This window comes from Paractinoplanes toevensis (assembly GCF_018332695.1).
Classification (GTDB): domain Bacteria; phylum Actinomycetota; class Actinomycetes; order Mycobacteriales; family Micromonosporaceae; genus Actinoplanes; species Actinoplanes toevensis.
Genome location: NZ_BOQN01000068.1, coordinates 57,672 through 99,942 on the forward strand (window position 1 = coordinate 57,672; position 42,271 = coordinate 99,942).

At 70.0% G+C, this 42,271-nt stretch carries 34 protein-coding genes and 2 pseudogenes (1 of these 36 running past the window's edge); 22 read left to right on the forward strand and 14 right to left on the reverse strand.

From position 1 onward, the window contains the following. On the forward strand, positions 1–940 hold the 3' portion of the coding sequence (locus Ato02nite_RS27150) for an FUSC family protein (protein WP_213009456.1). The gene continues 524 nt to the left of window position 1, outside the view; 940 of the gene's 1,464 nt are visible here — the last part of the coding sequence; its start codon lies beyond the left edge, outside the window; its stop codon occupies positions 938–940. A gap of 29 nt (positions 941–969) precedes the next feature. On the opposite strand, the gene Ato02nite_RS27155 is transcribed toward Ato02nite_RS27150, so the two are convergent. Further along, positions 970–2,145: a zinc-dependent alcohol dehydrogenase gene (locus tag Ato02nite_RS27155; RefSeq protein ID WP_213009457.1), complete on the reverse strand. Its 1,176-nt coding sequence runs from the start codon at positions 2,143–2,145 to the stop codon at positions 970–972. Continuing rightward, positions 2,142–2,684, reverse strand: a complete 543-nt coding sequence (locus Ato02nite_RS27160) for an SRPBCC family protein (protein WP_213009458.1) — start codon at positions 2,682–2,684, stop codon at positions 2,142–2,144. The genes Ato02nite_RS27155 and Ato02nite_RS27160 overlap by 4 nt, the downstream gene beginning before the upstream one ends. Before the next feature lie 266 nt (positions 2,685–2,950). On the opposite strand from Ato02nite_RS27160, the gene Ato02nite_RS27165 reads away from it, so the two are divergent. Both Ato02nite_RS27165 and Ato02nite_RS53080 read left to right on the forward strand, forming a co-directional pair. Beyond that, positions 2,951–3,307: an AraC-like ligand-binding domain-containing protein gene (locus Ato02nite_RS27165; protein WP_213009459.1), complete on the forward strand. Its 357-nt coding sequence runs from the start codon at positions 2,951–2,953 to the stop codon at positions 3,305–3,307. Next, positions 3,304–3,471, forward strand: a pseudogene (locus Ato02nite_RS53080) (AraC-like ligand-binding domain-containing protein); the annotation flags it as partial. The gene Ato02nite_RS27165 and the pseudogene Ato02nite_RS53080, both read left to right, overlap by 4 nt. Before the next feature lie 369 nt (positions 3,472–3,840). On the opposite strand, the gene Ato02nite_RS27175 reads toward Ato02nite_RS53080, so the two are convergent. Continuing rightward, positions 3,841–4,719 (reverse strand): alpha/beta fold hydrolase, encoded by an 879-nt coding sequence (locus tag Ato02nite_RS27175; protein ID WP_213009460.1) that lies wholly within the window; start codon positions 4,717–4,719, stop codon positions 3,841–3,843. Between the two features lie 48 nt (positions 4,720–4,767). On the opposite strand from Ato02nite_RS27175, the gene Ato02nite_RS27180 reads away from it, so the two are divergent. The 3 genes from Ato02nite_RS27180 to Ato02nite_RS27190 all read left to right on the forward strand — a co-directional run bounded on the left by Ato02nite_RS27180 (position 4,768) and on the right by Ato02nite_RS27190 (position 6,697). Beyond that, positions 4,768–5,388, forward strand: a complete 621-nt coding sequence (locus Ato02nite_RS27180; RefSeq protein ID WP_213009461.1) for a TetR/AcrR family transcriptional regulator — start codon at positions 4,768–4,770, stop codon at positions 5,386–5,388. Between the two features lie 62 nt (positions 5,389–5,450). Continuing rightward, positions 5,451–5,972 carry a SigE family RNA polymerase sigma factor gene (locus Ato02nite_RS27185; protein WP_213009462.1) on the forward strand — a complete coding sequence of 174 codons (522 nt, stop codon included), beginning with the start codon at positions 5,451–5,453 and terminating at the stop codon, positions 5,970–5,972. Further along, positions 5,969–6,697, forward strand: coding sequence for a hypothetical protein (locus tag Ato02nite_RS27190; protein ID WP_213009463.1), 729 nt, complete (start codon positions 5,969–5,971; stop codon positions 6,695–6,697). Before Ato02nite_RS27185 ends, Ato02nite_RS27190 begins: the two co-directional genes overlap by 4 nt. Here the strand turns inward: Ato02nite_RS27190 and Ato02nite_RS27195 are convergent. Continuing rightward, the gene (locus Ato02nite_RS27195) at positions 6,680–7,303 is read right to left on the reverse strand and encodes a TetR/AcrR family transcriptional regulator (protein WP_246607451.1); all 624 of its coding nucleotides are present in this window, start codon (positions 7,301–7,303) and stop codon (positions 6,680–6,682) included. The genes Ato02nite_RS27190 and Ato02nite_RS27195 overlap by 18 nt on opposite strands. A 51-nt stretch (positions 7,304–7,354) precedes the next feature. Here Ato02nite_RS27195 and Ato02nite_RS27200 point away from each other — a divergent pair, with 51 nt between their 5' ends. The 3 genes from Ato02nite_RS27200 to Ato02nite_RS27210 all read left to right on the forward strand — a co-directional run bounded on the left by Ato02nite_RS27200 (position 7,355) and on the right by Ato02nite_RS27210 (position 10,888). Next, entirely contained in the window at positions 7,355–7,990 is a 636-nt protein-coding gene (locus tag Ato02nite_RS27200; RefSeq protein WP_213009464.1) for an O-methyltransferase, read from the forward strand. Positions 7,991–8,126: 136 nt separating this feature from the next. Further along, positions 8,127–9,338 (forward strand): SGNH/GDSL hydrolase family protein, encoded by a 1,212-nt coding sequence (locus Ato02nite_RS27205; RefSeq protein WP_213009465.1) that lies wholly within the window; start codon positions 8,127–8,129, stop codon positions 9,336–9,338. Positions 9,339–9,376: 38 nt separating this feature from the next. Next, the gene (locus Ato02nite_RS27210; RefSeq protein WP_213009466.1) at positions 9,377–10,888 is read left to right on the forward strand and encodes an FAD-dependent oxidoreductase; all 1,512 of its coding nucleotides are present in this window, start codon (positions 9,377–9,379) and stop codon (positions 10,886–10,888) included. A gap of 3 nt (positions 10,889–10,891) precedes the next feature. Here Ato02nite_RS27210 and Ato02nite_RS27215 read toward each other — a convergent pair whose 3' ends face one another. Further along, complete coding sequence (locus Ato02nite_RS27215) at positions 10,892–11,263, reverse strand: hypothetical protein (protein WP_213009467.1); 372 nt, start codon at positions 11,261–11,263, stop codon at positions 10,892–10,894. Positions 11,264–11,437: 174 nt separating this feature from the next. Between Ato02nite_RS27215 and Ato02nite_RS27220 the strand changes: the two genes are divergently transcribed. Then, positions 11,438–12,103, forward strand: a complete 666-nt coding sequence (locus Ato02nite_RS27220; protein WP_213009468.1) for a response regulator — start codon at positions 11,438–11,440, stop codon at positions 12,101–12,103. Continuing rightward, positions 12,100–13,869, forward strand: coding sequence for a sensor histidine kinase (locus Ato02nite_RS27225; RefSeq protein WP_213009469.1), 1,770 nt, complete (start codon positions 12,100–12,102; stop codon positions 13,867–13,869). Before Ato02nite_RS27220 ends, Ato02nite_RS27225 begins: the two co-directional genes overlap by 4 nt. Positions 13,870–13,901: 32 nt before the next feature. Here Ato02nite_RS27225 and Ato02nite_RS27230 read toward each other — a convergent pair whose 3' ends face one another. The 4 genes from Ato02nite_RS27230 to Ato02nite_RS27245 form a co-directional block, all read right to left on the reverse strand. Then, entirely contained in the window at positions 13,902–15,353 is a 1,452-nt protein-coding gene (locus Ato02nite_RS27230) for an arabinofuranosidase catalytic domain-containing protein (protein ID WP_246607452.1), read from the reverse strand. A 31-nt stretch (positions 15,354–15,384) separates the two neighbouring features. Beyond that, positions 15,385–16,845, reverse strand: coding sequence for an arabinofuranosidase catalytic domain-containing protein (locus tag Ato02nite_RS27235; protein ID WP_213009471.1), 1,461 nt, complete (start codon positions 16,843–16,845; stop codon positions 15,385–15,387). 27 nt (positions 16,846–16,872) lie between these two features. Continuing rightward, positions 16,873–18,696, reverse strand: a complete 1,824-nt coding sequence (locus Ato02nite_RS27240) for an RICIN domain-containing protein (protein ID WP_246607453.1) — start codon at positions 18,694–18,696, stop codon at positions 16,873–16,875. 77 nt (positions 18,697–18,773) lie between these two features. Continuing rightward, positions 18,774–19,787: a LacI family DNA-binding transcriptional regulator gene (locus tag Ato02nite_RS27245; RefSeq protein ID WP_213009472.1), complete on the reverse strand. Its 1,014-nt coding sequence runs from the start codon at positions 19,785–19,787 to the stop codon at positions 18,774–18,776. 216 nt (positions 19,788–20,003) lie between these two features. Here Ato02nite_RS27245 and Ato02nite_RS27250 point away from each other — a divergent pair, with 216 nt between their 5' ends. From Ato02nite_RS27250 to Ato02nite_RS51900, 7 genes and pseudogenes are all read left to right on the forward strand, one after another. Then, positions 20,004–21,563: a serine/threonine protein kinase gene (locus Ato02nite_RS27250; protein WP_213009473.1), complete on the forward strand. Its 1,560-nt coding sequence runs from the start codon at positions 20,004–20,006 to the stop codon at positions 21,561–21,563. Positions 21,564–21,699: 136 nt separating this feature from the next. Then, entirely contained in the window at positions 21,700–22,746 is a 1,047-nt protein-coding gene (locus tag Ato02nite_RS27255) for a LacI family DNA-binding transcriptional regulator (RefSeq protein ID WP_213009474.1), read from the forward strand. A 108-nt stretch (positions 22,747–22,854) separates the two neighbouring features. Further along, positions 22,855–24,087, forward strand: a complete 1,233-nt coding sequence (locus tag Ato02nite_RS27260) for a sugar ABC transporter substrate-binding protein (RefSeq protein WP_213009475.1) — start codon at positions 22,855–22,857, stop codon at positions 24,085–24,087. After that, positions 24,080–25,027 carry a carbohydrate ABC transporter permease gene (locus tag Ato02nite_RS27265; RefSeq protein WP_213009476.1) on the forward strand — a complete coding sequence of 316 codons (948 nt, stop codon included), beginning with the start codon at positions 24,080–24,082 and terminating at the stop codon, positions 25,025–25,027. The genes Ato02nite_RS27260 and Ato02nite_RS27265 overlap by 8 nt, the downstream gene beginning before the upstream one ends. A 7-nt stretch (positions 25,028–25,034) precedes the next feature. Next, positions 25,035–25,877, forward strand: coding sequence for a carbohydrate ABC transporter permease (locus Ato02nite_RS27270; RefSeq protein ID WP_213009477.1), 843 nt, complete (start codon positions 25,035–25,037; stop codon positions 25,875–25,877). A gap of 24 nt (positions 25,878–25,901) precedes the next feature. After that, positions 25,902–26,681, forward strand: a complete 780-nt coding sequence (locus Ato02nite_RS27275) for a ThuA domain-containing protein (RefSeq protein ID WP_213009478.1) — start codon at positions 25,902–25,904, stop codon at positions 26,679–26,681. Next, positions 26,678–27,661: pseudogene (locus Ato02nite_RS51900) on the forward strand (Gfo/Idh/MocA family protein); the annotation flags it as partial. The gene Ato02nite_RS27275 and the pseudogene Ato02nite_RS51900, both read left to right, overlap by 4 nt. 132 nt (positions 27,662–27,793) lie before the next feature. Here Ato02nite_RS51900 and Ato02nite_RS27280 read toward each other — a convergent pair. Continuing rightward, a complete protein-coding gene (locus tag Ato02nite_RS27280; RefSeq protein ID WP_213009479.1) occupies positions 27,794–29,443 on the reverse strand; it encodes a GGDEF domain-containing protein in 1,650 nt (549 codons plus the stop codon). Between the two features lie 213 nt (positions 29,444–29,656). Here Ato02nite_RS27280 and Ato02nite_RS27285 point away from each other — a divergent pair, with 213 nt between their 5' ends. Beyond that, on the forward strand, positions 29,657–30,916 hold the full coding sequence (locus Ato02nite_RS27285; protein WP_213009480.1) for a lactonase family protein: 1,260 nt from the start codon (positions 29,657–29,659) through the stop codon (positions 30,914–30,916). A 67-nt stretch (positions 30,917–30,983) separates the two neighbouring features. Here the strand turns inward: Ato02nite_RS27285 and Ato02nite_RS27290 are convergent, their stop codons facing one another. Genes Ato02nite_RS27290 through Ato02nite_RS27300 form a run of 3 tightly spaced genes read right to left on the reverse strand, consistent with a single transcriptional unit; the run spans position 30,984 to position 34,038 of the window. Beyond that, positions 30,984–31,802 (reverse strand): carbohydrate ABC transporter permease, encoded by an 819-nt coding sequence (locus Ato02nite_RS27290; RefSeq protein ID WP_213009481.1) that lies wholly within the window; start codon positions 31,800–31,802, stop codon positions 30,984–30,986. After that, positions 31,799–32,734, reverse strand: a complete 936-nt coding sequence (locus Ato02nite_RS27295) for a carbohydrate ABC transporter permease (protein ID WP_213009482.1) — start codon at positions 32,732–32,734, stop codon at positions 31,799–31,801. The genes Ato02nite_RS27290 and Ato02nite_RS27295 overlap by 4 nt, the downstream gene beginning before the upstream one ends. Next, positions 32,731–34,038, reverse strand: a complete 1,308-nt coding sequence (locus Ato02nite_RS27300; protein WP_213009483.1) for an ABC transporter substrate-binding protein — start codon at positions 34,036–34,038, stop codon at positions 32,731–32,733. The genes Ato02nite_RS27295 and Ato02nite_RS27300 overlap by 4 nt, the downstream gene beginning before the upstream one ends. 246 nt (positions 34,039–34,284) lie before the next feature. Between Ato02nite_RS27300 and Ato02nite_RS27305 the strand changes: the two genes are divergently transcribed. Beyond that, the gene (locus tag Ato02nite_RS27305; RefSeq protein WP_213009484.1) at positions 34,285–37,002 is read left to right on the forward strand and encodes an nSTAND1 domain-containing NTPase; all 2,718 of its coding nucleotides are present in this window, start codon (positions 34,285–34,287) and stop codon (positions 37,000–37,002) included. Positions 37,003–37,106: 104 nt separating this feature from the next. Beyond that, positions 37,107–37,280: a CsbD family protein gene (locus Ato02nite_RS27310; RefSeq protein WP_213009485.1), complete on the forward strand. Its 174-nt coding sequence runs from the start codon at positions 37,107–37,109 to the stop codon at positions 37,278–37,280. 79 nt (positions 37,281–37,359) lie between these two features. Here the strand turns inward: Ato02nite_RS27310 and Ato02nite_RS27315 are convergent, their stop codons facing one another. Next, positions 37,360–40,104, reverse strand: coding sequence for a glycosyl hydrolase family 95 catalytic domain-containing protein (locus Ato02nite_RS27315; protein ID WP_213009486.1), 2,745 nt, complete (start codon positions 40,102–40,104; stop codon positions 37,360–37,362). Positions 40,105–40,816: 712 nt separating this feature from the next. On the opposite strand from Ato02nite_RS27315, the gene Ato02nite_RS27320 reads away from it, so the two are divergent. Next, positions 40,817–42,271, forward strand: a 1,455-nt coding sequence (locus Ato02nite_RS27320; protein WP_213009487.1) for a glycoside hydrolase family 10 protein, incomplete at its 3' end; no start/stop codon positions are given.

The following is a 42,271-nucleotide window of genomic DNA, read 5'->3' on the forward strand; positions in this document are numbered from 1 at the left end:
GGCCGGCCTGGCCACCCGGCTGGGGGAATTCCTGCGTTCGCTGGCCGCGCAACTGCGCGCCGGGTGGTCGCGGAACGCCGCGCAGGACTGGCTCACCGCGGCCCGAGGCCTGAGCGCATCGGTGCTGGAAGCCGACCACTCGCTGGTCCAGGCCGAGCAGAGCGCCGTGCTCAACCCCCGCGGCGGCCAGGTCCGCGTGGCTCAGCCGCGGCTGCGCACGGCCCTCACCGCGATCGAGTACTGCACCATCGTCATCCGCACCCTGTGCCGGGAGGTCTTCGACCGGACGTTCTACCTGCCGCCCGAGTTGGCGGCGGAGGTCTATCCGTCAGCCGCCCGCCTGGCTCTCGCCGACGTGCTCGATGCCGCCGCGGCGGCCTTGGACGGTGTGGCCGCCGTCGCCGCGGGCGACGAGCCGGTCGAGACCAGCCGCGCCCAGGTGGCCGAGCAGCTGGACGAGCTGTACCGGCGGCGCGAGCTGCTGGGCCGGCTGCTGGTGGTCGACCCGCGCGCCGACGCCGCGGCCTGGCAGCAACACGGCGCGCTGCTCACCGCGGTGGACCGGCTGCGGGTCGAGATCGAGGCGGCGGTACGGCCGGCCGACCAGCCGTGGCGCCCGCCGTCACTGACCGAGGGACCCCGGCGGGCGGCGCGTCGCGTCGTGGGCGCCGCCGAGCAGACCCTGCCGCTGGTCACGGATCGTTCCCGGCAGGCGGTTCGGCGGATGATGGACGTCGCCGCGGAGGCCGCGGCGGCGAATCTGGCCAACCCCGATCCACGGGCCGCACGTCCCCACCGGCAGGATGCCGGCGCGAGCCCGCCGGTCGAGCAGGCAGCCGCCGACGCCCTCCGGGCCGCCGCGGACTCGCTGGCCGAGGAGGATGCGGCGAAGCCTCAGCCGCGGCAGGGCACCGCCGAGCCCGAAGCCGACCAGGAGTGACCCGGCCGGCTCAGCCCGTGTGAAGGCCGTCAGGGTTTGAGGACGACCTTTTCGCAGTTGTCCTGCTTGTTCTTGAACATCTCGAAGCCGTGTTCGGCCTCGTTGAGCGGCAGGGTGTGGGTGATGATCCGGGTGGGATCGATCTCGCCGCGTTCGATGCGCTCGAGCAACGGCTTCATGTAGCGCTGCACGTGGCATTGGCCGGTGCGCAGGGTCAGTGACCGGTTCATCCAGGCGCCGGCGGGGAACTTGTCCAGCAGACCGCCGTACACGCCGATCACCGAGACCACGCCGCCGCTGCGGCACGACATGATCGCCTGACGTAGGGCGTGCGGGCGGTCGGTCTCCGACCGCACGGCCTGCTTGACCCGGTCGTACGCGGCGATGTGCGCGCTGCCGTGGGTGGCCTCCATGCCGACCGCGTCGATGCACTTGTCGGGTCCGCGTCCACCGGTCAGTTCCAGCAGCCGCGACCGTACGTCGACCTCGTCGAAGTTCACCGGGGTGTGGCCGGCCTGTTCGGCCATCTGCAGCCGGTAGGGCTCCTTGTCGATGGCGATGACCTTGGCGGCGCCGAGGACCCGGGCGCTGTCCATGGCGAACTGGCCGACCGGGCCGGCGCCCCACACCGCCACCACATCGGTGGGCTGGATGTCGCACATCTCGGCGCCCATGTAGCCGGTAGGCAGGATGTCGGAGAGGAACAGCACCTGCTCGTCGGTCAGGTCGGACTCGATCTTCAGCGGGCCGACGTCGGCGAACGGCACCCGCGCGTACTGCGCCTGGCCGCCCGCGAAACCGCCGGTCAGATGCGAATAGCCGAAGATCCCGGCGACCGGGTGGCCGAACATCTTCTCCGCGATCCCGGCGTTGGGGTTGGTGTTCTCGCAGCAGGAGTACAGCTCGGCGGCGCAGGCCGCGCACGCGCCGCAGGCGATCGGGAACGGTACGACGACCCGGTCCCCGACGCGCAAACGGGCCTGGTCGACACCCGAGCCGACCTCGGTCACCTCACCCATGAACTCGTGCCCCAGGACATCGCCGTCCTGCATGGTCGGCACGTACCCGTCGACCAGGTGCAGGTCCGAGCCGCAGATCGCGGTGGAGGTGATCCGTACGATGGCGTCGCGGTTGTTCAGGATCTTCGGGTCCGGCACGTCCCGAACCTCGACCTTGTTGCGGCCCGCCCAGGTGTTCGCTTTCATGCGTCCGCTCCCTTCGCGAGTTCGGCGTCCGACAACGGTTGCGCCGGACGCTGCGGGAACTCCTTGCGCGCCCGCTTGCCCCAGGGGGCACCGTCGGACCGGACCACCTCGCCGGTCTCCAAGACCTGCTTGAGCCGGCGCAAGTCGTCGTCGAGCTGCTGGTGCGGTTCCTCGCCGAAGTACTTGGCGACCGCCTTGCCGATGGTGCCGCCCGGGATGTCGTACACCAGGACGACGTGCACCTCGGTGCTCACCCCGTCCGGGGCCGGCACGAACCGGACCGTGCCGGCGTTGGGTACGTCGGCGTTCCCGGTCGAGCGCCACGCGATCTTCTCGCCGGGCACCTCCTCGAGGATCTCCGCGTCCCACCCGACGTCCTTGCCGAACGGGGCGTCGGCGGTCCAGTGACTCGTCCGCTCGCCGGTGGTGCGGACCTGTTCGAGGTGCGCCATGAAGGTCGGAAGGTTTTCCAGGTCGCGCCAGAACGCGTACACCTGCGGCGCGGGTTTGCGGATGGTTGTCGTTGCGGTCAATTCCATGGATCTTCCTTTGCATCTGCCCCGCACCGCCGGCACGGAGGGTGACCCGCGCAGCGGTCGGCAGGTCGAGCACGGCGGTACCCGCGTCCGCGCCCAGGCCGAAGCTCATCGAGGCTCGTCTGATTGGGTCCGGCTACCCACCGGAAAACCAGCTAAACCGGCTGCTGCGAGGCGACCGATCGGCATTGTCGGCACGTGGTCGCGGGTGCGGATGAACTCACTCGTTCGTGGTGGCGGGCGAATTGCCGCAGTGACATGCTCGGTTGATGCCCACCGTGACGTATGCCAGTGGTGACGTGGACGAGGCACGCGCGTTCCTGGGCGAGTACTACTACTCCAACTTCGTGGATGTGCTCTCCTGGAAGCGCTCCTGGCAGTCCCGTTTCGATATCGTCCCGTCCGACACCGTCACGCTCGGTGACCTGCAATTCGGCACAGACGTGAAGATCCGGTTCGGAGAACTCGGCTCATACCACGTCAACCTGCCGGTAGCGGGCTCGTTGACCTGGCGGCAAGGTTGCGGTGCTCCTCTGCGGGCCACGACGGCGACCGCGGCGGTCTTTCAGCCCGTCGGTGACACGACCTGGAGAGATGGGACGGCGGCTGCCGGCTGCTGGCCGTGAAGATCAGTCGCGCGGCGCTGGAGAGCGAACTTGCCCGCCTGCTCGACGCTCCGGTTCGCTCGCCGCTGACGCTCGCTCCGACCATCGACATCACGCGCGGACCGGGCGCCAGTTGGCTGCGCCTTGTCCGGCTGCTGGCCGCCGACGCTGCTCAGCCGCACGGGCTCATCCACCACCCGGTCGTCGGGGCCAGATTGCGGGAAGCCTTGATCGCGGGACTGCTGGGCGCCGTGGACCACCCGCACCGTGACCGGCTGGAGCGCCCGACCTCGGCAACGGCGGCGCCGGGCTCGATCCGGCGGGTCGTCGAGGCGATGCGGGCCCATCCTGGCAGACCGTTCACCGTCGGTGATCTCGCCGCGATCGCCGGCGTCAGCATCCGAAGCCTGCCACCGTCGGCGGCGCGATCGGCTCCGGCCTGGAGGACGAGGAGACGGTACGAGCCGCCGCGTACGGCTACCATCCCGAACCCGAGGGCTGGCAGGACGAGCGTACGGACACCCCGGCCGCGGACGGGTAAGCGGCGCGCGATGTCAGGCTCGGGCCGGGCTGTCGGCGGCGAAGGTGACGATCCGTGCGGCGAGGTCGTCGGGGCGCCAGAGGGCCAGGTCATGGCTGGCTTCGGGGATGATCTCGGCGAAGGCGTGCGGCATCCGGGTGCTGACCCGGGCCGCGACCTCGCGTGCGTCGTACAGCTGGCTGTGGCCGCCGAGCAGCACCAGCGTGGGCGCCGTGATCCGGCCGAGGTCGTCGTCGGTGAGCGGGGTGGGCAGGATGTGCTTGCGGCGGAAGCCGAAGGTGGCCTTGACCAACGGCATGGCGTCGTCGTCGAGCAGTGTCACGTTGCGCAGCGGCCGGGCCAGCGCATGCCGGATCGCCCGGGGCGCGAACCCGGCCAGCCCGCACGCGATCATCCAGGTCACGAACTTCCAACTGACCTTGCCGAAGCCGCCCGGATCGAGCAGCGCGAGACTCGCCACAGCCTGGGGTGAGCGCAGCGCGTGACGCAGGGCGACCCACCCGCCGTACGAGGTGCCGACCAGGTGGGCACGGTCGACGCCCAGACCGGCGAGAACCTCGTCCAGCCATGCGGACCATTCGTCGCCGCTGTCGATGGATCGGGTCTGCACGGACGGGCCGGGCTCACCGACGGGGTCGATCGCGATCACCGGGCGGGACGCGGCGAGCCGGCCGACGTAGGCGTGCCACATCAGCGACGGCCCGCCCGAGCCCGGCAGCAGCACGAACGGAGCCTCATCGCCCGAACCGAGCCGGTGGACGCGAGTCGTGCCGAAGCTCGTGACCACATCGGAGTCGACCGACGCGGACGGCCAGAGCCGAGCGACGGCATCGTCGTAGACGGTGAAAAAACGATCCCGGGCCTGATCATTCCGAAACTCGCCGACTGGCATCGTGGCCTCCGTTCAACGCCTTTAGTGATACGAGCGTATCATCAAGGCGTGCCGAAACGGGTGGACCATGAACAGCGACGGCGGCAGATCGGCGAGGCCCTGCTGCGGATCGCGAGCACGCGCGGCCTGCAGTCCGCGACCATGCGCGAGGTGGCCGCCGAGGCCGGCGTGTCGCTGCGGCTGGTGCAGTACTACTTCCACACCAAGGAACAGCTGCTGGTGGCCGCACTCGCCTACCTCGCCGAGCAACTCACCGAACGCGTGTCGGCAAGCATCCGGGCGCTCGGCCCGGTCACCTCACGCACCGTCGTCTACGGCACGCTCACCGCCGTCCTGCCGACCGACGAGGAGAGCGTGCGGCTGACCCGGGCATACACCGGCTTCTACACCCTGGTGTTCAGCGAGCCGGAGATGGCGCTGCGGCACGGTGCCGTCTATCCCGACAAGCTGGAGTCACTGCTGGCCAAGCACATCGCCGCGGCTCAAGAGGCGGGCGAGATCGCCGACGACGTGGACCCGGCGCTGACCGCGGCCGCGCTGCTCGCCCTGACCAACGGCCTGGGCTCGAGCGTGCTGGGCGGCCAGCGGGACGGCGCCGCGGCGTTGCGGATCCTCGAGGATCAACTCGGCCGGCTGTTCCACGCCCGGCTCTCGCGACCGCCGACCTGAGTCGTGCAACCAAGAGGGGTCCTCGCTCGTCTTGCTTCTCATGAAACGGACAGAGGCTGTGTATGGCTCGCGGTGACGAGGATTTCGTCGCGTTCGCCACGGCGAGTTCGGCGCGACTGCAGCGTGCGGCGTACCTCCTGACCGGCGACCCGCATCAGGCGGAGGAGGCGGCCCAGACCGCTCTCGTGCGGGTGTACGCCGCCTGGGGACGGGTTCGCCACAAGGACCCTTACGCGTACGCCCGTACGGTGCTCGCCAACCTGGTGACCGACCAGTGGCGGCGGCCGATGCGGGAGTACGCGATCGAGACCATGCCGGAACAACCGGCGCCGCACGACGTCGCCGACGCCGTGTCGAAACGGCGTTGGCTGATCGATGCGCTGCGGACGCTGTCACCGCGGGAGCGGACGGTGATCGTGCTGCGGCACTTCTTCGACGCTAGCGAGGCGGACGTGGCCCGCGAGCTCAACCTGTCGGCGGGCACGGTGAAGAGCCTGAACTCCCGAGCCCTGGCGAAGCTGCGCATCACGGTCGGCCTGATGCCACCGTTACGGACCGAGACGGAAGCAGGGGTAGGACGATGACGGGACTGGAAGAGCTGAAGGACGCCATGCATTCGCCGCCGGGCTTCGAACCCGCTCCCCTGGACCTGGAACACGTGATGAGCGCCGGTGGCCGGATGCGCCGTCGCCGTAGGTTCGCCGTCGGCACCGCGTCCGCGCTGTCGGTGGCCGCCCTGCTGATCGGTGGAGGCCAGCTGACCGATCTGGACGGCCCGGCCGACGGGATACCGGTGGCCGACCGATCCGCGCCGATGCCGTCGGCTGTCAACTCCTCGGCCCCCGGCGTACTCGGCGTGGTCGTCGAGACCGGCCAGTTTGTCGACGGCCGGCAGTGGATCCTCTACGTCGAGACGACCGACCCCGACGACCTCGACGGCACCCTCAGCCTGGTGCTCGGGCGTACGAGGACCGGAACCATCGACGACTTCAAGATCGCGATCGTCAGCCACGACCCGGGTGCGGGCCGGATGAACCCTGGCTTCCACGCGGTCGAGGCCGGCCGGCTGCTCGACGGCCGCACCACGCCCACGTTCGGCTATTACGTCGGTGATGCGGCCCGGATCACCGCCCGCGACGCGGTTACCGGCAAGACCGTCGAAGCCCACCGGGCGGCATGGAAAGGTTTCGCCGAGTCGGAGAAGGCGCAGATCTTCTGGTTCGACTTCACTCAAGGACGGCCTCCGGTGAACCTGACCGACCTGACGGCTTACGACAAGAACGGCACCGAACTACCCGCCGGCCGCTGAAGCGCCCGGGCCGCCCTCCTCCTGGGACTCTTCGACGGAGTCAACCATGCGGAACACGAGGAGTCCCTCCACGTAGGACGGAGGGATCTCCTCGCCGGTGACCAGGGCGCGGTAATAGAGGGGACCGACCAGGCGATCGGCCATGGCGTCGATATCGGCCGGGGCCGGCAGGTCGCCGCGGGCCACGGCGCGTTGCAGCGGAAGCCGGTCGCGGGCGCGCTGGGCGGACAGGTACTCGGCGCGCAGCCGGGCCGCCAGCCGCGGGTCGTGCAGGCTCTCGGCGGTCAGCGCCCGGAACACGGCCCCCGCGTCGGACATGGTCAGGAAGCGGGCGACGGCCGTCAGGTGCGCGCGCAGGTCGGTGATGAGGTCGCCGGTGTCGGGCGGGGTGAGTTCCTCGGCGGCGTCGGTGATGAACGCGTCCAGCAGGATGTCGGTCTTCGACGGCCACCAGCGGTAGATCGTCTGTTTGGCGACGCCGGCCCGCTGCGCGATCGCCTCGACGGTCAGCCGGGCGAAGCCGTGTTCCACCAGCAGGTCGTCCGCCGCCTGCAGCACTGCGAGACGGGCCTCCTCGCTGCGTCCGTGCCGGTTGCCCCGGTGCATGACACCCTCGATCCCTAGACTAGACGCTACGTCGCGTCTACTCTAGCGGCCATGACGACCTTACGCACCGATCCCTTTCCCGCCGTTCTCCAGCTGCTGCACGCGGCCGCCGAGCGCGACGACGACCACGACATCGGGCCGCTGCCGCCCGACGCCACCGCGGCCGAGCGCGCCGACGCGCTCGCCCCTATCTACATGCCGGTCTCGGACGCGGGCGGCGCGTTGCTCTACAGCCTGGTCAGGGCGTCGCGGCCGCAAACCGTCGTCGAGTTCGGCACCTCGTACGGGATCTCGACGCTCTACCTCGCCGCGGCCGTACGCGACAACGGCGAGGGCCGGATCGTGACCACCGAGCTCAGCGCGACCAAGGTGGCCGCGGCCCGGCAGAACTTCGCCGACGCGGGCGTGGCTGACCTCATCGAGGTGCTCCCCGGCGACGCGCTGGAGACGCTCACGGCCGTCACCGGCCCGGTCGGGCTGGTGCTGCTCGACGGGTGGAAGGACCTCTATCTGCCGGTGCTGCACCTGCTCGAGCCCCACCTGGCGCCGGGCGCGCTGGTGATCGCGGACGACACGTCGTTCGCGAGCGTGCAGCCCTACCTCGACCACATCCGCGACCCGGCGAACGGCTACGTGAGCACGGCCTTCCCCGTCGAGGACGGCATGGAGGTCAGCTGCCGTTCCTAGCGTGCCAGCGCCGTGCCAGCGCCGTGTGTGCTTGGTGTAAGTGGCCTACGTCAGCTTTGACCCGCCGGTGAGAACGCACTGATCTCCACGGCGGTTCCGAGGACGTTCACCACTCTCACGAACAACGGAGGCATCGGTGACCGAGGCCAATGCGGTAGTCACGAACGTCGGCCAAGCCGACGACGGCTGGGTCCGGACCTGGAGCGCGGCCCCGCAGGCCCCGGACGCCGGGCTCGGGTCCCTGGAAACGGTGGCGCCGTTCGCCGACGTGACCCTGCGACAGGTGGTGCGGATCAGCGGCGGCGGCCACCGGCTGCGGCTGCGCCTGACCAATGAGTACGGGACCGCGCCGCTGGTCATCGGCGCGGCACAGGTGGGCCTCGCGAGGTCCGGCGGGGAGATCGAGGCGGGCAGTGCCCGGGAGTTGACCTTCGCGGGCCGGCGGGATGTCACCGTGCCGGCCGGTGCGCCGATCCTCAGCGACCCGATCGACCTGCCGCTGCCCGCCCTCGCCACGCTGTCGATCAGCCTCTATCTGCCGGAGCTGGTGGAAAGCTGCACCTGCCATGATCCGTCGCTGGACACCGGCTGGGTCGTGCCGGGCAACGCCACCGCCGAGTCCACCCTGCCGGCGAAAGCCGGCCCGCTGCCCGTGCGGGCGCTCATCTCGGCCGTCGAGGTTCTTCCCGACGCCCCGGCCAGAGCCGTCGTCGTGCTGAGCGACTCCCTGGCCGACGGCTTCGGCTCGACCCCGGACTCCCACCACAGCTGGCCGGAGCTGCTTGCCGAGCGGGGCGGTCCACACCTCTACGTCTGCAACCAGGGCATCAGCGGTAACCGGATGCTCAACGATGGCCTCGGCGTTTCCGGGTTGGCCCGCTTCGACCGTGACGTGCTGGCGACGCCGGGCCTCGGTCACGTGATCGTCTCCCTGGGCCACAACGACATCAGCATCTCGCACCTCCCGCGCGACGACGCGGACGCCCTGGCCGGCTTCCTGTCGATGTTCCCCGGGGAGCCGGTGACCAGCGACGACATCATCGCCGGTTACCGGCAGCTGATCGCCCGTACGCACGACCGCGGCGTGCAGATCTACGCGACCACGGTGACCCCCGACGAAGGCTCCGAAACCCACACCGCGGCGGGCGAGGACGCGCGGCAGATCGTCAACACCTGGATCCGTACCAGTGGCGCCTTCGACGGTGTCCTGGACTTCGATGCCGTCTGGCGTGACCCGGACCAGCCCGCCGGTATTCAGGACCACCTGCAGGCGGGCGATCACCTGCACGGCAGCGACGCCGGCTATCAGGCCCTCGCCGACTCCATCGACCTCGCCCTGTTCAAGTGAACCACCAATTCCCCGACGGGAGATCTCTCATGTATGACGTGGTGATCGTGGGGGGCGGCCCGGTCGGGTTGTTCCTGGCCGGTGAAATCGCCCTCGCCGGGTGCTCGGTCGTGGTGCTGGAGCGAGAGGCGGAGCCGCACTCCCCCTGGCGTAAGTTTCCGCTGGGGTTGCGGGGCCTGAACGCCGGGTCGGTCGAGGCGTTCCACCGACGGGGGATGCTGCCCCGTCTGCTGGCGGAGTCGGGTGGCCGCGCCGAGGTCGGCGCCGATCTCGACGCGGATCAGGCTTCGGTGCCGCGTTCGGTGAGCCATTTCGCGGGCATCATGCTCGATGCGGCCAAGGTCGAGGTGGCGGCCCTGCCGCCGCGGCTGCCCAGCCCGGCGATGGACGGCATGCTGACCAGCCTGGACGCGGTCGAGACAGTGCTGGCCGAACGGGCGGTCGGCCTCGGCGTGGACATCCGGCGCGGCGTCGAGGTCACCGGCCTTACCCAGGGCGACGACAAGGTGGTGCTGCTGGCCGGTGAGCGTGAGTACACGGGCCGCTGGGTGGTCGGCTGTGACGGAGGGCGCAGCAACGTACGCGGACTGGCCGGTTTCGGCTTCATCGGGACCGAGCCTCAGTTGACCGGCTACCTGTTCGTGGGCGACGTCGCCGACCGGGAGAAGCTCCGCCCGGGCTTCAACGTGACGGCGACGGGCATGTATCTGCGGATGCCCGCCGGCGGCTACATCGGCGTGATGGACTTCGACGGCGGAGCGTTCGACCGCTCGCAGCCGTTGACGCCCGGGCACCTGCAAACGGTCCTGCGCCGGGTGTCCGGCACCGACGTGCGCGTGGACGCGGTCGAACTCGCCTCGAGCTTCACCGACCGGGCGATGCAGGCCACGACCTACCGGCAGGGCCGAGTGCTGCTGGCCGGCGACGCCGCGCACATCCACTCGCCGCTCGGTGGCCAAGGGTTGAACCTGGGTATCGGCGACGCCTTGAACCTGGGCTGGAAACTCGCCGCGACCGTGCACGGATCCGCCCCCTATGGCCTGCTGGACACCTACACCGCCGAACGGCACCCGATCGGGGCCGGAGTGCTGGACTGGTCGCGGGCCCAGGTCGGGGTCATGCGCCCGGGCGAGTACGCGCCGGCGCTGCAATCGGTGATGCGCGACCTGCTCGACACCCGCGACGCCACGACCTATGTGTGGGAGCGGACCTCGGGCACGGCCAACCGCTACGACCTGGGCGACGGGCCGACCCCAGCCGGCCGCAACGCCCCGGACTTCCGGCTCGAGGACGGCACCGGTCTCGGCGACCTGTTGCAGGACGGCCGGGGCGTCGTGCTGGACTTCAGCGCCGATCAGGTCTTGTCCGAAGCGGCGGCGGGCTGGCCCCACCGGCTGCGCTACGTGGCCGGGCCCGCACGCAACGACCTCGGCTACGGCGCCGTCCTCGTACGCCCCGACGGCATAATCGCCTGGGCCGACGGCCGGCGACCGGACCGCGAGGCCTTCGAACAGCACGCACGCCGCTGGTTCGGCAGTCCGCGACTCTGAAGCTCAGTCGGAGACCGGGACGGGGACCCGGGACGGCAGCAGCATCAGCGCCACGCAGGCGATGGTGAGCACCACCAGGACCGAGACGATGAGCAGCAGCCCGGCCGAGACTCCGGCGAAGAAGGCCGGCAGGGCGGTGACCATCGAGACGATGCGGGAGCCGGCGGCGATTCGGGCTGCGCCACGGCGGCCGGTGCGCCAAGCGATGACGACCGCCACGATGGTGATCAGACCGAGCACGCCGTCGATCAGCAGGATTGCGAAAGGCGGGCCGGCCTCACCGTCCGGCGTGGGCTGCACCAGCGAGAGGAGGTCGAGTACGCCGAGCACCGCAGCGAGCACGAAGCCGGCCTTGTTGAGCTTGGAGAACGTCATGGCAAATCACCCCGGAGAGGAACCGGCACCGCTGGTCGGCGCCGCTGAGCTCAGCCTCGCGGCCCGACCGGCCGGACGGAGGAGTCGGCACACCCGCCCGGCCCGGCTGTTCACCCGGGTCACCCGGGCAAACACTCCTAGGTCCGCACCCGGTGCAGACCCCATCATGAACGCATGACGGCGGCATCGGAACCACTCACGGTCGTCCTGATCGACGACCACCCGGTGGTACGCGGCGGCCTGCGCGCGCTGCTCGAGTCGTTCGACGGGTTCGCCGTCGTCGGTGAAGCGGCCGACGGTGAGGCCGCGGTCCGGGAGGTGCAGCTGCACCGGCCGGACGCCGTGATCATGGATGTGATGATGCCGCACGTCGACGGCATCGAGGCCACGCGGCGGATCGTCCGGGCCTGTCCGGGCACCGCGGTGCTGGTGCTGTCGATGGCCGAGGACGACGACGTCGTGTTCAGCGCCATGCAGGCCGGCGCCCGCGGATACCTGCTCAAGGGCGCCGCCCAGGAGGAGATCGAACGGGCGCTCAAAGCGGTCGTCGCGGGTGAGGTGATCTTCGGGCCGGGCGTCGCGACCCGGGTGCTCGGGCTGTTCCGCCGCCACCCGGCAGCGTCCGACCCGTTCCCGGAGTTGACCCCACGCGAGCGCGACGTGCTCGACCTGGTGGCCCGCGGCCTGCGCAACGCGGCGATCGGCGAGCGGCTGGGCATGGCGCCCAAGACGGTGGCCAACCACCTGTCCGCGATCTTCGCGAAGCTCCAGGTCACCGACCGTTCGGCGGCGATCGTCCGGGCCCGGGACGGCGGTCTGGGCCGGGGCGGCTCGTCGTGATCGCGTGGCCGGCTTTCGGCGCCGGCATGCTGCTGCTCGGTGCCGTCGTGCTCGCCCTCGCCGTCGCCCGCCGCTTCCCCGCGCCGCTGCTGGGCATGCTGGGCGCCACCGCCGTCACCGGCCTCCTCGCGACCGGGTTGTGGCTGGCCGGGAGCCCGGTCGCGGTCACCGGCCGGCTATGGGTGGCCGCGGTGGCGTTGCTTGCGCCGACCGCGATCGCGCTCTACCCGGACGGCCGCCCGCCCACCGGCCTCGGCTGGTCCGCTCCCGCCCTGCTCGTCGCCACGGGTGGACTGGGCATCGCCTACCCGGCCCAGTTCGCCTACACCGGACTGATCGAGCTGGTCCAATATCTCCTGGTCCTGGCGATGCATTGGTGGCGCTTCGAGCACAGCGAACCGGCCGCCCGGCGCTCGCTGCAATGGCTGGCACTGGGTGCCCTCCCGGGATCGCTGATCGCCGGCACGGCCGGCTTCACCCTCTCGCGGTCGGGCGCCGCCGTCATCGTTCTCCTCGTCTGGGCCGTCCTGCTGACCTGCCTGGTGGTGGGGATCGCCGCCCCGGACATCCGCGACATCCGGCGCCTGACCCTGGCGGTCAGCTCGCATGCGCTCACCGTGCTGATGGTGATGAGCGTCTTCGCCGGTGTGCTGGCCGGTCTCGACATGATCGCCGGGCACCGGGTGACGCTCGCCCCCGGTGCTCTCGGGCTCATCGCCGCGGGCTGCGCGCTGGGCTACGCGCCGTTCGCCCGGCTGTTCCGGCAGATCATCGAGATCCTCCTGTTCGGCGTGCGGCACGACCCGATCCAGGCGGCGTCGCGGGCCGGCGATCAGCTCGGCGAGGACCCGATACCGGCGTTGCGCTCGCTGCGGGAGTCGCTGGCCCTGCCGTACGCGGCCCTGGTCGACGGCTCCGGCCGGATCGTGGCCGCCACCGGGAGCGCCGCCGGGGTGGTCGTGCAGCAGCCGCTCTCGCCCACCGATCCTCGCCTGGGTCGTCTCGAGGTCGGCCTGCGGACCGGGCAGAGCCGGCTGCTGCGCGGCGACCAGCAGGTGCTGGCCGTGCTGGCCCCGGCGCTGGGCCAGCTCATGCACGCGCGGCGGCTCGGCGCCGACCTCCAGGCATCACGGGCCGCGATGGTGGAGGGCATCGAGGAGGAGCGCCGCCGGCTGCGGCGTGACCTGCACGACGGGGTGGGCCCGCGGCTCACCGGGCTGGCGTACGCGGCCGACGCCGCTCGCAACGTCCTGGGCCGCGACCCGGAGCGGGCGGCGACGTTGCTGACCGGGGTACGGGCCGAAGCCGGGGAGGCGATCGCCGAGGTGCGGCGACTCGTGGAAGGGCTGCGACCGCCGAGTCTGGATCAGGTCGGACTCGAGCAGGCGTTGCGCCAGCACGCCCGGCACCTGTTGCGCCCGGACGGCCGCCCGCTGCTCGTCGAGGTCCTCGTCCCGGTCCCGCTCCCGCCGCTGGGCGCGGCCATCGAGGTGGCCGCCTACCGGATCGTCGTGGAGGCGCTGACCAACACCGCTCGGCACGCCGACGGCGAGCACGCCGTCGTCACCCTGCGTCGGGACGGCGACGTGCTCGCGGTCGAGATTCGCGACGACGGCGCCGCACGAGGGCCGTGGCTGCCCGGCGTCGGCATCACCTCCATGCGCGAACGCACCGAGTTGCTCGGCGGCTCGGTGGTCGCCGGGGCCGGCGAGGACGGCGGCAGCGTCGTGGCGACCCTGCCACTCGTCGCGTCGGTGCACCGGTAACGCCGCGGCCCTCCGCCGCTCCGGGAAAGTAATCAGCCACGCGTGGACCACTGCTGGTTCTGTCCTGCGTTGCAGGCCCAGATGATGATCTTGGTTCCGTTGGCGGTCGAGGCACCGTTGGCATCCAAACAGAGGCCGGACTGTACGCCGGTGATGGTGCCGTTGGCGTTGACGTTCCATTGCTGGTTGGCCTGGCCGTTGCAGTCCCAGATGAGCACGGCGGTGCCGTTGGTGGTGCCGGCACCGCTCGCGTCGAGGCACTTGTTGCCGTACACCTGCAGTTGCCGGCCCGCGGTGTAGGTCCAGCGTTGCTGGGTGCTGCCGGCACAGTCCCACAGTTGCACCTGGGTGCCGTTGGTGGCGGCGGCGTTCGGCACGTCGATGCAGCGGCCGGACTGCCCGCCCACGATCTGCACGTTCTGCTGCGGGTTGGCGCCGCCGGCCGGCGCGTACCCGGCGGCGGTGATGTTGGCCTGTACCGCGTTCTCGGTCGCCGCTGACGGGTAACCGGCGGTCAGCACGCCCTCGTAGAAGGTGCCGCGGCCGGTGACGCTGTTGTCGCCACCGATGCCGAGGAGGATCGCGCCCTCCTTCTTCATCGGGTTGTACCCGTTGGGGCGCACGCCGTCGAAGTAGTTCGTCAGGCTGCCCGACTGGGCGTTCCCGCCCCGGATGGCCCAATGATTCGGTTCGCCCTTGACCATGGCGGTCACGAACCGGTGGTTGACCGACGCGATGTTGTTGTATCCGGCGTTCACCCCGGAGAACAGCCCCCACTCCAGGTCGGCCATGATCCACGGGCCGCTCCCGGCGCCATAACCCCACTGCTTGTCGGCGCCGAAGTAGACGGTTTCCATGATCGCGGGCGAGTCGGCCTGGCCGTCGGTCTGTGCGTTGCCGTAGTCGAAGCAGCACCACTGGTTGTAGTGGGTGCCGTCGACGACCGCGTAGATACCCTCGGGCTGGTCGCCGGTCGCGATCCCGTTGGTGTTGTTGTTGCGGTAACCGGTTCCGGGGGCGATGTAGACGCCGTAAGCGTTCTGGCCACCGATGGTGATCGGGGCGGCTTTGGCGTCGGCGAGGTTGTCCCAGCCGCCGGCCGCGGGGCCCGGCCAGTAGCCGGGGGGTGCCTGGGTGAGGCGGTTGTTGCGGCCGGACTGGTCGTAGAGGACGGTGACCACGCAACTCGTACCGGCGCAGAACGAGTCCTGCACGGCGGCGTTGGCATAGCCACCGGCGGTGAGCACGCCGATGTCTCGGGTGGTGTTGTCCGACGAGCGCCGGACCTGGTAGAGCGGGCCGTTGTAGGCGCCGTACAGCGCCCGGGTGGTGCTGTGCGCGGCGACGCACGGCGTACCACCCGAGGCGTAGATGTCGCACGGGCCGGTCCCGGCGGCGCGGGCGGGCGCCGCGTCCGAGACCACGTAGGCGCCGGCGACGAGGATCATCAGGGTTCCCGCGACGGCCGGCAGACGGCTCAGCATTCTCGGCATCTCATCGAGTCCTCTCCTGCTCTCAGCGGTAGCCGGCGGCGGCGATGTTGGCCTGGACGGCGTTCTCGGTCGCGTCCGTCGGGTAGCCGACGACCATGGCGCCCTCGTAGAACGTGCCGGCGCTCTGGTTCGCGCCGCCGTCCGGCTTGCAGCAGTCACCGCCGCTGCCGAGAACGATCGCGCCCTGCTTCCTCATCGGGCTGTAGCCGGACGGCAGCGAGCCGTCCCACAGCGTGAAGAGGTTGCCGCTCTGTGCGTCGCTGCCCTTGATCGCGAAGCGGGAGGTTCCGTTGTTCTTCAGGGTCGCGGTCACGAACTTGCTGGTGAAGGCGCGCTGGTTGGGGTTCCACGTGCTGCTGCCGCCGGGGAACAGACCCCATTCGAGGTCGGCCTGCACCCAGGGCCCGGTTCCGGAGCAGCCGCCGAACCAGCAGCTCTTGCCGAAGTAGATCGCGTCCATGGCACCGGCGGCGTCGGCCTTGCGGGTGGTCTCGCTGTTGCCGTAGTCGAAGCAGCAGCCGCTGTTGACGTGGGTGCCGCTGGTGACCATGTACATGCCCTCGGGGGCGCTGCCGGTCGGAACACCGGTCAGGTGCCCGTCGCGCCAGTAGCTGTTGCCCGGGTTGATGTAGAGCGAGTAGGCCTTGGCGCCACCCACGGTCAGCGACTCGGTCGTGGCGACCGCGGGCTTGCTCTGCGGCGAACCGGGAACCGCGGACGAGCCCTGGTACCACAGGTCGTTGCCGCGCCCGGATTGGTCGTAGAGGACGGTGACCACGCAGGTGGTGCCGGCGCAGAAGGAGTCCTGGCTCGCCGCGTCGGCCACGCCGCCGGCGAGCGCCCCGATGGCGCGGGTGGTGTTGTCGGAGCTGCGCCTGACCTGGTAGAGGTTGCCGCGATAGGAGCTGTAGAGCGCTCGCACCGTGCTGTGCGCCGCCACGCACGGCGTACCGCCCGCGGCGTAGATGTCGCAGGGCCCGCCCCCGGTGCCGCCCGGGGTGACCTGCGCCCACTGCTGGTTGGACTGGCCGTTGCAGGCCCACAGCAGGGTCTTGGTGCCGTTCGCGGTGCCGGCCCCACTGGCGTCGAGACACAACCCCGACTGCACACCGGTGATCGTGCCGTTCGCGTTGACATTCCACTGCTGGTTGACCTGACCGTTGCAGTCCCAGATCACCACCGTCGTACCGTTGACCGTGCCCTGCCCGGACGCATCCAGGCACTTGTTGCCGTACACCTGCAATTGCTTGCCGCTCGTGTACGTCCACGACTGACCGGCACCACCCGAGCAGTCGTACAACTGAGTCTGCAGACCGTTGGTCGTGGCGGCGTTCGGCACGTCCAGGCAACGGCCGGACTGGCCACCGACGATGCGGGTGGGTGTTCCGACGGTTGCGGCCGCGGCCGGGTTCGCACCGGTACTGACGGCCGCACCGGCCATCAGAACACTGAGGACGGCGAGAACGAACGATCGATGGAGCATGGCGGTTCCTCCTCTCAGGCGTACGGATCAGCGGCCGAGCAGTCGCCAGGTCTGGTTGAGCGGGCTCGCCTGCGACACGGGCTTGCAGGTCCACTGGTGGACCACGGCACGGGCCGCGGTGGAGACACCGCTGACGTCGACGCACTTACCGCTGTGCCGGGCGACGAGCTGGTAGTCGTGCGCGTCGTTGCCGGCGTAACTGACCCGCCGCAGGGCGAACTGCTGGTTCAGGCCGCCGGCCAGGCAGGTCCACTGCTGCACGGCGGCACCGTCGGCGGTGGACACGCCGCTGACGTCGAGGCACTTACCGCTCTGCCGGTTGACCACCGTGTAGGTGTCGGCGATTCCGGCCACCGGCTGGAAGACCCACTGCTGCTGGTCGCCGCCCTCGCAGGGGAACTGCTGCTGCTGGTTGCCGTCGGTGGTGCGCAGGTCGGTGTTGTCGAGGCACTGCCCGCTGTGCTGCACCACGGCAACACTCGAGAAGCCGGTGTCGGCCGGCGGCAGCACCGTGATCGTGTACGCGTCGGTGACGGTGTTGTTGGCGATGGTCACCGTCGTGGCGTTGCCGGTGAGCGTGACGACCCGGTCCTGGACGGTGGTCGGGCCGGCGACGGCGCCGCCGCTGTTGTACGGGATGCGCTGCACCCGTACGCGCACCTGGTTGCCGGTCACGACACCGCTGGTGGTGTCCAGCCCTTGCAGGTTGACGGTGAGGTTGCCGGTGGTGCGGCCCCCGCCGACGAGGACCTTGGCGTTACCGGCGGCCTTGGTGGCGTACGCGTCGTAGCCGGCGGACGGTGTGGTGGCTACCCCGGCACCGGTCTGCTGGGCGTAGAAGCGGTAGACCCACCACTCCCCCTTGGGCTGGTACTGGCCGGCGGAGTTGTGGACGAGCAGGTTGCCGAGGTCGTTGTGCAGGTTGCCGCCGCTGGCCCAGTTGGCGCGCAGGCCGTCGGCGCCGGCCCGTTCGAGCCGGGTGATGTACCAGGCGCCGTCGCCGGGATTCTGCTCGTCCGAGGCGCCGTACTCGTTGATCTGGTACGGCCTGGGGTGCGCGATGCCGCGGGAGTCGAGCGTGGCGTTGGCCGCCGCGACGTTGGCGACCGGGTCACCGGGCAGCGAGTGCCAGCTGATGATGTCCGGCACCGCGTTGTTGGCCTTGACGTAGTCGAGGTACTGATTCCACCAGGCACCGGACGCGGTGGTCGGCACGCCCGCGTAGCTCGGGCCGACGATCAGGGTGCCGGGCATGTCCGCGCGCAGCCGCTGATAGGTGCGTCGCCACAGCTCGAAGTACTGCGACTGCGGCCGGTTCCAGAAGATCGAGATGTTGGGCTCGTTCCAGATGTCCCACTGCACAGGTACACCGGTGGCCTTCACGTCGGCGATCACCCGGGTGAGGAAGTTGTTGTAGTCGTTCCAGTCACCGTTGTCCCCCGGGTACCGGCCGATGTTGGCGCCGTCGGCACCCCACAGGTCGTGGGCGAGCAGGATGAAGGTGCCGCCGAGGGCTCGGGTGCGCAGCATCTGCGCCCGGGTGGCGTTCCACCGCCGGTCGTAACCGCCACCCTGCCAGCCGCTGCCCGGCAGCTGCGCGCCGCCGGCCCGCATGGCCCGGTAATCGACGTCGGTGAAGAAGTGGTCGGGCGGTGCGGCGCCGTTCTCGGTCATGCCGTAGATCCAGCCGGCGGCCCGGTGGGTCGGCGCGGCCGTGGTGGCGGCGAAGTTCACGCTGATGCTCTGGTCGTCGGCGCGGGCCGGGGACGCGGCGGCCAGGACGCCGAACCCGGCGAGCGCGACGACGAGGGTGCGGGCGATGCGGGCACGGATCGGGGATGGGGAACTCACGGTGCCTCCGATCGGGGAACGAGGACAGCAGGAGTCGCGGGAGGAGCCGGCGGCTCGTCCCGGGGAGAGTGGACGGTTCAGTCGGGGCGGGCGGGCCCGGTGCTGTCGCGAAGCGAGATGGGCGGTGCGAGCAGCAGGTGCCGGTGCGGGTGCGTGGGGGTGGCGATCCGTTCGAGGAGCAGCTCGACGGCGTGCGAGCCCATCTCGAGGGCCGGGACGTCGGCGGCGGTCAGCTGCGGGCGGAAGCCTTCGGCCCAGTGCCGGGCGGCGACCCCGGCGATGGAGAGTTCACCCGGGACGGCGACGCCCAGCCGCTCGATGCCGCGCTGGAGACCGGGCATCGCCGCTTCGTTGACCGTGGTGACGGCGGTGACGTCCGGGTGGTGTTCGCGCAGCTGCTCGAGCCATTCCTCGCCGGCGGCGGGGTCGTCGGCGCAGGGCAGTTCGATACCGCTCAGGCCACGCTGCCGGACGGCCTCGGCGAAACCCGCCTGCGCCCGGTGCGCGGGGCCGTACCCGGCGGCGAGGAGCTCGGGCGAACGGTTGAGCAGCGCGATGGTGCGGTGGCCGAGATCGGCGAGATGGTGCACGCAACGGGCGACCAGTCCGGCGTAGTCGACATCGATCCAGCTGGTGCCGTGCGGATCGGCGGTGTGGCCGATCGTCACGAACGGCAGGCCGGCTTGCCGCAACCGGCCGACCCGCTCGTCCTCCAGCCGGATCTCCATGAGGAGGACCCCGTCGACGCGGCGGCCCGACACGATGCGTTCGAACGAGCGATCGTGGTCACCGCCGGACGGCGAGAGCAGCACGTCCAGATCGGCCCGGGCGGCCGCCTCGACGACGCTGGCGACGAACCCCAGCTGCATATCGGTCAGCCGCAGGCTGGCCGGGGGAATGACCAGCCCCAGGGTGCGGGTCCGGCCCTCCTTCAGCGCCCGGGCGGCGGCGTTGGGCCGGTAACCGATCTCGTCGATGACAGCCTGGATGCGCTGCTTCGTCTCCGGGCTCACCGAGCGCCGGCCGCTGAGCGCGTAGGACACCGTGCTCCGGGACACTCCGGCCCGCCGGGCGATCTCGCCGATGTTCATGCCACCACCTCGCCCTCGGTGTGCGGGTCGTGATGTCGAATCGATTCGCTGCTGACGCTAGGCAGAAGCATCTACGTATGTCAATAGAAGGGAGAAGCGGTAGTCGAATCGATTCGGAGTCGGCCCTACCGACCGCACACATTCATGCCCGTGGTTGGGGTCGCGCACTAGAGTGGCCGTCGCACGCCGCACTCGACCTGAGCGCCGGAGGAGAACTTGTCCGCGTCACCCCCAACGCTCGCCGCCGGGCGCTACCGCCTGACGCGCGTCCTCGGCGAGGGCGGGATGGGCCGGGTCTGGGAGGCGCACGACGCGCTGCTCGGTCGCGATGTCGCCATCAAGGAGATGCTTCCGCCGCGGGGGATCGACCACGAGCAGTACGAGCTGCTGCGGATACGGGTCCTGCGGGAAGCCCGCGCGATCGCCCGGATCGACCATCCGAACGTCGTCCGCGTCATCGACGTGCTCCACGAGCACGGCGAGCCGTGGATCGTGATGGACCTGATCCCGTCGCGGTCGTTGTTCGCCGCGATTCAACGGGACGGCCCGATGGCGCCGGAGCGGGTGGCCGAGATCGGGCTGGCCGTCCTGGCGGCGCTGCGGGCGGCGCACGCGGCGGGGCTGCTGCATCGCGACGTGAAGCCGGCGAACGTCCTGCTCGGCTTCGACGGCCGGGTGGTGCTGACCGACTTCGGGCTGGCGCTGGTCTCCGGGGACAGTTCGATGACGTCGACCGGGGTGGTGCTCGGCTCGCCGTCCTACATGGCCCCGGAGCACGCGCTCGATCTGCCCGTCGGGCCGGCCGCCGACCTGTGGTCCCTCGGCGCGACCCTGTACGCCGCGGTCGAGGGCAGGCCGCCGTACTCGAAGTCGTCGCCGGTCGCGACCCTGGCCGCACTGGCCGGCGATGAGCCGCCGAGTCCCCCGGTCCGGGCGGGCGCACTGCGGCCGGTGCTGGACGCGCTGCTGGAGAAGGACCCGGCCCGCCGCGCCGACGCCGAGACCACCGACCGGATGCTGCGCGCGGTCGCGGCCGGCCACTTCGTCCCGGAGGCGGCCGCGGGTGAACGGCGATGGGCGCGGTCGGTGGTTGTCACCGTCGCGGCGATCGCGGTCGTGCTCGCCGTGACGGCCGGTTTCATCGCCCGGGAACGGGTCCGGTCGACGGCCGAGGCATCATCCGTGCCGACGCCGGCGACTTCGGACCACGTCGCCGCGCCGTTGCCGAGCGCGACCCGGCCGAGTCGGCCGGCCTCGACGCAGCCGCAGAGCAGCCGCAGTACGGTGCCGTCGTCCTCCCCCGCGAGCCCGAGCCGCACGACCCGGCAGCCGGCGAACCCGGCGGGGATCGACCCGGCGACCTGGTTCCGGTTGGTCAACCTCAACAGCGGAAAGTGCGTGGACGTACGCGGTGACGATCCCGCGGACCACGCCCCGGTCCAGCAACTCACCTGCGGTACGACCAAGGGCCAGCACTTCCGGCTGATCCCGACCGGCGACGGGAACGTGCGGATCGCCAGTCGCCTGGACAGCCTCAAGAGCCTCGACGTCACCGACCAGGCGCCCAACGACGGCGCCACGATCCAGCTGTGGCCGTACAACGGCAGACAGCAGTGGCGGGCCGTGCCCGACTCGAACGGCTCCGTCCACTTCGTGAACGAGTTCAGCGACAAATGCCTGGACGTGCCGAGCGGCTCCACCGGTGACGGAGTCCAACTCGATCAGTTCAGCTGCAACGGAACCCCCGCGCAGGCCTTCCGGCTCGAAACGGCATAGCTGTTCACCGATCGGCAAGATTGCGAAAGTGTTGCCGGGAGATGTCTTGCGCACCGTGTGACGCCCGCCATAGCCTGTCGTCACTAGTTGTTGAAGCGCTTCGACGATACGCATCGACTACTCCTGGGATCTGCCCATGGCTGCGTTCACGAGCAAGGATGTCGCCCGGCTCGCGGGTGTCTCGCAGAGCACGGTGTCGTATGTGATGACCGGCAAACGTCAGATCTCCGAGCGCACCCGGCAGCGCGTGCTGGCCGCCATGGAGCAGCTGACCTACGAACCCCATGCCGGTGCACGGGCGCTGGCCGGACGGCGTACCCAAGTGGTCGGTCTGGTCGTGCCTTTCGACTCGATGTCGGAGATGACCGGGCTGTTGCCGTTCATCGAGACCATCGCCAGTTCCGCGCGGGCCAGCGACTACGAGGTTCTGCTGGTCACCGCGGATGAGGGTTCGGCCGGGCTACGGCGGCTCGCCGGGCGGGCGCTGTGCGACGCGATCATCATGATGGACATCCAGGAGCAGGACGAGCGGGTCCAGGTGGCCGCCGCCCTACCCATTCCCGTCGTGCTCGTCGGCATGCCCGACGACCCGGCCGGCCTCTACTGCGTGGATCTCGATTTCGACGCGGCCGCCCGGATCGCCGTCGACGAGCTCGTGGACACCGGGCACGACGAGGCGTTCGTCATCGGCTATCCGGCGGCGGTGACGGACCGCCGGCTCAATTTCGCCGGCCGGTTCCTGCGATCGGTGCGCCGCCACGCGGAGATGCGGGGCCTCCCGCTCACCGTGCTCGAGCCGGTCGAGCTGGGCCGGGCGGGGGCCGCGACGGCGGTCGAACACCTTCTGGCGCACCGACGCCCGGGCCGGACCGGCGTCGTGGTGCCGTACAACGCGAGCATCAGACCGTTGCTGCACGCGCTGGGTGCCCGTGCAGTGGTGCCCGGGCGCGACCTGTCCCTGATCGGAATCAGCACCGACCACCAGGCGGACGAGTCGGAGCCGCCGTACACCAACATCTCCGAGGAGCCGCGAGACGTCTCGCGGCGCGCGATGAAGACCCTGTTCTGGTTGCTCGATCCCGGCCCCGGGGTGGGGCATCCGCCGGTAGACCTCGTCGCACCACGCCTGACCCGCCGGGGCACCGTGATGCCCGCGCCCACATCCGCGATGCGCTCGAGCTAGAGCCAGATCCGAAGAAGCCACATCGGTCCGCCGCACGACATCGTCGATGCGTATCGACGACGCCCTGAAACCTTCCACGGTGCGCTTCGATCGAAAGGACACGCCGATATGTTCCGGTCCACTCGTTCCCGCAAAGCCCCGGCCGCCCTCGCCTCGATACTCGCAATCCCGCTGACGCTCACCGCCTGCGGTGGCTCGGACAGCGGTTCGGACAGTGGCGGCACCGCGACCCTGCGCGTACTCGACTACTACAGCAACGAGCCGGGCAGGACCGTCTGGCAGAAGGCCCTCGAGGCCTGCGCCTCGCAGGCCGGCGCCACCATCTCCCGCGAGGCGGTGCCGGGCGCGACGCTCATCCAGAAGGTGCTGCAGCAGGCCTCGTCCAAGACCCTCCCGGATCTGCTCATGCTCGACAATCCCGACCTGCAGCAGATCGCCCAGACCGGCGCACTGACGCCGCTGGACACCTTCGGCCTCAAGGCCGACGGCTTCGCCAAAGGCGTCGTCGACGCCTCGACCTATCAGGGCAAGCTCTACGGCCTGCAACCCGTCACCAACACCATCGGGCTGTTCTACAACACCGACATCCTGACCAAGGCCGGCGTCACCCCGCCGACGACCTGGGAAGAGCTGAAGACGGCCGCCCGGAAGCTGACCTCCGGCAGCCAGTACGGACTGGCCTTCTCGGCGCCGGCCAACTACGAGGGCACGTGGCAGTTCCTGCCGTTCATGTGGTCGAACGGCGGCGACGAGAAGAACATCGCCACGCCGGAGACCGCACAGGCCCTGCAGTTGTGGGTGGACCTGATGAAGGCCGGCTCGGTCTCGAAGTCCGCCTTGAACTGGACCCAGGCGGACGTCAACGACCAGTTCAGAGCGGGCAAGGCCGCGATGATGGTGAACGGGCCGTGGCAGTTCCCGGTGCTGGACGCCGACAAGGCTCTGCACTATGCGGTGGTGAAGATCCCGGCCCCGGCCGCCGGCCGGCCGATCGTCGCGCCGCTCGGTGGCGAGACCTGGACCGTCCCGCAGACCGGCAACAAGGACAAGCAGGCCAAGGCGGCCAAGGTCGTCGCCTGCCTCAACTCCGACGAGAGCCAGGTCAACCTGGCCAAGCAGAACCAGACCATCCCCACCAGGACCGCGCTGCTGGCGAGCTTCAGCTCGGCCAACCCGAACGTGAAGGGCTTTGCCGACCAGATCCCGACGGCACGCTCGCGGACCGGTGAGCTCGGTGCGGACTGGCCGAAGGCGGCCACGAAGATCTACACGGCCTTCCAGTCCGCGTTGACCGGGCAGGCGGATCCGGCCAAGGCCTTGGAGCAAGCCCAGAATGGCTGAGTACGAGCCTCCGCCCGGCTCGGTGCCCCCGGACCGGGTCGGCCGCTGGCAGTCGCGGCGCGGGCAGGACCGGCTCGCCCAACTGCTGTTCCTGGCCCCGGCCGTGATCTACATGCTGGCGTTCTTCGGCTACCCCGTCGTCAAGAACTTCCTGATGGCGCTCCAGACGTATTCGACGAGCACCTTCTACACCGGCGAAGCACCGTGGGCCGGGCTCGCCAACTACCGCGCCGTGATCACCTCGTCCGTGTTCAGCAAGGCACTGCTCAACACCGTACTGTTCACCGCCGGTTCGATTCTCGGGCAGTTCGTCATCGGGCTGGGGCTGGCGGTCTTCTTCCGGCGCCGCTTCCCGCTCAACGGCCTGCTGCGCTCGCTGCTGCTGATCCCGTGGCTGATCCCGCTGATCGTCTCCGGTGCGGTCTGGCGCTGGATCCTGGACAAGGACAACGGCGCGCTCAACCGGTTCCTGGCCGCCATCCACCTGGCGCCCGGGCACCCCGGCTGGCTGACCAGCACCTCGCTCGCCCTGCTCGCCGTGATCATGGTGAACATCTGGATCGGCATCCCCTTCAACCTGACCATCCTCTACGGCGGACTGCAGGACATCCCGGAGGATCTGTACGAGGCGGCCACGCTCGACGGGGCCTCGGGCCGGCAACGGTTCCGCTACGTCACGTGGCCACTGCTGCGGCCGGTCGTGAGCGTGGTGCTGGTGCTCGGGGTCGTCTACACCATCAAGGTGCTCGACGTCATCCTGGGGCTGACCAACGGCGGGCCGGCCAACGCGAGCCAGACCATCGCCACCCAGTCGTACCACCTTTCCTTCGTGCAGTTCGACTTCGGGCAGGGCGCGGCGCTCGGCAACATCCTGATCGCCATCTCGCTGGTGTTCGCCGTCATCTATCTGCGCGCCAACCGGCGTGCCGTGGACGAGTGAGGTCGTCATGGCCATACCCGTGACACCGGGCCGGCGCCCCGGGCGGGCCTGGCCACGCTGGGCCGACACCGCGGTCGGCGTCGGAATTCTGGCCGTCCTGCTGTTCCCGATCTACTGGATGATCAACGTGTCGCTGCAGCCGGGCGGATCCGCGGTCGGCACCCCGTGGCTACCGGTCCACCTCAGCTTCCACGGTTACTCCACCGCCCTGAGTCAACAGGGCCGCAACCTGCTGACCAGCCTCGTGGTGGCCCTCGGTTCGGTGGCCTTCTGCCTGGTCATCGCCACCCCGGCGGCGTACGTGCTGGCGCAGTTCCGGCTCCGCTTCGCCGGCGCGATCCTGTTCGGCGTCCTCATCTCGCAGATGATCCCGGGCATCGTGATCGCGAACGCGCTCTACACCGCCTACACCGACGCAGGTCTGCTCAACTCGGTCCCCGGTCTCATCCTGGCCGACTCGACCGCGGGTATCCCGTTCGCGATCCTCATCGTGCGGGCGTTCATGACCAGCATCCCGCAATCGGTCATCGAGGCCGGCCGGGTCGACGGCGCGGGGCACCTCCGGACGTTCGTCTCGATCGTGCTGCCGATGAGCCGCAACGCGCTGATCACCGCGGCACTGTTCAGCTTCCTGTTCGCCTGGGCCGACTTCCTCTTCGCCCTCACGCTCACCACCACGGCGGACGTCCGGCCGGTGACGCTCGGCCTCTACACCTACATCGGAACGTACGTCAGCGACTGGAGCTCGGTCATGGCGACCGCCGTACTCGCCTCGATCCCGGCCATCGTGCTGCTCGTCGTGGCGCAGCGCTACGTCGCGGCGGGAACCACCGCCGGCGCGGTCAAGTAAGCGACCTGGAGAAGGAGCCAACCCGTGACATCGACAGAGACCGGACCCCTGCGCGTGACCGTGTGGGGGGAGAACCGCCACGAACAGGTCGAAGAGCACGTGGCGAAGATCTACCCGCACGGCATGCACGCGACGATCGCGGAGGGCATTCGAGAGAATCTCGGTGAACCGTGCACCGTACGGACCGCCACCCTCGACGACCCCGAACACGGGCTGACCGAGGAGGTGCTCGCCCAGACCGACGTCCTCACCTGGTGGGGACACGCGGCCCACGCCGAGGTGGCCGACGAGGTCGTCGAACGCGTGCACCGGCAGGTGCTCTCCGGCATGGGGCTCGTGGTGCTCCACTCCGGACACTGGTCGAAGATCTTCACCACGCTGATGGGCACGACCTGCACGCTGCGCTGGCGCTCGGAGCACGATCGCGAGCTCATCTGGACGGTCGACCCCACGCACCCCATCGCGCGAGGCATACCGCATCCCCTCATCATCGACGAGGACGAGATGTACGGCGAGTACTTCGACATCCCCGCTCCCGACGAGCTCGTCTTCATCAGCTCGTTCACCGGCGGGGAGGTCTTCCGCAGCGGCTGCACCTTCCGGCGCGGCCACGGCAAGATCTTCTACTTCCGTCCCGGGGACCAGGCCTATCCCACCTATCACCACCGCGACGTACGCAAGGTGATCGCGAACGGGGTCGCCTGGGCCCGCAGCGACCGGCCGGCGCGCGACCATCCGACGCTCCTGCGCTACGACACCGGGGACTTCTTCAACGGCCAGGGCTACCGGGGGCCGCTGTCGTGAGCTTCCGGACCATCGCCAGCAGCCCGGCCGAGCCGCTGCGGGTCGTCGTCGCCGGCGCCGGCAACATGGGCCGGGCCTGGCTCACCGCCGTCACCGCGGCGCCCGGCGTGGAGTTGGCCGGGGTCGCCGACCTGAACCTGACCGCGGCGAAGGACGCCGTCGCCGCGGTCGGCCGGCCCGGCCTGGCCTACGGCAACGACGCCGTCGAGCTGGCCCGGCAGACCGGCGCACAGGCACTGATCAACGTGACCGTCCCGGAGGCCCACCACTCGGTGACCACCGCGGCGTTGTTCGCCGGCCTGCCGGTGCTCGGTGAGAAGCCGGTCGCGGACTCGCTGAGTCGCGCCCTCTCGCTGGTGGCGGCGGCCGAGCTCACCGGCGAACTGTTCATGGTCAGCCAGTCCCGGCGGTGGAACCCGCAACTGTCCCGGCTGCGCGCCATGACGCGGCACCTCGGGCCGATCGGCACGATCACCACGGACTTCTTCCGGGCTCCGCACTTCGGTGGCTTCCGCGAGCAGATCGCCCAGCCGCTGCTCATCGACATGGCCATCCACGCCTTCGACGCGGTGCGGTTCCTGCTGGACTGCGAGCCGGTGTCGGTCTACTGCCAGTCCTACAACCCGCAGTGGAGCTGGTATGCGGGGCACGCCAACGCGACCGCCGTATTCGAGATGGAATCCGGCACCCGATACGTATACAACGGCAGCTGGTGCAGCACCGGCGCGGAAACCTCCTGGAACGGCCGGTGGCGGGTCAGTGGGCAGAACGGCACCGCGCTGTGGAACGGCGACGACGAGCCGACCCTGCACACTCCGACGGAATGCACGATCCCCGACCCGCCGCCCTACTCCGGGATCGGCGGTGCCCTGCGCGTGTTCGTGGAGGCTCTGCGTACCGGGCAGCGGCCGTCCGGCGAGGTGCACGAGAACGTGATGAGCCTGGCGATGGTCGAAGCGGCCGTGCAGTCCGCCCGGACCGGCCGGCCCGCCCGGATCGACGCCGTTCTCACCCGGGCGTACGCGGACGCGGTCCGGGCCGAGGACCGAGCCGACGTATGCCGCGTTCTGCAGAACTGGCCCGCCGTGCGCGACGCCCTCGCGACGCGGGGATCAGATCTGGGTGCCGTTGACCCGGTTCCGGCCGCTCCGCTTGGCGTCGTAGAGCCGTTGGTCGGCCAGGTTGATCGCGTCCGCGAGAGTCCCGGTGCCGGTGACCTCGGCGAGGCCGAGACTGATGGTCACCCGCAGACCGGGTCGTAGATGTTCCCAGGGGTAGGCCGCTACGTTCGCGCGCAGAAGTTCACACTTGGCTCGGGCATCCTGCAGTCCGGTCGCGTTCAGCGCGATCAGGAACTCCTCGCCGCCGAACCGGGCCACCAGATCGCTGTCGCGGACGTGCTCGAGCAGGATCGTGGCTATCCGGCGCAGCACTTCGTCACCGACGGGGTGTCCGTACTCGTCGTTGACCCGTTTGAACAGGTCGACATCGGCCAGCGCCACGCACAGCGGCCCACCGGCGGCGGCCAGCTTCGGCAGCCGCTCGTCGACGTAGCGCCGGTTGGGCAGGCCGGTCAGCGCGTCCTCGGTCGCCTGACGCTGCCAGAGAAGGTTGTCGGCGGCCAGTTCGGCGCTGCGGGCCCGGTGCAGTGCCGTCTCCAGCCGGGCGTTCTCCGCCTCCAGGCGGGCGTTGTCCAGCTCGAAGTGGTGCGCGGCCATCCGGGCCCGGGCGGCGGCGACCTGGTTGTGGAGCTCGCGTTCCAGGTCGTGGAAGGCCCGGTAGTGGTGCAGCGCCGCGACCGGGTCGCCGGCCATCTCGTACGCGTCGGACAGTTCCCGCAGAACCTCCATGGCCATGGTTTTCTCGCCGGCCTCGCGGGCCCGGTCCAGGGCCAGAAGCAGGCCCTCGATCGCCTCGGCATGGTAACCACGCATCAGCCGTATCCGGGCCTGGTGCTGCAGGGCACCGGATTCGAGGGAGCGGTAACCGGCCCGGACCGCGATCTGGCGGGACTGCTCGATCAGCCGGGCCGCGCCGTCCAGATCACCGGCCAGGGCCAGCAGCATCCCGTAGTTGTCCAGGCTGATCGACTCCCGGAAGGGATGGCCGGCCGCTCGGGCCAGCCGCAGCGCCTCCGCCACGTAGCCGAGCGCGTCGGTCAGCGTCGCCTCGGCGCCCTTCGCGTCGCCCAGGCCCTGCAGCCGCGCCACCTCGTGCACCGCGTTGTCGCCGACGTTGTTCAGGATGCAGAACCGGGCCTCGTCGTCCATCCCGTCGACCATGCGCAACGCCTGCATCAGGTAGTCGTTGCTCAGCTCGCGGTCGCCCATGCTGCCGTGCACCACGCCCGTGCGGTTGTGCACCCAGTAGAGCAGGTCCCGGTTGCCCAGCTGCTGAGCGATGTCGCGAGCCCGGGCCAGCACGTCCAGCGCTTCCTCGTGCATGCCGAGGTCGGTCAGCGGCAGGGCCTGCAGGGTGAGCACCTCGCAGACGCCGGACGCGTCGCCGAGCGCCTCCAGTTCCGTGACCGCTGTCCGGCAGGCGGTCACCGCTTCCTCGTGCCGGCCGAGCCGCAACAGCTGAGTGGCCAGCGAGCGCAACGCTTCCGCATGCCCCGCGGCGTCGCCCAGCGCGGCCGCCAGTTCGGCGGCTTCGCGAGCCGCCGCGCAGCCCGACCGGTAGTCACCCGCGAGCCGCCTCTGCTCCGCCGCCGCGAGCAGGGCACGGACCGAACGCTTCTCCGCCACCTGAACAGTGGTCACGCCGTCCTCCCCCGCGCCGCGGACCCACGGCCTGCCGACCGAGGGTGACTTATCCATCGGCGCTCGCCGCCCGGGGATGAGAACTCCCGGACCGCAACCTGGAAACAACCCATTACGCAGTCCTTACGGCCGGCTCCGGAGTCCAACCGACCGGCGGGCAGCGCCGTATCGAACGACGGAAGACACCGCTCGTTCGTCGGAGGTAGAGCACTCATGCGTAGGAGAACTGGCATCGTCCTGGCCGCGGGCCTGTTGTTGACGGCGGGTGGCGTGTCGACGGGAATCGCTTCGGCACATGAGAACCCGGCCGGCGATCGCCCCAAGCCGGCCAAGGGCGGAATGGTCTTCGTCCAGTCGAACGACCCGAAGCACAACTCCGTCCTGGTCTTCAAGCGCGCGGCCGACGGAACACTGGCGGCGGCCGGCGAATACCCGACCGGAGGCCGCGGCGGCGCCCAGAAGGACAACCCGTTCGATCCCCTCGCGTCGCAGGAATCGCTCGTCTTCGACCGCCGGAACAACGTGATGATCGCCGTCAACGCCGGCAGCGACTCGGTCACCGCCTTCCGGGTACGAGACGGCAAGCTCACCCACCGGCGGACGGTGAAGTCCGGGGGTCACTTCCCGGTGAGCATCGCGGTCTCCGGCCGGACCGTCTACGTCCTGAACGCGGGTGGCACCACGAACATCACCGGCTTCCGGCTGACCCACGACGGACTCCGCCCGCTGGCCGGCTCGACCCGTACGCTCGGCATCACCAACGACGCCGTCCCGCTGTTCACCGATTCCCCGCCGCAGGTGGGCTTCAGCCCCGACGGCCGGCACCTGCTGGTCACCACGAAGAGCAAGAACACGATCGAGGTCTTCGCGGTGGCCGAGGACGGTCACCTGTCGGCGAAGCCGGTGACGACCAAATCGAACGGGGCCGTGCCGTTCTCCTTCGTCTTCGACCGGGCCGGCCACCTGATCGTCACGGAGGCCGCCAAATCCGGGGTCACGTCCTACACCCTGCGCAAGGACGGCACCCTGGACGTCATCACGCCCTCGGTGGAGTCGGGCCAGCAGGTGCTGTGCTGGATCGCCCGGGCCGGCGAGTTCTTCTACGGAACCAACCCGGGCAGCTCGACCATCAGCCTCTACACGGTCGACGGCAAGGGAAAGGTCAGCATCGGCGGTAAGGACGGCGTGATCGCCCCCGCCGGCGGTCCGGAGGCGGTCGCGGAGGTGGCCGCCGCGGCCGAGGCAGCCGCACCGGATCCGGACGCCGAGCCGGCCAAGGCGCCGGGCGCGGGTCCCATCGACCTGGCCGCCACCGCCGACGGCTCATTGCTGTACGTGCAGAACACCCTCGCCGGGACCATTGAAGGGTTCCGGGTCGGCCCGAACGGCGAACTCACCCTCGTCGAGACCGAGACCGAGGGTCTGCCGGCCTTCGCCGGCGGGTCCGGCATGGAGGGCCTGGTCGTCTGGTAACCGGCGAAAACCGCACCGACGTACGCGGGCGGGCCGTAGCCCCCGAGACCCACGGCCCGCCCGCGCCTCAGGTGCCGGCCAGCGAACCGCCGATACCGCCGACGCTGAAGTACTTGTTGAGCGTGGCGAACACGATGACCGGCGGCAGCAGCATGACGACCGCCAGCGCCATGACCGAACCCCAGTCGGTGCCGTTCTGCTGAAAGAACGACTGAATGCCGATCGGCAGGGTGAACCGCTCCTGCGAGCGCAGGAACACGATGGCCACCAGGTAGTCGTTCCAGGAGACGAGGAACGTGAAGATCGCGGTGGACAGCAGCCCGGGCAATGAGTTGCGCAGCACTATCCGGGTGAAGCCGGTGAACAGCGACGCCCCGTCGATCCAGGCCGCCTCCTCCAGCGACACCGGGATCGAATCGATGTAGGCCGCCATCATCCAGATCGCCACCGACATCGACGCACCGACGTAGACGATGCCCAGGCCGACCAGGTTGTCGACCAGCCCGACCCGGGCGAACAGGATGAACAGCGGGATCACCGCCGTGATCACCGGCAAGGACTGGACGACGAACAACAGCAACGAGTACGCCGAGACCGCCCGGTTGCGGCCGCGGGAGAGCACGTACCCGGCCGGAGCGGCGACCGCGACCGAGACGGCGACCGTGGCCAGCGTGACGCCCAGGCTGTTGGCCAGCCAGGTCAGGGTCGGGATGTCGCGGAAGATGTGGGCGAAATTGGCCAGGCCGAAGACCGCGGTGCTGCCCGAGGCCACGCCCGGACGCAGGGACAGGATCAGCACGGCCGCCACCGGTACGAGCACGATGCCGGTCAGGAGCAGCACTGCGGTGAAGCGCCACCACTGGCCGCGGGTGCCGTCGGACTTCATACGTGCGCCTTTCGAATCTGCCGGTACAGGGCCACGGACACCACGACCAGGCTGACGGTCATCAGGAAGGCGATGGCCACGCCCGGTCCGACCTGGAAGTTCTGGAACACCGTGCGGTAGGACAGCACGACCAGCGAGGTGGTGGCGTCGACCGGACCGCCGCCGGTGAGCAGGAAGATGGTCGGGAAGTCGTTCACACAGAAGATCGTCATGAGGATCCACGAGATGTACGTCGACCGGGAGATCATCGGCAGCGTGATGTGCCGGAACTGCTGCCACCTGGTGGCTCCGTCGACGCCGGCGGCCTCATAGACGGTGTGGTCGACGCCGGCCAGCGCCGCACCGGCCAGCATCATCATGAACGGCACACTGATCCACACCTTGAACACGCAGACCGTGATCTTGGCGAGCGTCGGGTCGGCCAGGAACAGGGGTGTGCCGAGCCCGAGTGCCTCGGCGAGACTGGGCAGCGGGCTCTGCGGGGTGGCGACCAGCCAGTTCCACGCCGTGGAGGAGACCACCACCGGCACCACCCACGGCAGCAGAAGCAGGGTCTTGAAGACCGTACGGCCGGGTATCCGGGTGCGCAGCAGCAGAGCCAGTCCCAGGCCGCCCAGCCAGCTGCCGAACACCCCGACGACGGTGAAGATCAGCGTGAATTCGACCGATCGCCAGAAGGCGGGGCTGGCCAGCGTCGCCCGGTAGTTCTCCAGGCCGACGTACTCCCCCGCGTTGATCAGTGAGCCGTCGCGGACCGACTGGAGCGCGGCGTAGACCAGCGGGTAGGCGTTGATCAGGAGCAGCAGCACCAACGACGGCGCCACCAGGAGCAGCAGGGTCCGCCGGGCCCGGCGAGGTTTGCGCGTACGGGAGATCTCGCTCGGTGGTGCAGTGTCCGGCCGGAGCGTGTCCCGTTCGGAGGCAACCGTCACTTGACGATCGCCTCGAGCGCCTGCTGCAGGGTGGTCAACGCCGGCCGTGGGTCCTTGCCGGCCAGCACGGTCTGCGCGAACTGGGTGATCGGCTGGCTCGAGTCCACCGCGGCCAGCCCGCCGAACAGGGTCTTCGAGTTGGCCGCGAAGCTCTTGGCCACCGGAGCCCATTCGGCGATGATCTTCGCCTTCTGCTTCTGCGCCTGGAACTCGGGCAGGGCGACGATCGACTTCAGCACCGGCAGGCCGGCCACCACGTTCTGCTGCCAGAGGGTCTTCATGTTGCGGATGTAGTAGGACAGGAACGCCTCGGATCCCTTCTGGGACGGGGTGTCCGCGTACATCATGATGTTGTTCTGGAACACCAGGCCGGCCTTGGCGCCGCCGGGGCCGGTCAGCGGGCCCATCACCTGCAGGTCGCCGTCGGACTCGCCGGTGTCGGTGTCCAGCCCGGCGGTGTGGATGCCCATCGCGACCTTCTTGTTCTTCCACTGCGTGATCAGGTTGTCGGTGGTGTAGCTGATCGACGCCCGATCGACCGCCTTCGCCTTGACCAGTTCCTGCACGAAGCGCATCGCCTCGAGGTTGGCCTCGGTGACGACGTCGACCTTGCCGTCGGGGTCGAACAGGCCGCCACCGTTGTTCAGCATCATCAGATGCAGGCCCTGGCTACCGAGGTTGTTACCGGCGCCCGCGCCGGTGCCGAACCCGAACAGGCCCCGCCCGGCCAGCGTCCGGCAGGCGTTCAGCAGCTCGTCCCACGTGGTCGGCACCTCGACGCCGGCCGCATCGAGCAGGGACTTCCGGTACCACCACACCCGGAAGTCGAGCTGCCACGGCACCGCCGCGTAGCCTTTGGCGGTCTTCATCGCGTCCAGCTGACCGGGCAGGAAGTCGTCGGCCGTGCCGTCCTGGCGGAACTGGTCGATCACATCGTCGGCGTACGCGATCGCGCCCTGCTCGGCGAACTGGAACGCCTGGAAACCGCCACCGGTGCTGACCGCCGGACCGGTCTTGGAGGCGATGGCCGACGAGAACGTCTGGCTGAAGTTGGCCCACTGGATGCCCTGGTAGGTCGCTCCCGGCAGGCCGTCCGCCGGCTGGTAGCCCTCGGTGAGTTTCTTCGCGGCCGCCGTGTAGTTCGCCTGGCCCCACGGCATGTCCCAGAACTTGAGATTGCCCCCGCCCGAGGCGGACCCGCCACCGCACGCTGACAACAACATTCCACCGCCGACAGCGGCGCCCAGACCGAGGAAACCTCGGCGGGAGAAACGGCCGGGCACGGACGGATCGATCGTGTTCATGGCAACTCCTTCGATCCCAGACCAGCTGGGAGAGGTGACCGCTCAATGGCAGACGGCCGGTCGGCAGCGCCGCACGACGGACCGGAGGGCCGGACGAGGACGACGCTAGGTGGCGGCGTGTTGTTCAGGCTCGGGGCCGAGCGCTGAACAACAGACCCCGAACATCACCGTTCGGCGGCAAGCGGGGCAACGCGGTCGGAACGCGTCGGATATACAGCAGATTGGTCAACCACGATGGGAGGCACGGTGCCCACACGGGAACAACCACTGGCATCCGAGGACTCGCCGTTGCTGCGCTTCGCCGGTGACCTGCGGCGGCTGCGTCGGCGCGCCGGCGTGCCGACGTACCGGGAGCTGGGCCGGCGGACCAACTATTCGGCGGCCGCACTGTCCGAGGCGGTGTCCGGGCGGCGGCTGCCCAGCCTCGCCGTGACCGTGGCCTTCGTCCGGGCCTGCGACGGTGACGCCGACGAATGGACCGAACGGTGGCGCGGCCTCGCCGCGGGTCAGCCCGGCGCCCCCGATGCCGCGCCGCCGCCGTACATCGGGCTTTCGGCCTATCAGGTCGAGGACGCCGACCGCTTCTTCGGCCGCGAGGCCCTGACCGACACCTTGCTGACGCTGGTCGACGAGCGGCCGTTCGCCGGGGTCTTCGGCGCCTCCGGAGCCGGCAAGTCGTCGCTGCTGCGCGCCGGGCTGGCCGCCCGCACCTGGCGGACCACGCTGATCGTCACGCCGGGCGCCGACCCGATCGCGGAGCTGGCCGTGGCCGTCGCCGTTCTGGCCGACGAGCCGGCCGGCCGGGTCCGCGAGGATCTGGCCGCCGACCCGCAGGCGTTGCGGGGCTGGCTGGCCAAGGCCGCCGACGACCTTCTGCTGGTGGTCGACCAGTTCGAGGAGTGCTTCACCCTCTGCGACGACGACCGCCGGCACTGGCTGATCCGGGCGTTGACCTCGGCCGCCGGCGCGCGCTGCCGGGTGGTGGTGGGCGTGCGGGCCGACTTCTACGGCCATTGCGCACGCCATCCCGAGTTGGTGGCCGCCCTGCACCGCGCGCAGGTGCTGGTCGGGCCGATGTCGGCCGAGGAGTTCCGGGTGGCGGTCACCGAGCCGGCCACGCGGGCCGGGGGGTCGATCGAGACGGCCCTGGTGGCCCGGCTCGTCTCGGACGTCGCCGGCCAGTCCGCCGCGTTGCCGCTCGTCTCGCACACTCTCGCCGAGACGTGGCGCCGGCGGCGCGGCATGGTGCTCACCCTCACCGGGTACGAGGACGCCGGCGGCATCAAGCACGCCCTGGCCCGGACCGCCGAGCAGACGTTCGACGAGCTCGGCGAGCCGGAGCGGGCGGACGCCCAGCAGCTGTTCCTGCGCCTGGTCGCCCCCGGCGACGGCACCGAGGACACCAAACGACGCGTCCGGCGGGCCGACCTGGACGTGCCGGACGCCCTGCTCGACCAGCTCGCCGCCGCCCGCCTGATCACCATCGACCGGGACAGCGTGGAACTGGTCCACGAGGCACTGCTGCACGCCTGGCCCCGGCTGGTCGGCTGGATCGACCGCAGCCGGGACGACCTGCGCATCCAGCACCGGATCGGTGAGGCCGCCACCGTCTGGGAGGCACACGGCCACGATCCCGACACCCTTTACCGCGGCGCGCACCTCGAGGAGGCGGCCCGGCTGCGGGACCGGCTCAACCGGCGCGAGCGCGCCTTCCTCGACGCCGCGTCGGCCGCTGAGCAGGCCCGGACGGCGGTCGAGCAACGCACGACCCAGCGTTTGCGCCGGTCCGCCGCGGTGCTCGCCGTCCTCACCGTCCTGCTGGCCGGCGCGGTGGTCGTCGCGGTCACGGCCCAGACCTCAGCCACCCGGCAGCGCAACGAGGCGATGTCGCTGCGGGCCGTGGACGCCGCCCGTGGTCTGCTGGCCACGCGACCGCACGACGCCGAGTTGCTGGCCCTGGCCGCCCACCGGGTCGCGCCGAGCGACAGCACACGCAACATGCTGGTGCTCGCGCACGGCGCCGCGACCGCCACCTCGCTCGGCGGCGGCTTCGCGACCGCGACCGGACGCTTCGCCATCACCAACGAGGCCGGCGGGGCCGGCGACCAGCAGCTGTGGCGGCCGGACGGTGACTCGTGGTTGCCGGCGGCCGCGCTGCCGACCGGCGACAGCTTCCTCTATCTGACCAGTGCTGACGAACGCCGGGCGCTCTATCGGGACGGGACGCGCTCCGTCCTCTGGGACCTGGCCGACCTCGATCGGCCCCGCCGCCTCCCGGTTCCGGTCGAGATGCCGGTGGCGGACAGCATGGATCAGACCGGATCGCTCGTGTCCGGCGTGGCCGACAACCACACCGCCGCGCTGTGGCGGGTCGGTGACAACGCCGTGCGCCAGTTTCCGGCGCCCGACGTCGAGAGCACGGCCCTGCTGCGCGACGGCTCGGGCCTCATCCTCTGCCGGCGTTCCGGCGGCGGGTACACCCTGGAACAGTGGACGATCGGCGGCGCCCGAACGGCCACGCTGCTGCAGACGTCGTACCGGATGTTCCCGCTCGTCGGTCCGGGTGGGCTGATCGCCATCACGTCCGAGGTCGGCAAGGCCATGGTGCTCGACATCCGCGACCCGCTCACGGTCCGCACCGTGGTGCGTACCGACGGCCTCAGCCATCCGACCGTGGCATCCATCGACCCGGCCGGACAGACCGTGGCCCTGAGCGACCTGGACCGGATTCAACTGTGGGATGCCGCCTCCGGCCGGATGCTGATGTCCGTTGATGCTCAGGGGCTGCAACTGTCCGCTCCGCGTGCCATCGGCGGGCAGCTCGCCGTGCTCAGTCCCCGTGGCACCAGGTGGCGGCTGGACAGTGTCCTGGCCCGGCTGATCGGTGAGATCTGCGCCGGTACCGTCGCCGTGGACTGGGATCATTACTTCCCCCGCACCATGCCGAAGCCGCTCTGTCCCTGACTGCCTGGAGACATCCGCGCAGGACGGCACCCTGAACGAGGGTTGCGCCGAGCACCGCCGGGTACGCCTGGGGTAGGCGACACGACGATGTGGAGGCGATTGACATGGCTTTCGACGACAAGGTCGACAACAAGGCCGAAGAGCTCGGCGGCAAGGCCAAGGAAGGCGTCGGCAAGGCCACCGACGACAAGGACCTGGAGGCCGAGGGCAAGGCCGACCAGGGCAGCTCGAAACTCAAGCAGGCCGGCGAGAACATCAAGGACGCTTTCAAGTCCTGACCGGCGAACTGACCCACCGGCCGAGACGCTGACGTCTCGGCCGGTCGCTGCCGCTGAGGTCGTCGTCCTGCTGGACCGGTCACCGCGTGGTGCAGGTGATGACCGGCGGCGGGTTGTTCACCCCGGCCGTGCCGGCGATGAAGCCGAAGCTGGTGGAGCCGCCGGCCGGCAGTGCACCGTTGTAGGCGGCGTTGGACACCGCCACGTTCGGCCCGGTCTGGGTGTGGGTTCCGTTCCAGACCTGACTGATGACCTGACCGTCGGGAAAGGTCCAGGTCACCGTCCAGCCGCTGATCGCCGCCGGCCCGGCCGTCACGACCACCTCGGCCTGGAACCCGCCGGACCAGGAACTGGTGACGGCGTACGTCGCCGTCGCGGCGGCCGGCGCGGTGGTGGTCACCGTCGGGGTCGGCGTAGCGCCCGGGCGAGCCGCCCGGTAGGTGTGGCCGGCACGAACCGCGAGCTGTACGACGTCGGACTCGGGCCGCGTGGTGGCGGGCGTGCTGCTGTCGGTGAGGTCCACCAACGTCCAGCTCTCGGAGAACAGCCGCGCACGAAGCCGCGCGGGGCCGTCGCGGTCGGCCCGGATGACGAACTCGTCGGCCCGGCCGCTCGTCCACGCCATCGAGACGGTATAACCGCCGCGGCCGCGCAGGCCGGTGACCCGCCCGGTGGGCCAGGCATCCGGCAGCGCCGGGAGCAGGTGCAGCTCGGCGTTGTGGCTCTGCAAAAGCATCTCGGCGATGCCGGAGGTGGCGCCGAAGTTACCGTCGATCTGGAACGGCGGGTGCAGGTCGAACATGTTCGGCGCGAGCCGGTCGGTGCGTACGAGATCCCGGAACAGCTTGTGGGCGCGGGCGGCGTCCTCCAGCCGCGCCCAGAAATTGATCTTCCAGGCGAGTGACCAGCCGGTTCCGTCGTCGCCGCGCAACTCCAGGGTCCGGCGGGCGGCCTGGTAGAGCTGCGGTGTGCCGCGCTTGGTGATCTGGTTGCTGGGATGCAGGCCGTACAGGTGCGAGACGTGCCGGTGGTTCGGCTCGGTCTCGACCCAGTCGGCCAGCCATTCCTGGATGTTCCCGCGGGAGCCGACGCGCATCGGGGGCAGTCGGTCGCGGACCGCCCGGATCCGGGTGCGGAGGTCGGCATCGGTGGCCAGGACCTCGCCGGCCCGCGCGCACGCGTCGAACAGGTCCCGCAGGATCTGGTTGTCCATGGTGGGCCCGGCGCAGACGCTGGCGTCCGCGTGGTGCGGCAGCTCCGGCGAGTTCGACGGGTTGGTGACCAGATAACCGCGGGACGGGTCGGCGACCAGGGTGTCCACGAAGAACTGGGCGGCGCCCCGCAGGGCCGGGTAGTTGGCCCGCAGGAACTCGAGGTCGCCGGTGAACTGGTAGTGGTCCCAGATCATGGTGGCGAGCCAGGCGCCACCGGTCTGCCACATGCCCCACAGCGCGCCGTCGACGACCGAGGAGCCACGCCAGGCATCGGTGTTGTGGTGCGCGACCCAGCCGCCGGCGCCGTACTGAACCTGCGCCGTACGCGCACCGGTCACGGTCAGGTCTTTGATCAGGTCGAAGACCGGCAGGAAGCACTCCCCCAGGTTCGTCGTGTCGGCCGGCCAGTAGTTCATCGGCAGGTTGGCGTTGAGCGTGTACTTGGAGTCCCACTGCGGCGCCGTCGAGTCGTTCCAGATGCCTTGCAGGTTGGCCGGCTGGGTGCCGGGACGGGACGAAGAGATCAACAGGTACCGGCCGTACTGGAACAGCAGGGCGGCGAACTGCGGGTCGTTCTGGCCGGCGTGCTGCGCGATCCGTACGTCGGTGGTCTGGTCGGCCGCCGCGGTCCGGCCGAGATCGATGGTGACCCGGCCGAACAGCGCCTGGTAGTCGGCCAGGTGCCGGCTGCGCAGCTGGTCGTACGCGATGGCCCGGGCGGCGTTGAGCCGGCTCCGGGCGATCCCCTGGTAGTCGCCGTTCACGGTCCGGTAGTTGACGTAGCTGGAGCCGATCGACACGAGGATGGTCACGCTGGTGGCGCCGGATATCCGCAGCGTGCCGCCGGAGCTGGTCACGGTGCCGCCGGTGGCGACGGCCTGGGCCAGCGCGAGGAACCGGACGGAGCCGGTGACGCCCTCCATGCTGCCGGAGATGCCGTCCAGGGCGATGGTGGACCCGTCCGGGCTGGAGACCGTGGTGCGTTGCGGACTGTCGAACGTGGCCGTGACGCTGACGGCAGCGGCGCGGTCGGCCGTCAACCGCACCACGATGACCTGGTCCGGAGCACTCGCGAACACCTCGCGCTGGTAACGCACGCCGCCGGACACGTAGGTCAGCGAGGCGGTCGCCGTGCTGAGATCGAGGGTCCGGTCGTACTGCGACGTCGTGCCGGCCGGGAAGGCAATCCGCAGGTTGCCGACGGTCTGGTAGGCCAGCTGCCCACCCGGGTTACCCATCATCGTCTGGTTGATCAGGTTCTGGGCCGGGCCCCACTGGTCGGTGAAGACCAGCCGCCGGATCTCGGCCAGCGCCGCGGCGCCGCGGGTGTTGCTGGAGTCGTACGGCCCGCCGGCCCAGACGGTGTCCTCGTTGAGCTGCAACCGCTCGGCGTCGACATTGCCGAACACCATGGCGCCGAGGCGGCCGTTGCCGATCGGGAGGGCGCGCAGCCAGTCGGTGCCGGCCGGCTTGTCGTACCGCAGGATCAGGTCATCGGCGGCCGACGCGGAGACGGCCTCGGTGCCGGCACTCCAACCGGCCGGAACCAGCGCGGCGCCGACGCCGGCTGCCCCGGCCGCGAGGAGGTGGCGGCGGGTCACTGGGCTCATGGTGGACCTCTCGGGATGCGGGCTGAAGACAGCATACGTATTGCCTTTTGTCGATGTTAACCTTCACAACCGCGCCGCCGGGACCGGTGGAACTTTCACGCTCGGCACATAGAGCCACCGATCCCCCGCTGAAAAATGGTTACGCATCGCCGGAGCCGATGACCGGGATTTTTCACGACACTCCGCCGCAGGTCACAACACATCGAAGAATGGACTGACTGCACCGTTTGCCGACTGTCTATTTATCCATCAAGCAACTGCACAGGATGGCGCAATCCGCAATTGAGCAGTTCCCGCAGAACATTTTCCTGCAGTGCCGCTCCGCCCGGCCGTTCAATGCCCGCAGGTCGGCCGGCCGGGCAACGCAAGCCTCTGATCAGGGGTTTCGCCCTCCGCTGCGCGGATTCGGCCGGAGCTAAAAACTTCCTTCGGTCTCTCTTAAATCTGTTACGGACCGGCAGTCCGCGAAGTCGCGCCCACTTCGAAATAGTTAAAGTTGCTTTATCGGCACCGGGCCGGTTGAGTGGGTCCAGAGCATTAACGCCTGCGGACTTGAGATGCGTCGCTCTCTGTGCCACTCTGGCAAAGCAATTTATGGGAGCGCTCCCAAAACCATTCACCAAGTGCCGGTCCGCCGTGAGCATGCCCGGTCACCCACACCTACGGCCGCGTCCCGGTATACGTCGCGGCCCTCTTCGAGGAGCAAGATCACATGACAGCGCCGGTTCGTCCTCCGGGACACCGCAGACCCCTGCGACGCCGGGCCACCTTGGTGGCCGCGGGCATCGCCGGCCTCGTCGCCGCCGGGCTCGGCATCGTCTTCACCCAGTCGGCCGAGGCGGCCACGACACTCGGTGCGTCGGCCGCACAGACCGGCCGCTACTTCGGCGTCGCGATCGCCGCGTCGAAGCTCGGCAACAGCACCTACGCCAGTCTCGTCAAGACCGAGTTCAACGCGGTCACGCCCGAGAACGAGATGAAGTGGGACGCCACCGAGCCCGCACCGGGCAGCTTCACCTTCACCAACGGCGACAAGATCCTCGCCCAGGGCCAGTCCAACGGCTCGAAGATCCGCGGGCACGCGCTGCTCTGGTACCAGCAGCAGCCGGCCTGGGCGCAGTCGATGTCCGGCACCGCACTGCGCACCGCGATGATGAACCACGTCACCAAGGTCGCCGCCCACTACCAGGGCAAGATCTACGCCTGGGACGTGGTGAACGAGGCCTTCGCCGACGGCAACAGCGGCGCACGGCGCGACTCCAACCTGCAGCGCACCGGCAACGACTGGATCGAAGCCGCGTTCCGAGCCGCCCGCGCCGCCGACCCGAACGCCAAGCTCTGCTACAACGACTACAACACCGACGGCGTCAACGCGAAGTCGACCGGCGTCTACAACATGGTCAAGGACTTCAAGGCCCGCGGCGTCCCGATCGACTGCGTCGGCTTCCAGTCCCACCTCGGCACCAGCATCCCCGGCGACTACCAGGCCAACCTGCAGCGCTTCGCCGGCCTCGGTGTCGACGTGCAGATCACCGAGCTCGACGTCGCCCAGGGCGCCAACCAGGCCTCGATCTACAGCACCGTGACCAAGGCCTGCCTCGCGATCTCCCGCTGCACCGGCATCACGGTCTGGGGTGTGCGCGACAGCGACTCGTGGCGCACCGGTGAGAACCCACTGCTGTTCGACAACAGCGGCACCAAGAAGGCCGCGTACAACTCGGTGCACACCGCCCTGAACGCGGGCGGCACGACGACGCCGACCACGGCGGCGACCTCGGGCTCCGCCGGCTGCACCGCGACGCTGACCCCCGGCACCGTGTGGGGCGATCAGTACAACTCCTCGGTCACCGTGACCGGAGCCGGCACCTGGACGGTCGTCGTCGGCATCACCGCGCCGCAGAAGGTCTCCGCCACCTGGAGCGGCACCGCGAGCTGGGACTCCAGCGGCACCGTGATGACCATGAAGTCCAACGGCTCGGGCAACACCTTCGGCTTCACCACGCTGTACAACGGCAACACCAGCGCCCGGCCCCGGATCGTCTCCTGCAACGGGGACGGCGCCGGCGGGGGCACCACGCCGACCACCCCCACGACGACGGCCGCCTCGTGTGCACTGCCGTCGTCGTACCGGTGGACCTCGACCGGCGCACTCGCCACCCCGAAGTCG

Coding starts and splice junctions, on each gene's coding strand:
- Ato02nite_RS27245 (WP_213009472.1), bottom strand. CDS start 19,787: ATGAACATCGGCGAGATCGCCCGGCGGGCCGGAGTGTCCCGGAGCACG.
- Ato02nite_RS27165 (WP_213009459.1), top strand. CDS start 2,951: ATGCCCACCGTGACGTATGCCAGTGGTGACGTGGACGAGGCACGCGCG.
- Ato02nite_RS27220 (WP_213009468.1), top strand. CDS start 11,438: ATGACGGCGGCATCGGAACCACTCACGGTCGTCCTGATCGACGACCAC.
- Ato02nite_RS27285 (WP_213009480.1), top strand. CDS start 29,657: ATGCGTAGGAGAACTGGCATCGTCCTGGCCGCGGGCCTGTTGTTGACG.
- Ato02nite_RS27260 (WP_213009475.1), top strand. CDS start 22,855: ATGTTCCGGTCCACTCGTTCCCGCAAAGCCCCGGCCGCCCTCGCCTCG.
- Ato02nite_RS27160 (WP_213009458.1), bottom strand. CDS start 2,684: ATGGAATTGACCGCAACGACAACCATCCGCAAACCCGCGCCGCAGGTG.
- Ato02nite_RS27185 (WP_213009462.1), top strand. CDS start 5,451: ATGGCTCGCGGTGACGAGGATTTCGTCGCGTTCGCCACGGCGAGTTCG.
- Ato02nite_RS27315 (WP_213009486.1), bottom strand. CDS start 40,104: ATGAGCCCAGTGACCCGCCGCCACCTCCTCGCGGCCGGGGCAGCCGGC.
- Ato02nite_RS27195 (WP_246607451.1), bottom strand. CDS start 7,303: ATGCACCGGGGCAACCGGCACGGACGCAGCGAGGAGGCCCGTCTCGCA.
- Ato02nite_RS27235 (WP_213009471.1), bottom strand. CDS start 16,845: ATGCTCCATCGATCGTTCGTTCTCGCCGTCCTCAGTGTTCTGATGGCC.
- Ato02nite_RS27270 (WP_213009477.1), top strand. CDS start 25,035: ATGGCCATACCCGTGACACCGGGCCGGCGCCCCGGGCGGGCCTGGCCA.
- Ato02nite_RS27300 (WP_213009483.1), bottom strand. CDS start 34,038: ATGAACACGATCGATCCGTCCGTGCCCGGCCGTTTCTCCCGCCGAGGT.
- Ato02nite_RS27255 (WP_213009474.1), top strand. CDS start 21,700: ATGGCTGCGTTCACGAGCAAGGATGTCGCCCGGCTCGCGGGTGTCTCG.
- Ato02nite_RS27230 (WP_246607452.1), bottom strand. CDS start 15,353: ATGCTGAGCCGTCTGCCGGCCGTCGCGGGAACCCTGATGATCCTCGTC.
- Ato02nite_RS27265 (WP_213009476.1), top strand. CDS start 24,080: ATGGCTGAGTACGAGCCTCCGCCCGGCTCGGTGCCCCCGGACCGGGTC.
- Ato02nite_RS27175 (WP_213009460.1), bottom strand. CDS start 4,719: ATGCCAGTCGGCGAGTTTCGGAATGATCAGGCCCGGGATCGTTTTTTC.
- Ato02nite_RS27190 (WP_213009463.1), top strand. CDS start 5,969: ATGACGGGACTGGAAGAGCTGAAGGACGCCATGCATTCGCCGCCGGGC.
- Ato02nite_RS27215 (WP_213009467.1), bottom strand. CDS start 11,263: ATGACGTTCTCCAAGCTCAACAAGGCCGGCTTCGTGCTCGCTGCGGTG.
- Ato02nite_RS27310 (WP_213009485.1), top strand. CDS start 37,107: ATGGCTTTCGACGACAAGGTCGACAACAAGGCCGAAGAGCTCGGCGGC.
- Ato02nite_RS27155 (WP_213009457.1), bottom strand. CDS start 2,145: ATGAAAGCGAACACCTGGGCGGGCCGCAACAAGGTCGAGGTTCGGGAC.
- Ato02nite_RS27290 (WP_213009481.1), bottom strand. CDS start 31,802: ATGAAGTCCGACGGCACCCGCGGCCAGTGGTGGCGCTTCACCGCAGTG.
- Ato02nite_RS27200 (WP_213009464.1), top strand. CDS start 7,355: ATGACGACCTTACGCACCGATCCCTTTCCCGCCGTTCTCCAGCTGCTG.